The organism is Candidatus Neomarinimicrobiota bacterium (assembly GCA_021734025.1).
Lineage (GTDB): Bacteria > Fidelibacterota > JAANXI01 > JAANXI01 > JAANXI01 > JAANXI01.
The window spans coordinates 1-57671 of sequence record JAIPJS010000011.1; the positions used below are offsets into that span (position 1 = coordinate 1).

The 57671-nt window shown below is 49.3% G+C and carries 42 protein-coding genes and 3 riboswitches; of the genes, 37 read left to right on the plus strand and 5 right to left on the minus strand.

The annotated features are described in order from the left end of the window. The first annotated feature begins 479 nt into the window (after nucleotides 1-479). The 16 genes from K9N57_11890 (at nucleotide 480) to K9N57_11965 (ending at nucleotide 25504) form a co-directional block, all read left to right on the plus strand. Complete coding sequence (locus K9N57_11890) at nucleotides 480-3137, plus strand: glycoside hydrolase family 2 protein (GenBank protein MCF7804885.1); 2658 nt, start codon at nucleotides 480-482, stop codon at nucleotides 3135-3137. 25 nt (nucleotides 3138-3162) lie between these two features. Further along, nucleotides 3163-4821, plus strand: coding sequence for a glycoside hydrolase family 55 protein (locus tag K9N57_11895; GenBank protein ID MCF7804886.1), 1659 nt, complete (start codon nucleotides 3163-3165; stop codon nucleotides 4819-4821). Between the two features lie 25 nt (nucleotides 4822-4846). After that, nucleotides 4847-6043, plus strand: coding sequence for an alginate lyase family protein (locus tag K9N57_11900; GenBank protein ID MCF7804887.1), 1197 nt, complete (start codon nucleotides 4847-4849; stop codon nucleotides 6041-6043). Between the two features lie 17 nt (nucleotides 6044-6060). After that, nucleotides 6061-6711: a bifunctional 4-hydroxy-2-oxoglutarate aldolase/2-dehydro-3-deoxy-phosphogluconate aldolase gene (locus K9N57_11905; protein MCF7804888.1), complete on the plus strand. Its 651-nt coding sequence runs from the start codon at nucleotides 6061-6063 to the stop codon at nucleotides 6709-6711. A gap of 48 nt (nucleotides 6712-6759) precedes the next feature. Beyond that, nucleotides 6760-7785, plus strand: coding sequence for a sugar kinase (locus tag K9N57_11910; GenBank protein ID MCF7804889.1), 1026 nt, complete (start codon nucleotides 6760-6762; stop codon nucleotides 7783-7785). Nucleotides 7786-7821: 36 nt separating this feature from the next. Continuing rightward, nucleotides 7822-10932 (plus strand): discoidin domain-containing protein, encoded by a 3111-nt coding sequence (locus K9N57_11915; protein ID MCF7804890.1) that lies wholly within the window; start codon nucleotides 7822-7824, stop codon nucleotides 10930-10932. An 89-nt stretch (nucleotides 10933-11021) separates the two neighbouring features. After that, entirely contained in the window at nucleotides 11022-13844 is a 2823-nt protein-coding gene (locus K9N57_11920) for a T9SS type A sorting domain-containing protein (protein MCF7804891.1), read from the plus strand. 29 nt (nucleotides 13845-13873) lie between these two features. Further along, a complete protein-coding gene (locus K9N57_11925; GenBank protein MCF7804892.1) occupies nucleotides 13874-16207 on the plus strand; it encodes a heparinase II/III family protein in 2334 nt (777 codons plus the stop codon). 22 nt (nucleotides 16208-16229) lie between these two features. Continuing rightward, a complete protein-coding gene (locus tag K9N57_11930; protein MCF7804893.1) occupies nucleotides 16230-18143 on the plus strand; it encodes an alginate lyase family protein in 1914 nt (637 codons plus the stop codon). Between the two features lie 37 nt (nucleotides 18144-18180). Continuing rightward, nucleotides 18181-18528, plus strand: a complete 348-nt coding sequence (locus K9N57_11935) for a cupin domain-containing protein (GenBank protein ID MCF7804894.1) — start codon at nucleotides 18181-18183, stop codon at nucleotides 18526-18528. A 238-nt stretch (nucleotides 18529-18766) separates the two neighbouring features. Then, nucleotides 18767-19906 (plus strand): GntR family transcriptional regulator, encoded by a 1140-nt coding sequence (locus tag K9N57_11940; GenBank protein MCF7804895.1) that lies wholly within the window; start codon nucleotides 18767-18769, stop codon nucleotides 19904-19906. A 483-nt stretch (nucleotides 19907-20389) separates the two neighbouring features. Further along, complete coding sequence (locus K9N57_11945) at nucleotides 20390-21121, plus strand: RHS repeat-associated core domain-containing protein (protein MCF7804896.1); 732 nt, start codon at nucleotides 20390-20392, stop codon at nucleotides 21119-21121. Next, nucleotides 21114-21641, plus strand: coding sequence for a hypothetical protein (locus K9N57_11950; protein ID MCF7804897.1), 528 nt, complete (start codon nucleotides 21114-21116; stop codon nucleotides 21639-21641). The genes K9N57_11945 and K9N57_11950 overlap by 8 nt, the downstream gene beginning before the upstream one ends. A gap of 173 nt (nucleotides 21642-21814) precedes the next feature. Continuing rightward, on the plus strand, nucleotides 21815-22384 hold the full coding sequence (locus K9N57_11955; protein MCF7804898.1) for a hypothetical protein: 570 nt from the start codon (nucleotides 21815-21817) through the stop codon (nucleotides 22382-22384). 1265 nt (nucleotides 22385-23649) lie between these two features. Continuing rightward, on the plus strand, nucleotides 23650-24657 hold the full coding sequence (locus K9N57_11960; protein ID MCF7804899.1) for a trichohyalin-plectin-homology domain domain-containing protein: 1008 nt from the start codon (nucleotides 23650-23652) through the stop codon (nucleotides 24655-24657). Between the two features lie 343 nt (nucleotides 24658-25000). Beyond that, entirely contained in the window at nucleotides 25001-25504 is a 504-nt protein-coding gene (locus tag K9N57_11965) for a DUF4395 domain-containing protein (protein MCF7804900.1), read from the plus strand. A 201-nt stretch (nucleotides 25505-25705) separates the two neighbouring features. Here K9N57_11965 and K9N57_11970 read toward each other — a convergent pair whose 3' ends face one another. Continuing rightward, nucleotides 25706-26785 carry a hypothetical protein gene (locus K9N57_11970; GenBank protein ID MCF7804901.1) on the minus strand — a complete coding sequence of 360 codons (1080 nt, stop codon included), beginning with the start codon at nucleotides 26783-26785 and terminating at the stop codon, nucleotides 25706-25708. Between the two features lie 213 nt (nucleotides 26786-26998). Here K9N57_11970 and K9N57_11975 point away from each other — a divergent pair, with 213 nt between their 5' ends. The 6 genes from K9N57_11975 to K9N57_12000 all read left to right on the plus strand — a co-directional run bounded on the left by K9N57_11975 (nucleotide 26999) and on the right by K9N57_12000 (nucleotide 34212). Continuing rightward, nucleotides 26999-28075 carry a site-2 protease family protein gene (locus tag K9N57_11975; GenBank protein MCF7804902.1) on the plus strand — a complete coding sequence of 359 codons (1077 nt, stop codon included), beginning with the start codon at nucleotides 26999-27001 and terminating at the stop codon, nucleotides 28073-28075. Nucleotides 28076-28124: 49 nt separating this feature from the next. Next, a riboswitch (FMN riboswitch) is annotated at nucleotides 28125-28297 on the plus strand. 87 nt (nucleotides 28298-28384) lie between these two features. Continuing rightward, nucleotides 28385-29467 carry a bifunctional diaminohydroxyphosphoribosylaminopyrimidine deaminase/5-amino-6-(5-phosphoribosylamino)uracil reductase RibD gene (ribD, locus tag K9N57_11980; GenBank protein MCF7804903.1) on the plus strand — a complete coding sequence of 361 codons (1083 nt, stop codon included), beginning with the start codon at nucleotides 28385-28387 and terminating at the stop codon, nucleotides 29465-29467. Beyond that, nucleotides 29467-30102, plus strand: coding sequence for a riboflavin synthase (locus tag K9N57_11985; GenBank protein MCF7804904.1), 636 nt, complete (start codon nucleotides 29467-29469; stop codon nucleotides 30100-30102). Before ribD ends, K9N57_11985 begins: the two co-directional genes overlap by 1 nt. Before the next feature lies 1 nt (nucleotide 30103). Beyond that, nucleotides 30104-31321: a bifunctional 3,4-dihydroxy-2-butanone-4-phosphate synthase/GTP cyclohydrolase II gene (locus K9N57_11990; protein ID MCF7804905.1), complete on the plus strand. Its 1218-nt coding sequence runs from the start codon at nucleotides 30104-30106 to the stop codon at nucleotides 31319-31321. A gap of 12 nt (nucleotides 31322-31333) precedes the next feature. After that, entirely contained in the window at nucleotides 31334-31801 is a 468-nt protein-coding gene (gene ribE, locus K9N57_11995; GenBank protein MCF7804906.1) for a 6,7-dimethyl-8-ribityllumazine synthase, read from the plus strand. Continuing rightward, nucleotides 31801-34212, plus strand: a complete 2412-nt coding sequence (locus K9N57_12000; GenBank protein ID MCF7804907.1) for a hypothetical protein — start codon at nucleotides 31801-31803, stop codon at nucleotides 34210-34212. The genes ribE and K9N57_12000 overlap by 1 nt, the downstream gene beginning before the upstream one ends. A 15-nt stretch (nucleotides 34213-34227) precedes the next feature. Here the strand turns inward: K9N57_12000 and add are convergent, their stop codons facing one another. From add to K9N57_12015, 3 genes are all read right to left on the minus strand, one after another. Further along, nucleotides 34228-35259, minus strand: a complete 1032-nt coding sequence (gene add, locus K9N57_12005; GenBank protein MCF7804908.1) for an adenosine deaminase — start codon at nucleotides 35257-35259, stop codon at nucleotides 34228-34230. A gap of 183 nt (nucleotides 35260-35442) precedes the next feature. Continuing rightward, nucleotides 35443-36009: a DUF84 family protein gene (locus K9N57_12010; GenBank protein ID MCF7804909.1), complete on the minus strand. Its 567-nt coding sequence runs from the start codon at nucleotides 36007-36009 to the stop codon at nucleotides 35443-35445. Further along, on the minus strand, nucleotides 36006-37991 hold the full coding sequence (locus K9N57_12015) for an oligopeptide transporter, OPT family (protein ID MCF7804910.1): 1986 nt from the start codon (nucleotides 37989-37991) through the stop codon (nucleotides 36006-36008). The genes K9N57_12010 and K9N57_12015 overlap by 4 nt, the downstream gene beginning before the upstream one ends. A gap of 165 nt (nucleotides 37992-38156) precedes the next feature. Continuing rightward, a riboswitch (TPP riboswitch) is annotated at nucleotides 38157-38254 on the plus strand. 54 nt (nucleotides 38255-38308) lie between these two features. Here K9N57_12015 and K9N57_12020 point away from each other — a divergent pair. From K9N57_12020 to K9N57_12090, 15 genes are all read left to right on the plus strand, one after another. After that, nucleotides 38309-39367, plus strand: coding sequence for an AIR synthase family protein (locus K9N57_12020; protein MCF7804911.1), 1059 nt, complete (start codon nucleotides 38309-38311; stop codon nucleotides 39365-39367). Further along, complete coding sequence (gene thiE, locus K9N57_12025) at nucleotides 39367-40026, plus strand: thiamine phosphate synthase (GenBank protein ID MCF7804912.1); 660 nt, start codon at nucleotides 39367-39369, stop codon at nucleotides 40024-40026. The genes K9N57_12020 and thiE overlap by 1 nt, the downstream gene beginning before the upstream one ends. After that, the gene (thiD, locus tag K9N57_12030; protein MCF7804913.1) at nucleotides 40023-40820 is read left to right on the plus strand and encodes a bifunctional hydroxymethylpyrimidine kinase/phosphomethylpyrimidine kinase; all 798 of its coding nucleotides are present in this window, start codon (nucleotides 40023-40025) and stop codon (nucleotides 40818-40820) included. The genes thiE and thiD overlap by 4 nt, the downstream gene beginning before the upstream one ends. Next, nucleotides 40811-41494, plus strand: a complete 684-nt coding sequence (gene tenA, locus K9N57_12035) for a thiaminase II (protein ID MCF7804914.1) — start codon at nucleotides 40811-40813, stop codon at nucleotides 41492-41494. Before thiD ends, tenA begins: the two co-directional genes overlap by 10 nt. Nucleotides 41495-41512: 18 nt before the next feature. Further along, a riboswitch (TPP riboswitch) is annotated at nucleotides 41513-41614 on the plus strand. 252 nt (nucleotides 41615-41866) lie between these two features. Beyond that, complete coding sequence (locus K9N57_12040) at nucleotides 41867-44338, plus strand: TonB-dependent receptor (GenBank protein MCF7804915.1); 2472 nt, start codon at nucleotides 41867-41869, stop codon at nucleotides 44336-44338. 516 nt (nucleotides 44339-44854) lie between these two features. After that, nucleotides 44855-47599, plus strand: coding sequence for a DNA polymerase I (gene polA, locus K9N57_12045; GenBank protein ID MCF7804916.1), 2745 nt, complete (start codon nucleotides 44855-44857; stop codon nucleotides 47597-47599). A 33-nt stretch (nucleotides 47600-47632) separates the two neighbouring features. Continuing rightward, entirely contained in the window at nucleotides 47633-49261 is a 1629-nt protein-coding gene (gene nadB / locus K9N57_12050; protein ID MCF7804917.1) for an L-aspartate oxidase, read from the plus strand. Nucleotides 49262-49377: 116 nt separating this feature from the next. Then, the gene (locus K9N57_12055) at nucleotides 49378-49569 is read left to right on the plus strand and encodes a hypothetical protein (protein MCF7804918.1); all 192 of its coding nucleotides are present in this window, start codon (nucleotides 49378-49380) and stop codon (nucleotides 49567-49569) included. Nucleotides 49570-49788: 219 nt separating this feature from the next. Then, on the plus strand, nucleotides 49789-50721 hold the full coding sequence (locus tag K9N57_12060; GenBank protein ID MCF7804919.1) for an ABC transporter ATP-binding protein: 933 nt from the start codon (nucleotides 49789-49791) through the stop codon (nucleotides 50719-50721). Beyond that, nucleotides 50721-51470: an ABC transporter permease gene (locus K9N57_12065; GenBank protein MCF7804920.1), complete on the plus strand. Its 750-nt coding sequence runs from the start codon at nucleotides 50721-50723 to the stop codon at nucleotides 51468-51470. Before K9N57_12060 ends, K9N57_12065 begins: the two co-directional genes overlap by 1 nt. Then, nucleotides 51467-51937: a hypothetical protein gene (locus tag K9N57_12070; protein ID MCF7804921.1), complete on the plus strand. Its 471-nt coding sequence runs from the start codon at nucleotides 51467-51469 to the stop codon at nucleotides 51935-51937. The genes K9N57_12065 and K9N57_12070 overlap by 4 nt, the downstream gene beginning before the upstream one ends. Before the next feature lie 229 nt (nucleotides 51938-52166). Further along, on the plus strand, nucleotides 52167-52448 hold the full coding sequence (locus K9N57_12075; protein ID MCF7804922.1) for an HU family DNA-binding protein: 282 nt from the start codon (nucleotides 52167-52169) through the stop codon (nucleotides 52446-52448). A 132-nt stretch (nucleotides 52449-52580) separates the two neighbouring features. After that, a complete protein-coding gene (locus K9N57_12080; protein ID MCF7804923.1) occupies nucleotides 52581-53462 on the plus strand; it encodes a hypothetical protein in 882 nt (293 codons plus the stop codon). A gap of 219 nt (nucleotides 53463-53681) precedes the next feature. Further along, nucleotides 53682-54251: a hypothetical protein gene (locus K9N57_12085; GenBank protein ID MCF7804924.1), complete on the plus strand. Its 570-nt coding sequence runs from the start codon at nucleotides 53682-53684 to the stop codon at nucleotides 54249-54251. Nucleotides 54252-54346: 95 nt separating this feature from the next. Continuing rightward, nucleotides 54347-55669: a hypothetical protein gene (locus tag K9N57_12090; GenBank protein MCF7804925.1), complete on the plus strand. Its 1323-nt coding sequence runs from the start codon at nucleotides 54347-54349 to the stop codon at nucleotides 55667-55669. 148 nt (nucleotides 55670-55817) lie between these two features. Here the strand turns inward: K9N57_12090 and K9N57_12095 are convergent, their stop codons facing one another. After that, nucleotides 55818-57119 (minus strand): outer membrane protein assembly factor, encoded by a 1302-nt coding sequence (locus K9N57_12095; GenBank protein MCF7804926.1) that lies wholly within the window; start codon nucleotides 57117-57119, stop codon nucleotides 55818-55820. Nucleotides 57120-57671: the final 552 nt, after the last annotated feature.

Sequence of the window (57671 nt, forward strand, 5' to 3'; positions counted from 1 at the left end):
GCGAATTTATCCGGGCGTGGGGGAAGCTGGGCACGCCGGAAAAAGCTGGCTGGATGATAATCGATACGATGATGAACCTGGAACTGCTGTTCTGGGCTGCGGAAGAGACCGGCAACTGGGAATACTACGATATCGCGTACAAACATGCGCTGACGACCATGCGGGAATCCCTGCGGGATGACGGGTCCTCATATCATGTTATCGAGTTTAATACGGAAACCGGAGCTGTCCAAAAACGCCGCACGCACCAGGGATACCATGACGAATCGACCTGGGCTCGGGGACAGGCCTGGGGGATCTATGGATTTGCAAATGCCTATCGCTACACAGGTGATCAACGGTTTCTTAATATCTCAAAGGCTATGGCGGACTATTTCCTGGCCCATTTGCCAGAAGATCATGTGCCGTACTGGGATCTGAACCTCAGCGGAGAGGATGTAGTTCGCGACGCCTCTGCCGGTGCTATTGCTGCTTCCGGAATGTATCTCCTTGCCGAAAAATCCCAGCGGAAAAAGGATGTGTTAAATTATCGAAATAATGCTCATACCATTGTGAATTCTTTAGTTGAAAAATACCTGTATACCCAAAACGATCGGGAAACCGAGCAGGGTTTGCTGCTGCATTCAGTGTATAATTACCACAAAGATTGGGGCGTGGACGAAGCCAATCCGGCCGGCGATTATTATTTTCTCGAAGCGGTCTATAAGCAGCATCGATTGCAGCGGGAAAAGCATTTTATCAGAGATACCGGGATTAGGACAACCTATAACTTAAACCGGGAATGGTTTTATTCCGAATCCTCGGCTGAGCAGGTGGATGGCCTGTATCCGGCGGCGAATGACTGGGAAAAAGTTGATCTCCCGCATACCTGGAATGTCGGTGATGTCATGGACCCGGAGCCGGGGTACCGCAGGGATGCCGGCTGGTATGAGAAGACCGTATTTATTCCGGCGATGAGTGGGGCGCATCGATATCTGCTATACTTCGAAGGAGCGAATCTGAAAGCCGATGTGTACATCAACAACCAATTAGCGGGTAGCCATATCGGAGGCTATCTTGGGTTTAAATTCGACATCACGGAATTCCTGCAAGCGAATACTGAAAACACAATCCGTGTGCGAGTGGATAACTCGTACGATCCCAAATTGATTCCTTCCCAGAAGTCCGACTTTTTTATCTACGGCGGTCTCACAAGGGATGTCTGGCTGAAAGTGGTATCGAGTGTGTACGTTTCCGATCTGAAGATCAGTACACCCGAAGTATCGGCAGAGTCAGCACAAACCAATGCAGAAGTGTCCATTCGTAATACATCCGAAAATCGGGAGACATTGACCCTTAGCATGCAGATCCTTGATGCGACCGGAAAAGTGGTATCCCAGGATGAAAAACGTGTCCGGATTGGCGGTGGAGAATCTGAAAAAGTAACAGTGGATCTGCCCTCTGTGAGTTCACCAAACCTCTGGTCTCCTGATAGCCCTTACTTATACACTGTGCAGACAGAACTAAGAGATGGCAATGAGCGTATTGACTCCATCTCAGATAAGATTGGGTATCGCTGGTATAAATTTGAGAAAAACGGGCCGTTTTATCTGAACGGAGAACGACTGCTGATTCGCGGAACGCACCGGCATGAAGAACATGCCGGCTATGGAAACGCAATGCCGAACAGACTGCACATCAAGGATATGCAAGCCATCAAGGAAATGGGAGCGAATTACGTCCGGCTGGCCCATTATCCGCAGGAGCCGGCGGTATACGATGCCGCAGATTCCCTTGGATTACTGATTTGGGACGAATTGCCCTGGTGCCGCGGAGGTATAGGCGGACCGGAGTGGCAGGCCAATACGACGCGGCTGTTGAAGGAGATGATCCGGCAGAATTACAATCATCCGAGTATCATTCTCTGGTCGCTTGGAAATGAAGTATACTGGCTGCCGGATTTTGAGGACGGCGGGAATACCGATTCACTGAAAGCCTTTATGACAGAACTGAATGAGCTTGCTCACAATCTGGATCCCGGCCGCTTGACCGCCACAAGGAAGTTTCCCAAAGCCCCGGACATTGTGGATGTCTATTCGCCGTCCATCTGGGCAGGCTGGTATTCCGGCGTGTACAAGAATTACAAGAAGGCACTCGAATCCGCCCGGGAGAAAAATGACCGATTTGTTCACATGGAATACGGCGGCGCGAGCCACAAGGGTCGCCATACCGAACATCCGATTACCGGCGAGGGAATGAAAATTGAGAGTGGCTGGACCGAGAAGCCGAACCAGTACGAGGTGAAGAGCGTGGCCAAGTCAAGCAACTGGACCGAAAACTACATCGTGGATTTGTTTGACTGGCATCTGTATGTCTCAGAGAACACAGATTGGTTTACCGGCAATGCCCAGTGGGCGGTCAAGGATTTCGGGACGCCGCTACGGCCGGAAAACGCCATTCCGTTTGTCAATCAGAAGGGCTTGTTGGACCGTGCTGGCAACCCCAAGGACGCGTATTACGTCTACAAATCGTATTGGACGGACTCACCGAAATTTGCCTATATCGAATCCCACACCTGGACGCATCGCAGTGGACCGAAAGGCGTTGCCAGGGAAGTCACCGTCTATAGCAATTGTGAATCGGTGGAACTGCAACTCAATGGCGAATCATTGGGCAAGAAGGATCGTGACGAGAGCGTCTTCCCTGCCCAGGGATTGATTTGGGAGGTGAATTTCAGGGATGGTGCGAACGAACTCGTTGCTGTAGGATACACAGACGATGAAAAGGTGACAGCTGATTCACTCTCCATCGAATATAGCAATGAGAAAGCCGGGAGCCCGGAGGAGATTGTTATGTCTGCTTCGGAGCTGCCGAATGGCAATGTACTGGTGGAAGCCCTGTTTATCGATGATGAGGGCAGGCGTTGCCTTGATATTAATGACCGGATCTATTTTACGGCGGACGGCAGCGGCCACCTGGTGCCAAACCAGGGGATTATGAATCGCAGTTCGGTGGTCGAGGCAGCGAACGGCCGGGCGGCGATTGAAGTAGTACCGGTGCCGGGTGAACGGACGGTCATCGAGGCCCGCAACCAGGATTTCAAGGGTTCGTACCTGGAGTTAAGCGGCCGTCATGTCATGAAACGAAGTGGATTATAAGCAGAAAATTTAGCGGGAAATAACTATGAATTTGAAATTTGTACGAAGAATTGTCCTCACGACAGTTATTGCTATAGTATTTGTGTCTATACAATCCGAAGGTGTCCAGGCACAGGCACGTATGGACTGGGTGCCTGAAATCCTCGACGGTGACGCGGCAGAATCGGTCTACTTGCCTGATTACTCCTACGCTGGCTATCGCTGGGGAGAAGAGGAATTTCCTGAGTTCAGTACCACCATCGATGTGACTGAATTCGGTGCAGTACCGGATGACGGAGAGAACGATACCGAAGCCATCAAAAAGGCGTTCGAGAAAGCGCATGATATGGATGAACCGGTCACAGTGTACTTACCAAAGGGACAGTACATGCTGACAGAGATCCTCTACATTGAACGGAGTGATTTCATTCTGAAAGGCGCCGGAAGTGGAGAGGATGGCACCATCATTTACAGCCCGCTTCAGTTGACCGAACTGCCGACACCGGATGATCTAAAAGAGCTGGAGGAATACCTGACCACATACAACAAGAAGGAAGACGGCGTGCCGTACTCACTGTATGCCTGGTCCGGTGGATACATATGGCCCCGGGTACCTGGGAAGCGCGTCAAGGCATACATGGAGAAATATAACACCAAACAAAAGGTGCTGACTTCTGCCAGAGATGGAAAACGTGGCAGCCATTGGATGGTAGTACAATCGGGGAAAAAACTGTCAGTTGGTGAAATGTACGAGGTGCATTGGTATAACAAGGAAGGAAAGGCATCGTCCTTAATACAGCATATCTACGATAATCAGGTTAACCAAATAAAAGTGGGGAGCCGTCACTGGGAGAACCCGGATATTCCTCTGGTCTCTCAGCCTGTGACAATAACAAGAATAGCCGGCGATACCGTCTGGACGAAGGCGCCGCTACTCAACGATATTCGACCCGAGTGGGAATGTACGCTTACCGACTGGGAGCACCTGGAAAACGTGGGGATCGAGCATCTTCGGTTCGAGTATCCGTATACGGAATATCGCCTTCATCATGTCGGCCGTGGCTACAGCCCCATGTATCTGACCAGCCTGAGTCACTCCTGGGTAGACGATATTACTGTACACAACGGATCCAACGGAGTGCTCAGCGACGACTGTGCGAACGTCACTATCCGGGATTTTGAGACTACTGGTTCCAAGTATCACTACGCCGTGATGATGGGCGAAGTCCATAATATGCTTGCCGAAGATATCCGTGCCAATGCGGATGCCATGCATTCCATTAGTCTGAATACGGGAGCGACCAACTGCGTCTTCACCGATTGTCAGTTGAATGTGAACCCCACGATGGACCAGCATTCCGGAATTAATTATCAAAACCTGTTCGAGGAAATCTATGTAGAGGAACCGGACAAGTCCCACCGGTATATCGACGACGGCGGCGCTGGCTACTGGAAACCATCGCACGGCGCGTTTACCACGTTTTGGAATATTGAGGTGAATTATACCTTCGAACATCCATCTGACGAAACAATTACTGTACAGGGAGTGCAGGATGGCCCCTCTGCTCGTATCATTGGGCTGAACGCCAACTATCCGGTAGAAATCGATTATAAACCCAATTCGTATATCGAGGGGACAAACCGCACAGATTTGAATATTCCCTCGTTGTATCAGTATCAACTTGAGCAGAGATTGCATCGATAATTTTCAACGAAACCGAGCTGATTTTATGCGAAGACTAATGCGCAATTTATCTCTATTTATTGTCATGGCTGGGGTTACTCTTCTGTATTCCACGGATGTCTCCGCCAATGATAATCTGACCAAGACTCTCATTCAGATTGAAAAGAAACGGGTCATCACCCAGGCTGATCAGTTCATGGATGAAGGTCCAATCACCATTTCTGCCCATGTAGCCGAGCGAAGCGCCGGCGGTATCCATGATTTTTATTCCGAGGGCGATTACTGGTGGCCGGATCCGGATCAGCCGGACGGACTGCCGTATATCCGGAAAGACGGGATGACCAATCCGGAGATTTTTGTAAAACATCGCCAGGTGATGCGTCGGTTTAGCATACATGTGGGCGCTTTAGTGTCGGCATATGTGATAACCGGGAAGAATGAATACGCAAACAAGGCAATTGAGCACCTGCGGGCGTGGTTTGTCACCGATTCAACCATGATGAACCCGAATCTGAACTACGCCCAGGCTATTCCCGGTCGAACAAAGGGCAGGGGAGTCGGCATCATCGATACCATCCACCTGATAGAGATCGCCCGCGCCATTTCAATACTGGAGAACCGGGGCGAACTGAATTATACCGATGCCATCGGAATCAAGCGCTGGTTTGCGTCGTATCTTGACTGGCTGACCACCAGCGTGAACGGAATCGATGAGATGGAGCGAGAGAATAACCACGGCACGTGGTGGGTGGCGCAGGTTGCTGAATTCGGTCGGTTAATAGACTCGACGCCAGTACTGGAGTTCTGTCGCGAGCGGTATAAATCTGTGTTGCTCCCAAACCAGGTCTCGCCGGAAGGGAAATTCCCGCTGGAGCTGGAGCGAACCAAACCGTATAACTATTCGCTCTTCAATTTTGACGGTCTGGCGCTGATCTGCCATATCGCATCCACGCCGGAGGATAATCTCTGGACATACGAAACGGAGAGTGGCGCAGGAATGAAGAATGTGGTGGAGTTCTTGTATCCGTTTATCAAGGATAAGTCCAATTGGCCGTACGAACCTGATGTGATGTACTTTGACGAATGGCCGATGCGTCAGCCGGGACTCTTGTTTGCCGGATTAGCGTATGACCGGGAAAAATACATCGAACTCTGGAAGCAATTACCGGCAGAGCCGGAAACCCAGGAAGGGATACGCAACTTCCCGATCCGGTATCCGTTGCTGTGGGTTAATACAAATTAAACATAATGAGGGTTAGTATGGACAGACTACAAATAGTAGAAGCGATTGAGGAAAGCGGCGTTGTCGCAGTCATCAGACTGAGCGACACGGACTTACTTCGCGAGATTATCGACGCATTAGCCGATGGCGGTATGCGAGCCATTGAAATCACGATGACGACACCAGATGCGATCGAAGTCATCCGGGAAACGGCTCAGTCTGTCCCGGACGACTTCATCATCGGCGCAGGAACGGTGCTCGATGCAGAGACGGCCCGACAGGCAATCCTGGCCGGGGCCGAATTCATAGTCAGTCCGGTGACCGATAAAACAGTTATCGAGATGGCTCACCGATATGATAAAGCGGTCGTACCGGGAGCCTTCACCGCCACGGAAATCCTGCAGGTGTGGGAATGGGGCGCCGACGTGGTTAAAGTTTTTCCCGCGACCGCTGTTGGCCCCAAATATTTCAAAGATATCCACGGACCTTTACCCCAGGTGAAGTTGTCGCCGACCGGGGGAGTGAATCTGGACAATGCGGCAGAGTTTGTGAAACATGGCGCCCGGTTCCTCGGAGTTGGCTCTGCACTGCTCGATAAAAAGATGATAGCTGAGAAGGACTGGGAAGGCCTGGCTGCTCATGCGAAAAAATTTATTACCGAGGTAGAAAAAGGTCGGCAAAGCAAATAATTAGTATATGTAATTAAGTATGATTAGGAGAAGAGACGGAGTATAGATATGGCGAAAAAAATAGTCACATTCGGCGAAATTATGTTGCGGCTTGCGCCGTATAATTACGAAAGAATCGTTCAGGCGGGAAGCTTCCAGGTGATTTATGGCGGGGGCGAAGCTAACGTGGCCGTTTCCCTGGCACACTATGGGAACGAGACCTGGTTCGTCACGCGTTTGCCGGAACATCAGGTCGGACAGGCAGCTTTGAACGCCCTTCGCAGATACGGTGTTAACACAGAATATATCCTCCGGGGCGGAGAACGACTGGGGATCTATTTTCTTGAACATGGGGCATCCGTCCGTCCATCGAAGGTGATCTATGATCGCTCGAATTCGGCAGTATCACAATTACAGCCCGGGGATATCGACTGGAGTGAAGTATTCGAAGGAAAGGACTGGTTCCACGTCACAGGTATTACGCCGGCATTAGCGGCAAACTGCGCGGAGGCGAGCGTTGAGGCGGCGAAAGTGGCAAAAGAAGCCGGTTTAACTGTGAGCACCGATCTGAACTACCGCAGCAAGCTCTGGAGCAAAGAAGAGGCGAAGGAGACCATGACCAAACTCGTGGAATATGTCGACGTTGTGGTTGCAAACGAGGAAGATGCTGCTGACACCTTCGGCATCATGGCGGAAGAGACCGACGTGACCACTGGCGAGCTCGATCTGGAGCATTACAAATCGGTGGCGGAGCAGCTGAGAGATTACTGCAATGCAGAAGTGGTTGCGATCACGCTGCGAGAGAGCATTTCCGCCTCGGATAACGGCTGGTCAGCCATGCTGTATGACGGTGAAAAACTCTATCAGAGCAAGAAATACGACCTGCATCTGGTCGACCGTGTCGGCGGCGGCGACTCATTCTGTGCCGGACTTATCCACGGACTGATTTCGGAATGGGATAAACAGAAATCACTCGAATTCGCAGTCGCAGCTTCGGGTATGAAGCAGACCATTCCCGGTGATAAAAACTTGGTAACCGAATCGGAAGTGCTGCATATCTCCCAGGGAGATACCTCCGGACGAGTGCAGAGATAATGTAAATGCAGGCGATTTGTATAGGGAAAACAACGAATGACAACCATTAAAAGATTACGAAAATTTGTTGTAATACTTCCGTTGGTACTGCTTTGCTTTGCGACCAGCGTCAACGCGGAAACCATCACTGTGAATAGCCTCCCGGCGCTGGTCTCTGCCGCTGGAAACGCTGAAGATGGAGATATAATCGTCTTGCGGGACAGCACCTATTATGCGACCGGTGAGATCGACTTTGAAGACATCTATGGGAATGTGAACGATACAATCACCATCAAATCTGAGACCGTTGGCGGAGCCGTCATCGATGGTGTCAGCGGTTTTAAGGTCCATGATTGTGCATACCTGAAATTCGATGGATTCAAATTCGTTCATGCCGCAGAGGATAAGTCTTTCGCTATCTACGGCTCACAGTCCATTCGGGTAACAAATTGTACGTTCGATCTTGAAGAGAACGGCTCGAAGAATTACTGGCTGTATGCCAGTGGGACCATGCCTAATGGTGAGGCCCCGCATCATATCCGCTTTGACCATAACGACTTCTACGAGAAGTACGATGAGGGCTGTTTTATTGTGGTGTACGGTCCCAGTGACGATATAACCAAGCATGTCCGCATCGACCACAATCGGTTTCGCGGGCACTATTTCACCGGCAGTAACGGCGGGGAAGCCATCCGGTTCGGCGACAGTAACCGGCAAAACCATTCCTCATATGCGATAATCGAGTCGAATCTGTTCGAGAACTGTGAGGGCGATCCTGAAGTAATTTCCTTTAAGACCACCAACGGCATCATTCGCCGGAATACATTGAGCGGATGTAACGGCAGCATTACGCTTCGTCATGGTGACAGCTGCCGGGTGGAAAGTAACTACATCATGAACGGGGATGGCGGCATCCGGTTCTACGGTGACAATCAGGAGATTATCGGCAATTATATCTTTAATAACGATAACATCAAGCCAAGTGGTGAGGCCTCCAGCGCCAGAGGTGCGCTGGTAGTTGGAGGCGGAGATGTTGATGATCTGGCGAATGGTGAGAATACCTACGACCGGCCGAGTAATTGTCTGGTGGCTTACAATACGCTGGCCTATAACCTTGGAAAGAATCTGGATATAGGCGTCTTCGGTGGAAACTATGCCCCCGAAAATCTCCGGGTGATGAATAACCTCATTATCAGTGATGAGGAAGAACTCGTCACTTACTCGATGACTCCCGAAAATCCAACATTTGAAGGCAATGTGTTGTGGGGGACTGCAGACCGGGGCGATATGCCCGGCAGCGGATACACAGAGGTCGATCCTGACATAACCGATGATGCATTCCAGGTGTACCACCTGAATTCAAGCAGTCCCTTGATTAACGCGGCGGTTCCGATTCCGGATTTAGCCTATGCCACGGATATCGATGGCCAGCCTCGGGATGACTTCGACATTGGCAGCGACGAGTCTTCATTTGAACCGGCAGTTCATCGGCCACTATCGCCGCTGGATGTAGGCCCGGTCGAGGGCGATTCTACCGGCGGTCCGGATATCTACTGTGACACGGTGGATGACATTTATGCCGCTCTCCAAAACGCCAGTCCGGGGGACCGAATTATTCTGGCGCCCGGCACCTATGAGGGTGACAATAGTGACAGCGGTGAGAGCAGAGCAATCTTTTATGCGAGTGTTGACGGGACAGCTGAAGAACCCATCCAACTAATAAGTCAGTATCCTGATAACAAGGCAGTACTCAGGGGCGAAACAATGGAGCACCACTATGTGCTGTACATAACCGGGGATCACTGGATTGTCGACGGACTTGAACTGACCAATGGGAACAAGGGAGTTATGATGGATAACTCTCATTACACCACACTGAGGAACCTCGACGTGTACGGCATTGGTCAGGAGGGGATCCATCTCCGTGATGGTAGTGCTCATAATCTGGTGGAAGATAGCCATGTTTATGAAACGGGATTGGTAATTCCGGATTACGGTGAAGGCGTGTACGTCGGATCGGATGACGGGAAATGGGATACGTTTGAATACGATGACAACTACAACATTATCAGAAACTGTGTCATCGGGCCGAACGTAAGCGCAGAATCGGTGGATATCAAGGAGGGCACAGTCGGGACGATCATCGAATACTGCACTTTTAATGGCACTGGCATAACGGGAGAACATTACGCTGACAGTTTCATCGATGCCAAGGGCGACAGCGCAATTATCCGTTACAATACAGGATATCGGAACGGCAATGCCAATATCACGGACGCATTTCAGGTCCATGAACATACGGATGGCTGGGGATTCGGCAATGATTTTTACGGGAATGAATTATATCTGGATACGAGTGCCCCGTATGTCATTGATGTCTCATCCGGGTCGGCGATGGCGAGCGATAACATTCGACATCCGTCCGGTAATATGTATAAAGGCAATGTGTATGTGTACAGTGGCGAGCTTATGCAGGCGATCCTCTCTTCCAATGATGTGACAGCCAGTAGCGATGATGGCAATATTCCGGAGAACACTCTTGATGGAGATTACGATACTCGGTGGTCTGCGGAGGGGGATGGCGAATGGATTCAATACGATCTCGGCAGTGAATTTGCCGTGGCCGATGCCCGGTTCGCATTTTTTAACGGCGATAATCGAACGTCATATTTCGATATCCAGGTTTCGTCGGATGGCGAATCCTGGGAGTCCGTTCTGGAAAATGCATCCAGCAGCGGTTATACCAATGAACTCCAATCGTTCGACCTGGATGAAAGTCGTGGGCGGTACGTTCGCTACGTCGGACATGGAAATTCAATCAACGAGTGGAACAGTATCACAGAGACAGAGATCTGGGTTCGCATCGAAACCGGGATTCACTCAGATGAACAAACAGCCCTTGCAAATGAATTCTATCTAGGAGATAACTATCCGAACCCGTTCAATCCGGTGACCTCGATGGAGTTTCAATTGCCCGCAAGTGGTCATGTTGAATTAACTGTTTACAACGCCCGTGGGCAGCAGCTACGCGCACTCATCGCCGGAGAGATGACCGCTGGCGTGCACCGGGTTCGCTTCGACGGGAATGATTTGCCATCAGGGATATACTTCTATGTTCTTCGAACAGAGAATAAAGTGATGAGCAAAAAGATGGTGCTCCTGAAATGATGTGTTACAATAAATACCCCCGGATGCTTTTTGCAACGATCTGCGTAGCGTTGATTTCATTCATCACTACCTCTTTTGCCCAGGATACTGTGGCAATAGCGACTTCCTTTGAGCTGGGAGAGACGCCGGAGTATCAACTGGGAAGCATCCATGGACAAAACGGGTGGCTGGTCTCCAGCGGCGCGGGGAGTGTTGTTGAGGATCCACCATATGCATACAACTCTGACCGTGGATTACAGATTGGAGCGTCTGGCAGTGCTTTGAAAATTGCTCACACCGCATTCAGCGCATCCCAAGCCGGGCTGTCCGGTATAGTCTACTTTGATATGCAGGTCAAAGTGAACTCCATTTCCGGAAACCCGGTCACAATGAACGGCTATGACCTGTTTGGCGGAAGCCATAAGCGGACATTTGTGGTGGATTTTACCATCCCATCCGGCGGAAACGGTTCGGTCCGTGGCTACAGTGATTGGCATACAAATCAGATAGGAACATATTCAACTGGCGAGTGGGTCCGAGTATCAGGGAAGGTGAATTATAGCAACGCTATCTATCAGATTTTGGTAGACGGTGAGGGCGGACAATCGCTGGATTTCAGAGAATCTTATACGCCGGACAGAACAGGAGGGGTAAAAGAGTATCATCAACTCCTCTTTAATTTCGGCTCCGATGATGAGACTGGGACCACCGACTTCGCTGTGGACAGTATTTATATTGGTACATCACCTCTCCCGGATCTGAACTTCCCGCCGCTTGATATCGAGCATACTGTAGAAGTAACCCAGCCCGTCGTTGGTGAAATAACGCTCGATCCGCCGGGACCGGTCTTCCAGGACAGCGCTGAGGTGACCGCGACACTGACGCTGCCCGACGGATATATGAACAACGGCTGGACCGGTGATCTGAGCGGAACCGAACTCACCAAAACGTTTTTTGTGACGCAATCCATGGAAATAAGCGCGGATGTGGGCGTCGATTTCGACTCACCACCGCCGTTATATCTGGTTACGGTTATCCAGCCTGACACCGGGTATATAACACTTGACCCCACCGGGACTGAATTTTATAAACATACACCCGTTACAGCAACCCTGACTGTACCGGCTGGCTATATCAATCTTGGTTGGACCGGCGATTTATCTGGTACTGCCCTTACGCAGGAGTTTCGTGTCCTTTCCGAGATGACCCTCAGCGCTGAGGTCGCACAGGATACCTCTGAGCCCGAAATTATTTATGTCTCCACTGATGACGGATTCGTGGGTGCCGTGGATGAGGCTGGGCCCGGCGATATCATCGAAGTGGCGCCCGGTTACTATGATGTCAGCCTGACGATGGAAAACAGTGGCACACCGTCCGCTCCTATCATAATCAGATCGGAGCAGAGAGGGGAAGCCGAACTTGGCGGTGATTCCCGGATGGATCTAAGTCAGGTAGGATATTTAACAATCGAAGGTTTTGAGTTTACCACCTCCGCCTACACCGCGATTAAACTGCAAGCCTGCCATAACATTCGAATCACGCGCAATACGTTCCGGCTGAACGAGTCCGGTTCGGCAAAGTGGATTTTGATCGGCGGCATTTGGGATGATCCAAACGCAACAAGTCATCACAATCGTGTCGACCATAATCTGTTCGATGAGAAGCATCAGCTGGGGAACTGTATTACCATCGATGGGCAGGACGATCCTGTCTACCAGGTAAGCCAATACGATCGGATTGATCATAACTATTTTCGTAATATCGGTCCCCGACACGAGAACGAAATGGAGACCATCCGCATCGGCTGGAGTGAAATGTCCATGTCCAGTGGATACGCAGTGGTAGAGTACAATTTGTTTGAGAATTGTGACGGTGATCCAGAGATCATTTCGGTGAAATCGTGCGACAATACCGTGCGCTACAATACCTTTCGCCGAAGCCAGGGAACCGTCGCGTTGCGCCATGGCAATCGCAATACCGTCGATGGCAATTTCTTCTTCGGCGAGGGTAAGTCCGGGACCGGCGGCGTGCGGGTATACGGCGACGATCACCGCATCTTCAACAACTATTTCCAGGGATTAACCGGCACGCGCTGGGATGCGGCCATTACGCTGACCAACGGCGATTATGACAGCGGCTCGGACTATACTGCGCACTGGCGGATTAACCGCGCAGAAATCAGCAATAACACGCTTGTAAACAACCTTCATAACATCGAAATCGGGTTCACCAATAACGGGAACTACGGTAAGCCGCCCAGAGATGTAGTCATCGCTGACAATCTGGCTTATGGGGTACAGAATGAACTGATCAAAGTTTACACCGGACCGATAAATATGACGTACTCCGGCAATATAATGTACCCGGACAGTGCTGCAACACTCGGAATCTCTGCGACAGGGGATGAGGTCAGCACCGTCAATCCCGAATTGCAGATGAATGGTGCCTTTTATCGACCTATGACTGGGAGTCCGGTTATCGATGCAGGTGTTGGACTGTACGATTATGTCTCGGATGATATGGACGGTCAACCACGGGACGAGTCACCTGACGTCGGTGCGGACGAATTCTCGCAGGAACCGATGTTAAGAAGACCACTGACACCGGATGATGTGGGGCCGGATGCCGGAATGACGGGAATCGAAGAACCTGAGGAAAAAAGTATTCCGACACGAATCGGATTGCTCCGGAGTTATCCCAATCCATTCAACGGAGGGACCGTTATCACATTTCAACTTGAACGTAGCCAGCCACTTGCTGTAGAAATCTATGATATCCGCGGTCGACTATTGACAACGCTGGCGGATCGGAGTTTCAGCGAAGGCATCCATTCGATTAACTGGATCCCCCATGATTTGCCTTCGGGGATGTATTTCTGCCGGATATTCAACAAAAGCTTTCAATCTCAACACAAACTCATATATCTGAAATAACAATGAGGATTAACCAAAACTTGATAAAAATGATGAAACAATTATTCAGCACTATTCTGATCATGCTTATTGTCTTCTCAGCCGCTAATGTATTAGGCCGAGAGGAATTCATACCGCCCGATCGTGTGCTAACAGACGCTGAGTTGATTGAATTCCTGGTGATTTCAGGTCCGGAGATGCAACCGATTGAAGATGCTGCAGCGAATGGCGATACGGTCGAAGCGCTGCAGCTGCTCGCTGCATATCTGAAAGAGCAGGCGTCGGATCGATTCTATTTCGATTGGAAAAAATTCCGAAACCGTTTTCAGGAGTATCAGGACCAGTATTCGGGGGAGAAGGTCGGGCATTACCAGCAGGCCGAACTGCACAGGTCTCTCTATCCTGCGGATACCGAATGGGAATTGCCCTTTAAAAATCTCCTGGGGGAAGATGTTACTGCCTATGAATTGCGGCACCTTGCCCGCCAGCAAAAATCCGATGATAATGCATTGGTATACTACTATTCCGGGGAGGACACAACGTACCTGAATTACTGGGTACGGCAAATGGCCGATCTCAATGAAGCGTTTGCCGCCGATGCCTATGATGATGAGGGGAACGGAATTTACGAGCGATATCGCGCAGGCCGCCGGATGCAAAACTGGCTGCTGGCTCATCATTCGTATTTGGCAAGCGAAAACTACGGTTGGGAAGAGCAACTATTATTCATCCGAACAGCATTGCATCATGCTGCTCAGATGGCAGAGCGGACTGAGGAATTCAGCTATGGGAACCACCACACGAAAGGTCTGGTAGGACTTTTCCAGATCGTGACAAGTTTTCCTGATTTTCGGGGAATGGAGCAATGGCAGCAGCAGGCGCTGAGTGGGTTAGAGTTGCATCTGCAACGGGAAGTCAACGATGATGGTTTCCAGTTTGAACGGTCTGTCCATTATCACAAGGGCGATATTGATAACTACTTTTGGGTCTACCAGTTGGGGAAAATTAATAATGTAAACATGTCCGCATTGTTTGAAAAACGAATCCAGGCGCTATTTGATGCCTTAGTTAAAATTGCCCAGCCAAATAAGCGTACTCCGGTCCTGCAGGATGATACGGATCGTGCGTATGCCGAGAATAACAAACTGGGTCGTATCATGACCGTTGGCACCATCCTGTTTGAAGAACCGACCTACCGGTACTTTTGCAGCGGAAATATACCGGCGGATCTCTACTGGTTCCTCCGGGAACAGCAACTTACTCAAGTGAAAGCGATTCAGCCGAAACCACCTGCAATGGGATCGGTCGCGCTGGAAGAGACTGGCTATTATGTTATGCGCAATGGCTGGGCTGATAACAGCAAGCAGATGGTCATTTCCGCAGGGATCTCTGACCAGAAGCCCGATCACCAGCACGGCGAGATGATGAGTTTAACTGCGTACGCGAACGGTTACGAAATTCTGCCGAACTATCAGGTGCACTACGATATCCCGACATACCGGTACTGGAAGAATTCCTGGGTGAAAAATGTAGCATTAGTTGACAGCATCCCTTTAGGGCGCGGTTGGCAAGGAAATGAAGGCGGTTCCGGGTTTGGCAAATGGGAAACTCTGCCGAATCCGACTGTTAATGTCTGGAAAGCGGACAGCAGTTTTGATTACTTCAACGGCTCCCACGATTCCTACGATTCAAGGGGAATAAATTATTCCAGGGATGTGCTGTTTCTGAAAGACGGTTTTTGGGTTGTGCAGGATAATTTCACTAGTAATGAACCACATGAATACCAACAGATCTGGCAGGGACATTACACGGTGGAACCCCCGGGGAAATCCCTGCGGTCCTCGCTGAATAACGGGCACGGTCTGATGATTCTGCCTGTGACCGATGTCGATGAAGTACGATTCGGCGGACTCCATGGGAAAGAGAACGCCATGTACGTTTCCGAAGGAAAGATGAACTACAACCAGACGACAGTTCTGTTTCCCTACGAATCCTATCGGGAGTTGCGTGCAATCGAAAAATCTGGGACAAAATTGACCATCAACGACTGGGTAATTCAATCGAATACGAACCGGGAAAGTATTACCGGTAAGAATATGAATTCCGATGCTGAAACATTTGTCGCAAACCAGCGGGGGGAATACTACCTGTTCAATTGCTCGTCGCTGAAAATGGAGAGCCAGGGATTCGAACTAAATACAACTGGCACGTTGTACGTGCGAACGGTTGGTGACCAATGGAAGATTACCAGTCTGAGTGAAAAACCATTGACCCTGAAGTTTTCAGAGGCCATCCGTTACAAGACTGACGATGCCGGAAATCGGACGGAAAAGAAGCGGGATGTTGAGATTGCTCCCGGAAACTCAGCTCTAATCCAGTGGTAACAAGGAGAAAACCGCAAGTTTTATGCTGAAACATTTAAAGTTCGTAGCGTGGCTCACAGTGCTGTGTGGCGCTTATTTGGTGGCAGCACAAACATCCGAGTCAAAATCGGTTCTTATTTTCACCAAGACGGTGGAGTATGAGCATGAGTCTATCTCCTCCGGGGCCAAAGCAATTGAGAGCCTATTGGAGGAAAACGGATACAAGGTGACCATTTCAGGTGATGCGAGTGTTTTTCATTCCGGGCTTGAGGAGGCTTTTGACATCCTGGTCTTCCTGAATACGAGCGGAGATATTCTCAATGACTTTCAGCAAAAGATCATGCGGCAATTTGTTGAATCCGGTGGCGGGTTTGTGGGCATCCATGCAGCAACGGATACGGAATACGAATGGGAGTGGTACGGTGAATTGATCGGAGCGTACTTCACGGACCATCCTGATGTGCAGCCCGCTACAATTCAGGTGGTAGAACCCCGGCATCCAACTACTGAAATGCTGCCACTCCAGTGGAACCGAACCGACGAATGGTACAATTTCGATTCGGAATTGACTGAAGAGTTTGAAATGCTCTGCATTCTGGATGAAAGCACATACAAGGGCGGAAAACATAAGAATATGCATCCCTATACCTGGTGCCGTGAAGTGGATAAAGGGCGTATGTGGTATACCGCCGGCGGACATACAGCTGAGTGTTATTCTGATCAAAAATTTATGGATCATCTGTTCGCTGGAATTCAATATGCTGCCGGAAATACTGAATCCATCGTTGGAAAAAGTCCCGAGGTATATCTGTTGGATGGAAACCATTTACTGAACCTGCGGACGCGGGTACTTTCCGGCGATTGTCTCTACCTGGATGAATTGACACGGTTAAAAACCCAGGCGGATACAGCATTGAATGCCGGGGTATTTTCGGTGATGGATAAACCGTTTACCCCGCCGAGTGGTGATAAGCACGATTACATGAGTATAGGTCCGTACTGGTGGCCCAATCCGGATACGCCCGACAGTCTGCCGTATGTGAGACGAGACGGCCGCGTCAATCCCGAACGAAATGCATATGATAAACTTCCGCTGGTACAGATGGCCGAAAATGTGCAAACCCTCTCTCTGGCATTCTTTCTCACCAATGAGTCCAAATATGCGGCACAGGCCAAAAACTTATTGCGAACCTGGTTTTTGAATGACTCCACTAGGATGAATCCGCACCTGGAGTACGGGCAGGCGATACCCGGACGGACTAAAGGCCGTGGCATCGGGATCATCGATACCAGAAGATTTGCCCCGCTGCTGGATGCAGTGGAAATGTTAGAGTATTCCAAAGCCTGGACGGCAAAGGACCTCCAACAACTGAAATCATGGTTTGCGAAATATTTGGACTGGCTACTGAATGATAAACTCGGCGAAGACGAGGCCGCTAAAAAGAATAACCACGGGACCTGGTACGACGTTCAGGCTGCACGAATTGCACTTTTTGTAGATCGCCGGGATGTTGCAAAAAAGATTTTAGAGTCGGCTCCTAAGAAGCGCATCAATGTGCAAATTGAACCTTCGGGAAAACAGCTATTGGAGTTGGAGAGGACCAAGGCCTTTTCATATAGCGTGATGAATTTGGAAGGATTGGTAAATCTTGCAGAGATGGGTGAGGCTCTTGACCTTGATATCTGGGATTACTCGTCAGGAGATGGCAGGGACATCCATTCTGCAATTGAATATCTGGTTCCGTATGGCATCCATGACAAAGAGTGGCACTATGAACAAATTCACAGTATGAATGACGCAAAACGAGATTTTTTAGTACTGCTGAAAAGAGTTGGAGACGAATACCCGACATTTTGGACGAAGGAAATCAGAAAGCAGATCGACAGTGCAAAATTCACGGAATACCCGGGTACATGGATATATCCTGATCCCGTGGAGAGTAACGGGTACAATTGATTGCAAAATAGATAAGGCCTAATAAAAGGAGAAGAATATGGCTACAACAGATCAGACAAGTGACATATTTATCAAAAACAGTACAGTGGAATGGGAATATGCCGATGAAGGGATTGAACGGAAAATCCTGGGGTACGATGGAGAGCTGATGCTAGTCCGGGCAAAGTTCGAGCAGGATGCGGTGGGACAAGCACACAGTCATCCACACCGGCAGGTAACCTATGTTGAGTCAGGGAAGTTCGAAGTACATATTGATGGCGACACTGAGACACTCCAACAAGGGGATAGTTTTTACGTCCCACCACATGCGGAACACGGAGCAGTGGCGGTTGAGGCCGGGATTCTGTTAGATATTTTCAATCCGGTCAGAGAGGATTTTCTCTAAAAGCTGGACTACGGATGTATTACATATGACAGATAAGTGATAGGTATTATTCCAACACTTTAAAGCAAGATAATTTATGAATTAGGATTCATTACCAGCTCGAGATTTCTTTAGATATCCCATGTTGAGACACGTCAAATCCTATTGGGATCAGGCGGTGACAGCTAAGTATTCTAATTTATTAATTGGTTATAAATACGAATAGAAATCAGTATAGATTAAGATAAGGGAAAGTACATTGATTTTAGATTATAGCGATCCAGCGCCACTATACAGACAGGTTGCTAAGAGTATAACCCGCAAGATTAATGGAAAAGTTTTTAATGAAGGCGATAAAATTCCTTCCCAGCGAACTTTGTCAGAGCAATACGAAGTAAGTATGATTACTATAAAAAGGGCAATTTCGGAATTAATAAATGAAGGAATTGTATATAGTCGAAAAGGCAAAGGGACTTATGTAAACGGAAAACTTCGTAAAAACAAAACCCGAGAATCTAAAACAATCAGACTAGTTCTATATGATATCAAAAGCCCATATTTTTCAATGATCTCACATGGAGTCGAGATGGAATCGTCTCAGCAGGACTATAACCTTTTATTATCCAATTCATCAGGCGAGCCCGAGGAGGAAGAGAGGCTGATTCACCAATCACTTGATATGGGAGTAGATGGTTTGGTGATTGCTTCGATGTCTCACGAGTACCATGCAAATAAAACAATTCGTTTACTCCATGAATCTGGATTTCCATACGTTATTGTATCTTTTATCGCCGATAAAGATATCTACCAGGTTGGTACCGATCAGAGGGCGGGAGCGTATATCGCGACCCACCATTTAATCGAGCACGGCTATAAGGAGATTTGTTACATTAAGGCGGAAGAGGGGAATACCTTGGGCGATATTCGATATCAAGGCTACTATGAAGCGATGATGGACGCTGGATTGTGTGTGAATCAGGAAAATTGCATATTTTATCCATATAGTGGCGAATGGAATGATTATCGGTCCGGATATGAAATAGGACTCCAATTTTTCGAACGGAAGAGATTGCCAGAGGCAGTATTTGTTTACAACGATCTTGGGGCCATCGGTTTCCAGGAGGCGTTGAAGGAAAACGGAATAAGAATTCCAGATGATATTGCAATTATGGGATTTGATGGTATTGAACGTAGCGCCCATGTGGCTCCTTCGCTTTCAACAATAGGGCAACCAGCCGAACATATTGGGCAACTCGCCGTCGATAAATTAATAAAATTAATAGATGGAAAAACACCTAAGGTCCGAACTATTCTTAAACCGCGATTGATAATACGCGAATCATGCGGTATGCATTCAGATACAGAATCAGCCCATCCTCAGACCAATTCAATTATATAAAGGGCAAAATATATTTTTGATTATGACAAGAATGGTAGTGGCAAATCATGTTCCCAATTTCGAGTAAGTATACGCCTTATCGAGGAAATAATGTGTTAAATTTGTTGGTACCTATGTTGGTACCATGTATATTAATTCAGCATTTTTTCCAAATATAGTACGGAGGAATAAATGCTTTCCTTTCATTTCTTCCTGGTCAATTCCAAGCAACGTAAAAACGGAGAAATTCCCATTTACCTCTGAATCACCGCTAACCGGAAATACCGGAATTTATCCGCTGGAATAGCGGTTGAAGAGAAATATTGGAATCCTAAATCAAAACGTATCAGAAAAACTCATCCCAACCATGATGTCATATAACATTAAACTGGACAAACTTCTAATCAATGCCAGAGAAGCAAGCATTAAATTGGAACATGATTTGGATAGAGAAACTTTTGCAAAGATCGTCAAGGATGTAATCCAGGGACCAAACCCGCTTGTATTACCCCCTACGGGGAAATAGATGACGCCAGCGGTGACATCTCGGATTACCAGTTCGCCGGGAAGGAACAGGACGACACCGACCTCTCCTACTTCGGCGCCCGGTATTACGACCCATTACTGGGGCGGTTTTTGAGTGTTGATCCGATGGAACATAAGTATCCGAGTTTGACGCCGTATCATTACGTTGCGAATAATCCGCTACGATATATTGATCCAGATGGAAAAAGAATTGGAAATCCCAATGATCCCGCTACTACGTTTATCCAATACGCGATGCAATTGACTCCAGTCGGTCAGGCTCAGTGGAAGGCCATGGCCGAATCCCCCCGGCCTATCTATTTTGACATCGATCACGAGACGGAAATCGTCGATAATAAACGAGCTCATGGCGTGACGGCATTGGAATCCCGAGGAGATGGTCTCTCTCCAACGGCGTATGTCACAGTCCTCTTGGCTAATGAAGGCATCGGTAGGTATACCGGAGAATCCTTTTTGGGCTCCTTGAACATTGTCGGGGCCCACGAATCGGTCCACGCCATCTTCGAAGATTTGAGGCCCGGGAAGAATACGAAAAACGCAGCAGAAACAAAGGAAGCGGAGGCACGGGGTCAGTGGATCGAGTTGCAGGAGGCAGAACAACAAACCTCCACCCGAGATACACCTGTGGAGTATATTATCACTCCGATACCCCCAATTGAGACGGAGCAGAATGATGAGAACGGTGAATAAGACATCAATGCCCAAAAAGAACTTTTTTATACGGAACCAGACGCTCGTAGTCCTGTTAGTGGGATTGTGGTGCGCGGTGAATTCTCTCCCTCTTAGTGCCCAGGTCCAGGATACAATGGCCAAGTCTTCCACGGGTACAAGCGACACAGTGAGATTGAAAACGGAAAGTAGTTTGTTTTTCCACGGGATCGATTGGTTTGTCTCCAGACAAGACATCAAAAAGGGGTGGATCCGGTTAGTTTTCGCTCTTGAACCGGAGGAGCCGGCCGATACCAGTGCCTTCCACATATACGAATACACGAATGCCGCCCAGATGGATCGCTTTTATCGGCTCCATTCGTTGCATACCGGGCGTGATTATTACCTCCACGTTGCACCAAAGGGGCCACCGTATACAGTGACCGTTATGAGACGACTAACCCCTCTTACCATTCCCCTTAACGACGCGATTGACTGGATGGAAGCCGATTCAATCACCGACTCGATACTCAAATATGCTTCCCCTCCAGGATCGTACTAAAAAAGGGGTAATCAAGACGATGTCAGCTTTCTATCCTTAGGAGTTTACGAACGACGCTCGGGTGACGGGGGTGATAAAAGGCTTATTGCTACATGCGGTTTAAGTATATTCATGTTCACAATTTTGACTAATAAAAAAAAATCCTCTCCCGGCTTCACCATCTCGAACTGGTAGTGGCAGTCTTTCTTCTGGTGTTGGTGTTTGGATTTGCGCTGCAGCTTTTGGTATTTGTGCAGGGATGCGCCAACCGGTGGCAGGCGGGAAACGACCTGGCACAGGAGGCGCAACAAATACACTCGATGTTGTACCATGACATCATTGAGAGCGGATTAGTATTTCAGACAGATTCCATGGATATTCGTATTCCGGTACCGGGAGTGGGAGAGACAAAAACCTACGCATATACAGATGGAAAACTCAGTCGGAGCGGGATGGCACTGCTTCCGGAGTCTGCAATGCTGGATTCGGTGACAATATCGTTGCATTTAAGGGAAGCGCGCACCGGGAAAGATACCCTATTCACATTTCGGCCGGATTCCGCGTATACTATACAATGGCAGCCGCCGGATACGCTGCATTATACGTTAAGTAGATTCGATTTAACGGGAACATTAATCTCCGGCGACCACAGCGAAAAAGTTAATTTCACGCACACTATCCGGCATCGGGCGTTTCATCCGGTGGCGCCGGGGAGTGTGTTTGTGGTTGGATCTGATTCAATCAGTAATAATATTGGTTTTTAATAGGATGTTTTGTTGTTTTTCTGGAAACTCAGTGTCTGAGCACCCAAATAGAAATTCCGTTTTGTAAAAACCCGCAAGATAGAATTATGTAAGACCCTCTAATAACGTAGGAGTGCGAGTTCTGAGTTTCCTTGATTTTTTCTGCCCGTTTTTTATCAAGGAAAAACGGGCAATTAAAAGATAATAATAGGTCTAATAAGAAGGCTGATGTAAAAGTTTTAAAATAAATGGCCTTGGCGAATTTTTCAGGGCGAATCATTTTAGGGACGGCGACCGATTTTTTCCGGTATTTCAAACACATCCGTTGGTGAGGAGAAGTATAGGGTGAGGTCGGTTGTATTTTGCTACCGTACCTTCGGCGTGTTGGCATTTCCTCATTTACCTTCCCATTTATTCCACTTTTGTCTTGAAACAAAAGTGGGGAAAAATTCAAGGCTGCGCTCTTTATTTTGACCGTTTCACGATTCGCTCCGGGCCAGAACCAGAACTCGGTCGCTTCGCTCCCTCAGACAGCTGGTTCTGGCTCTCCTCCGCTCATCGAAACGGTGCCCAAAATAAAAAGCAAGGCCAAGGGGAACGACTTCTTTTCTTTAAGACGGAAACTCAGCTGTTTGAGCACCCCAATAGGAATTCCGTGGTGTAAAAATCTACAAGATAGAATTATGAAAGGTCATGTACCGTAAGAGGAGTGCGAGTTCTGAGTTTCCTTGATATTTTCTGCCCGTTTTGTATCAAGAAAAAACGGGCAAAGAAAAGGTGTTTCGGGTTTGGTCGGCAGCCCGGTGTAGATGCTTTAGAAACAAACAGTACAGCCGGATTTTTTGGCACTTTTTTTAAAAAAAAGTGCATAAAGGAAAAAAATGGGGTGCTGGCGTAGGCCCTCCAGAGTCTGAGTGAGGGGGCTCTGAAGTTGTAATAAATAAAGGAATTATTACTTGCAATGACATAGGGAATTTATGGGCAGAGTAGAAAAAAACCTACACCGAAGACAATATAACTAAGCGAATATTTTATCGTGGTTCTACCATATAACAATTGCATTCTCCCGCTGAAGGCTCTATGATTGGAATTGGTATTTGTTTTCTCTGAAGAGACCATTCAAGACAGTAACGTAAACGCTCCCGCCATTTAATCCAGGCGCCTCATATTTGTCAAGAACTAGATCCGCCGGCCTTTTAAACTATTCCATTGATTCCACTAGGCGATTGCTAGTATCTTCCAGCAATAAATCTTTCCAATCCTCTTACTAAAACGAGCAAATATCCATGAGTAATGAAGTCCTTGTCTTAATCATAGAAGCGATGGTCGTGTATTTTCTTGTGCTGGGGTCTCATTCGCTCCGGCAGCGGTTTGGCCCGGTGCATTTTTATGCATTGATCGGGGGGATCACGGCGATTATGTCCTGGGTGACGGATGCCGGTTTGACGGTAGAGGTCGCCGGAATCACCTTCGTTCTCGGTTCTACAGTCTTTTATACCTCGCTGTTGTTAGGCGTCTTTGTGGTTTATGTATTTGATGGACCACGGTCAACCCGAATAGCGATTTCAACGGTCGTTGGTGTCTCCATTATGGTGCCACTCATTGCGCTGGCCTTGCATTTCCAGGCTGGGCTTATCAGCGATCAAACTTTGAGTTATGTACCGATGCCGGACCTCAGGATTAACACGGCTTCGGTTTTGACAACCTTGGTGGATCTGGTTTTTCTAGCCATCGCCTGGGAGTACTTCGGAAAACCGAACCTCCGTATAAAATTGTGGCTTCGTGCATTTCTCACGCTGCTCGGTGTGATGTGGCTGGATGTGCTGTTGTTTGCCACTGGGGCTTTTGCCGGTACACCGGATTATTTCAGCATCATGGGCGGGACCCTAATCAGCCGGTTTATTATTTCTGTGTTCGCATTGCCATTTCTCTATATTTATCTCCAATGGGAAAGCCGGAAAGAGGGAGTGGAAATCGAGAACCGGCCGGTATTGGCTATCCTCAAACAGGTGGCGGAGATTGAAGTAGAACTCTCCCTGGCTCAGCAGGAGATTGAGCGACGGAAAGCGGCCGAGCGCGAGCGTGATGAAGTAATTCAGGACCTGCAAAAAGCGCTCTCGGAGGTGAAAACGCTGCGAGGATTTTTACCCATCTGCTCCCACTGTAAAAGTATCAGGGACGACCAGGGATACTGGAATAGGCTGGAATCGTATATCCAGAAGCACTCTGACGCCGAATTCACCCATGGCATCTGTCCCGATTGTGTTGAAAAACATTATTCCGATCTGAAATAGGTTTACTGCGATTTCGTGGTATTGTACTATCCAAAGTGAACTGCATCGTCTGCGATTTAATCCTTGACAATAATATGACAAAAATATTATTATTTCTTTCGATTCAGGGAATAATGATGGAAATCCAGCAAACATATCATCCCGACAGTCTGCTAACCCAGTCATGCTGTATCTGTATGGGGCGGGTCTCTGCCTAACACCCGTCCTGCGCGTATATAATCTAACCACATCATTAAAGCAACTTTCCAGTCTTTGGAAATGAAACAGAAGGACTGAATCCCCACCATTCAATGATCTGGAATCTAGCTATAATCGCATAAGACAATGTAACAGGTGTTAAACAATGAACGACACAATAACTGCAGATAAACCACGCGAATTTACTATAGAGAGAGATAAGCCTCTCGAACAACCTAAATCGGGTAAAAGTAACGGGCAGAAAAAGTCCTCTACCATTCCACGGCCGCTCGTGCAGGCGAACAGGGCTTTTTTGGATGTCACAATTCTGGCAGCGTTTTTCATTCATCCGGCGATACTGATTTTGCCCTTTTTGACGGGCGTCTCGGCACTGGCATTCCGGTGGCATCCGGTGATAAAAATTGGGCAACGCTTTTTGAAGAAATCACCGGATGAATATCGCAGGGAAGACAAAGCGGATCAGCGCTTTAACCAATGGATCGCGACTATACTGATAGGGTTGTCTCTGGGAGCGTTCTCCCTGGGATATCAAACCCTGGGGTATATCTTTGGTGGAATGGTTATCGCAGCCGCGTCAGTGGCATTAATGGGCTTCTGCGTGGGTTGCTATATCCGGTTTAAATACATGGAGTGGACATATCAGAATTAACACACACCGGGGCGTGCACCCGGAGCTATAAGAATATCGATTACGATTTTTCATTTGGTTGCACTCGATTGTAACAGGAATATGCAGAAAATATAAGATTAAAACGGCCGAACGAAATAGACAATGAAAATTGAGCGGGTACAAAAAAAGCCCTCCGACTATCGGAGGGCTTTTTTAAATGTTGATTTTTAAAACCGTTATTTAACGGAAAGTCAATCCGACTCCGGCGTTTACGCTGTTGTATTCACCAATGCTGTAATCCGCGCTGATAGTGAGCAGCAATAGTTTCAGTCGCAGTCCCACATTCGTCCGGAAGGAATTGTCACCATCCACGTCCACCTTCACCGGAACTACGTTGCCGTTCGGGTCTGTATAGTCATAAGATGCACTCAGCGAGGAGCTCTCAAGACCAAAACCGCCATAGGCCGTGAGCATCGGAATGCTTTTGCTCACTTCGGCGTGGATAATGCTGCTCTTGATGTCAACCGGGCCCAACTCCACACTCTGGAAAAAAGCGCCGGCAGCGATATCAACTGGGAAGAACGGGACGGGAATAAACTGATCAATGCTGATCCGTGCTCCAAGACCTAACAGGCCGAAATCGCCCAGATCTTCGTTAAGCGCCGTTGCCGGAATATACCGGACCTGTGCTTCCGTTCCGAACGGCAGACCAAGACTGGCCTGGAGGCTAGCCGTCGGCATCGCAGGAATATTAAATCCCGGGGGGACCGGAACCGAAGGTATCTGATTTACGCGCGAGTCAATTTCATTGCCCATCTGATTCCGTACCTGCGTTTCAGACATACCGGTTTCGCTGGCAATCTGTGAGACAATGGTCTGCTCAGCATAGGTCGTGTTTGGTGATATACCAGATTCCCCGGTTTCACCAAAGATTGTCGGAGCATCTTCCAGCGATTCATAGACCTGGGAAGCGTCCAGTGTGACATCCACATCACCACCATTTGGATCATTAAAAGTAAATGTCAGATTTGAAAGTGCAGACGTATCGAATGTGTACGTTTTCGCCTTATCCGGAATGGTAACCACATTGGCATTTAATGTGACGTCAAATCCAAGCAAACTATGCACATCGGCTGTATTGTAAACACCACTGTTCAGGCCGATTCCAGTACCGGTCACCAGTGGCCGTACATACGATGTGGCATTCTGGCCAACCAGTTTTTCTAACTGTGCCTGAAAATCATCATCCTGAGCCACTCCGGTAGTTGCTAGAAACAGCACCGCAAGCGGAATAGCGAATATTTTGAGATAACGTTGCATCTAAGCCTCCCTGTATTAATTGTTCTGATTTTGTCGCCGCCCAAAAAGAATGAAAGGATGGATGGGCTGAATTGGCCTAAGATTACAGACAGATGAATAATAACGCAAGAGAATATTGGAAACAATAACCTGTCCAGGTGAGTACTTTGAGACGACAATCACATATAATACATTACCCATAGAAAAAACTGACAGGGAACCAAACGGATTCATATGAGCGATAATCTATCTCAGGATGAAATTCAATATGATGTACGGCGCATCATTGAGCCATACCTGCAAATTGCCGGCTTCAGCGAATCGGGCGATTCACTGTTTGTCCAGGGCTACTGGCGGGACGATGATGCACATGAAACTTTGGAACAGCAACTGAAGCAGTCCGGGAAATCCTGGTCGGCAACAGTTCAGCGAACCGGGGATAAAGGACTGATCCGAATCGGATTGAACGGTCAGGCAGAGCAGCAGCCGAAATACTGGCTCCATGGGTTACTGCTTTTCCTTACCATTCTCACAACGCTTTTTGCCGGTACTTTGATGGCGGGTGAGATGCCGTGGCCGGATGTTACGAAATTAGTCCATGGAGTCCCTTTTTCCGCCACACTGCTGTTAATCCTCGGAACGCACGAGCTCGGTCATTATATCACGGCCAAGCGGTATAACGTAGATGCAACGCTTCCGTATTTTATCCCGGCACCGACCTTTATCGGTACATTCGGCGCCTTCATTAAGATGAAATCCCCCATTCTCGACAAACGAGCACTACTCGATATCGGAGCCGCCGGACCGATTGCCGGATTCATAGTTACGGTGCCGGCGTTATTTATAGGGCTGCAAATGAGTACGGTTGTGGACACCACCGGCGTTCAGGGAAGCATCCAGCTCGGGGACTCGCTATTTATGATGTTGGCAACCGATCTGGTGTTCCCGAATCTGCCGTCCTCACAAGATGTAATGCTTCACCCGGTGGCCTTTGCCGGATGGATTGGACTTTTGGTCACCGCACTGAATTTACTGCCGATAGGCCAACTGGATGGCGGCCACATTGCCTACGCCATGTTTGGCGGTAAACACAAGTGGATAGCCTGGATAGCGTTCGCTGCACTGATCCCGTTGAGTTTTCTGTCATTGAATTGGTTGATTTGGGCAGTGCTGATTTTGGTACTAATCCGCGTACAACATCCACCGATTATGGCGCCGGAAGAACCGCTCCCGCTGAAACAGAAGATTATCGGCTGGGTTACAATTGCTATTCTTATCGGCTCATTCATTCCGGAACCTATCAGTATGTAACAAAACAACCCTTTCCACTTGCGAATCAAGGTGTGAGCACCTAAATTTTTGTCGTCTTCAGGGCATGGTGATCCTCCGATATATCGGAGGAAATTCCAGACCGGCGGTGATGTTTTCCGATGAATCGGGAAGACAAGCCCGCGACTCCTCTTGGGAAAATGAGAGGACTGAAGTGGTGAGATTCCGCTGCCGACGGTATAGTCCGGAAGGGAGAAGACACTCAACAGAATAGAATACGCCTGTGATGGCAGGAAACCGTGCGCAGGCGCTCCCTCCACGCCCTGAATGTAAATTGAGGGCGTTTTTATTATGCAGTCTGACATACAGTACATGCGACGAGCGCTGGAATTGGCCAAGGCAGGCCAGAACCAGGTCCATCGCAATCCGTTGGTTGGTTCAATTATTGTAAAAAATGGTGAAATTGTCGCCGAAGGCGCCCACGAGCAGTACGGCGGACCGCATGCGGAAGTAAACGCATTGCAGAATGTCTCGGAAGATCCCGCCGGTGCCACGATGTACGTCAATCTTGAACCGTGTACGTACGACGGGAAAACACCGCCGTGTGTCCCGCAGATTATCGAAGCGGGGATTCAGCGAATTGTCATTGGTACCCAGGACCCGAACCCCAGAGTAAATGGAGCTGGTATCCGGCAGCTGCGTGAAGCCGGACTGGAGGTTGAGGTTGGGATGCTGGAAGAGGAGAGTCGTGAACTCAACCGGGGCTTTTTTACACAAATGCATACCGGGTATCCCTGGGTCACGCTCAAACTGGCCCTGACCATCGATGGGTTTATGGCGGAATCCAACGGGAACAGCCGCTGGATTACAGGGGACGGAAGCAGGAAAAAAGTGCACCAATGGCGCGCCGAACATAACGCCATATTGGTTGGGAGCGGAACGGTAAATATCGATGACCCACAACTGACAGTACGGGAGGTATCCGGACGCAATCCGATCCGGGTTATTATCGACCCGAAGCAGAACATCCCGGAGAATGCACGGGTGCTCGGGGACGAGGCGAGGACAGTGCTCTTCCAGCCAAACAAAACACGCCAGAACCACTACATGTCCGGAGTGGACGTTTTTACGGTGTCGGTGAATAAACAAGGCAAATTCGACTGGGATGAAGTGTTGAAAAAATTATACGATGAGCACGGAATTTTATCGGTATTTGTCGAGGGTGGGGCAGAAATAGCCTCAACCCTAATTGAATCAGAGCGAGTCAACGAACTTATTATTATGACCGGCCCAAAGATTCTCGGCAGTGGTCTCTCGCCTTTTCATCGTCTGTCCAGTTCTCTGGATACCGATTTAAATATGGATTTGGTATCAGTTGAAAAACTGGGCAATGATGTGTGTTCAAGATATCACAAGCGGAATGGAATCGAGTAATGTTTACGGGAATCATTGAAGAAAAGGGCACCGTCAAACGCTTCCAGAGAAGAGGAGAGCGTTTTGATCTGGACATATCGGCGACACAGGTCCTGGATAATATGAAGATCGACGACAGCATTAGCGTAAACGGTGTGTGTCTCACGGTTATCCGGGTGGACAATGATGGATTTGGCGCTCAGGTTGTCCCGCAGACGGTGCAAAAGTCCGCAATTGGCGACATTCGGCCGGGAGACGCTGTAAATCTGGAACGGGCGCTGGCCGCCGGCGATCGGTTCGGTGGACATTTTGTGCAGGGACATGTGGATGGCGTGGGAGAAATCCAAAGCATTTCAAGAGACGAAGATCATGCAACGATGAGCGTAAGCATCCCGGAAGAACTGTCGAAATTTTGTGTGGATCAGGGCAGTATCGCTATCGATGGAATCAGCCTGACTATTGCATCACTGGAAAACACGATTGTCAAAATTGCGGTTATCCCGCACACCCTGAAGCAGACCACACTTGGGGAGCGGGGACCCGGTGATCGGGTAAATATAGAAATTGATATGCTCAGCAAATACGTCCGGAGGCACCTGCAGGGTGCGGACGAGTCTTCCATAACTATGGACTGGCTGAGGGAACAGGGGTATTAGTATGGAATTCAGTACCATTGAGCAAGCCATTGACACCTTTCGCAATGGGGGATTCGTGATCGTTGTTGACGATCAGGATCGTGAAAACGAAGGGGACTTCATTATGGCTGCCGAAAAAATTACGCCGGAGACCGTTAACTTTATGGCCAGGGAGGGCCGGGGCCTAATCTGCGTTCCCATAACAGAAGACCGGGCGGTCGAGTTATCTCTGGAGCCGATGGAGCATGAAAATACGGCAATTCACCAAACCTCATTTACGGTGAGCGTGGATTATCGAAAGGGAACGACTACCGGCATTTCCGCACAGGATCGGGCTAAAACTATTGCGGCATTGGTGGAGAATGAAGTTGCACCGGAAGATTTTGCGCGACCGGGACATGTATTCCCGCTGGTGGCAAAAGAAGGCGGAGTGCTGCACCGGGCAGGCCATACGGAAGCGGCGGTTGATCTCGCACGGTTAGCTGGCTTAAAACCCGCAGGAGTCCTTTGCGAAATTATGGCGAAAGACGGCAGTATGGCTCGATTACCCGAATTGCGGGAGATGGCGGAAGAATTCGATATCCCCCTGATTACGATTGCGGATCTCATCGAATACCGACGCCATCGTGAGAAGCTGGTGCAGTTTGTTCAGCAGGTCAATCTGCCGACCAATAATTTTGGAGAATGGGAACTGCGTCTCTATCAAACCGAATTAGACAAAAATGACCATATTGTGCTGGTAAAAGGGGACATCAACCCGGAGGATCCTGTGTTAGTGCGCGTCCACTCCGAATGCCTTACCGGGGACGTCTTTGGTTCCCAGCGATGTGATTGCGGAGACCAGTTAAACGAAGCGATGCGTATAATCAATGACGAAGGAGCCGGTGTAGTGTTATACTTGCGTCAGGAAGGTCGGGGCATCGGACTGAAGCATAAAATTCTGGCCTATAAACTCCAGGAAGAGGGCTACGATACGGTGGAGGCTAACGTGGAGTTGGGATTTTCTCCGGATCTCCGGGAATACGGGATCGGTGCGCAAATTCTTACTGACGTGGGAGTCAGAAGAATGCGTCTGCTGACCAATAATCCGCACAAATATATCGGATTAACAGGGTATGGGCTTGAACTCGAGGAACGGGTGCCGCTGGAAATTAAATCCAACAAGAATAACAGGGAATATTTAAAAACCAAACGGGACAAGATGGGCCATCTGTTGCAGATGGCTGATCTGGACGAGTGAGGAGCAATGAATATGGCAAAGGTACATGAAGGGCAACTTGATGCGAAGGGACGGCGGATTGCAGTTGTGGTCGGGCGATTTAATGAGTTAGTTTCTTCGAAACTAGTCCAGGGCGCGAAGGACTGTTTTCTCCGGCACGGTGGTGCAGAAGAGGATTTCGAGATCTACTGGGTGCCGGGATCATATGAAATTCCGTATACTGCGAAACAGGTCGCAAACCTGGAAAAATTTGATGCCATCGTCTGCCTGGGGGCTGTTATCAGGGGTGGAACACCCCATTTTGATTATATCGCCAGTGAGGCGGCTAAGGGAGTTGCGCAGGTCGGATTAGACTCCCCGATCCCGGTTATCTTTGGAATTCTGACCACCGATACCGTTGAACAGGCCATTGAACGCGCCGGGACAAAAGCTGGAAACAAAGGCTGGGATGCGGCGTTAACAGCAGTTGAAATGATTAATCTTCAGAGCGAGCATCTCTAGTGCGGAAATATTTTCTTCTTCTGGCAACTGGGTTATTCCTGGCACAGGGCCTTTCGGCGCAGAACCGGATAGGTGACTGGCAAACCTTCACCAATATGATGACGGTGACCCAGATTCAAGTTATCGATTCTATTGTGTATGCGGCGACCAACGGTGGTCTGCTGGAATATCATCCCGAGAGCAACCGGTTTGTCAAAGTCACAAACGTCGAAGGCCTGAGCCATACGGCGCTCCAGGATATGCTGGTGGACGAGAACGAGCGTCTCTGGCTCGCGACTGGTTCACCGGTTGGAGATATCAATATCTGGGCTCAGGAAGGATACGTTCATAAGCAGATTACTCTCGATCAGAATGCAACGGTTGGGATATTCAGGTTAACACGGGATGGCGGGAATATTTACGGGGCGGCACGCCGGAATCTTGACAATATCGTGGTGCACTATAACCGTCTCAGTTCCGGGGAGTACGAGTACAAGGATTTTTACGAACAGTTCCCAGTGGATGTGGGAACCATTAACAGTATTATCGTTTACCAGGATTTTGTCTATATCGCCACCAATAATGGTTTGATTCGCGCTTCGGTGAATGCGGCAAACCTGAAGGATGAAAATACCTGGGAAGTGGTCCCGGAGACGGGGTCGCTGGGAGAAATTCTGACGCTTGCGATCAACGATGGTACTCTTTACTTCGCCGGGACTCGGAACGTGTGGGCCTACGATGGAAATTCTGTGACCTCGGTACCGCTGAATGTCAACACGAGCACTATTCACGTATTGCAATCTCTGCAAGGTGAGCTCTTCCTTGGAGCCCGCTTTGGTCTGTTTAGATTTAACGGGACCGCATGGGAAAAAATTATTGCAGAATCCCTTCCGATAACGGCTGTGGATCGCAGTCCGGCCGGTGAGATTTGGGTCGGTACCGAGGGTTTCGGTATTGCCCATGTAAATATTCCCGATGATACGCTGGAGGTGTTCCAGCCGAATGTCCCGTTTTCCAATGAATTCAGTGCCGTTGAAGTATCCCCGGACGGGCGGCTCATCGCAGCGAACCGGGCGGGATTAGCAATCCTGGAAGATGGGGAGTGGTTTAATATTTTAAACTATCCCAGGACACCTAATCGGACATTCATATCACGGCTGTTATCTGAACGTGGCGATGACTCCCACTGGAACGCCGATACGATTCAATACCGATCGTCTGTCCCGTATGATGTGGAAGTGCGCGAAGATAACCAGGTATTTGTATCCCACGAGGGAGTCTCGGGCTTTCCCAGTGCTGGGGTCTTACAGATATCTTTGGATGATGTACATAATTATCAGGGATATGACACCACTAGTGGTCATCTTTCCAGCTCAGAGGGTATTGGTGGCGGTGAGGCAGATTTTCTGATTATCCGGGATATTACCCTGGATAATAACGACGTATTATGGATCGCGAATGCATATGCGGCAAATGGGAATGCGCTGACTGCATACACACCGAACGGCGAGTGGGTTCACTTTAATGTGAATGATCCCCGAATTCAGGGAAAACTCAACCTGCTTCCCACCGAAATTGCAGTGGATCAGCAAAACCGGATTTGGGTTGCGTCGACGCTGAAAGATGCTGATCCAAAAACAAATGGCGGCATCGCGGTGTTGGACTTCAAGGGGACACTCGCTGACCAAAGTGACGATCGCTGGTACTGGCTGAACAAATCCATCAATGGCTTACGTGGGTTGACGGTTTTTAGTATCACCATAACTTCCGATAATGTGGCATATGTGGTGACTGACGGCGATAAGCGGGTGCAGAAGTACCGGATTCCGGCTCAGTTACCGGATGATCCCTCCGAAATCTTTTTCACGACAGATCGTGTAGACGATTTTATCGGTGTATTTCCACTGGTGGAGAGCACCAAGGATTACCGTGACAATATCTGGTTTATCTCTGCAAATAACGGCATTAAAATGCGGACTTCCCGGGGTGAATTGCTGAACGATGCCCAGGGATATAATATGGAGAATTCTCCGTTGCTAAGCGATAACGTCCACGCCATCACCAGTGATCTGCACACCGGGATTACCTATTTTGCGACCGATTTTGGGATTTCGGCGGTGACCACCCCGTATGCCGAACCGCGACAGGATTTTTCGCAAGTCTATACATATCCGAGCCCGTATTATATCCCGAATGAACAGGATATGGTCATTGCAGAACTCCCGGATGAGACAGCGGTAAAAATCCTGACAGTGAACGGGCAGGTTGTGAAGACATTGACTACTTCAGATGGAAACGTACGAAATCGCCAGGCCTTTTGGGACGGGACAAACGAGAACGGCGATTTGGTGGGGAGCGGAGTATATTTCCTCTATGGGTACACCCAGGATGGAGAGGTGCATACAACAAAAGCGCTCGTGATCCGTCGCTGATCGCGACCGCTGAGATTATTTATATTCTTCCAGCTCATCCAGTACTTCCTGGATCATGTTTTTCCGTTCACGATATGGCAGGAAGGCGCTTTTGAATCCGTTGATGATGATCTCTTTGAAGTCTTCGATAGTAAAGCCGTAGTATTCATGAGCCAGTTCATATTCTCTGGATAAAGTCGTGTTGGAAATCAGCCGGTTATCTGTGTTAATAGTTACCCGGACGTCATAGTCATAATACAGTCGGATCGGATGTCGTTCAAAACTGGGAACACTCTTTGTTTGCACATTGCTGGTCAGACAAATTTCCAGTGGGATCCGGTGATCGGTCACGTAATTCAACAAATCGCCGTCCTCTTTCAGCCGGGTGCCGTGACCAATTCGGTGGGCATTACAATAGTGGAGTGCCTGATGGATACTTTCCGGACCAAATGCTTCACCGGCATGGAGCGTGGTATTAATATTATTGTTTAATGTCAGATAAAATGCTTCCCGGTGGTGCTTGGCCGGATAATTCTCTTCTGCTCCTGCCAGGTCGAATCCAAGTACACCTTTCCCCTTGTAAGCGACGGCAAGTTCAGCCAGGCGTAACGATACATCCGGGCTGATGCTCCGGATCCCGCAGACAATAACTCCGGTGCGGATGTCGAATTCCGATTCTGCGCGTCGAAGTCCCCGCAGTACCGCATCAATAGTCTCCGTTTCACGCATACCCCGGTCTGTATGCAGTACCGGTGAATACCGGACTTCGAGGTAACGCGTATTCTCTTCTGCGGCATCCATGGCGAGTTCGAATGCCGCCCGCTCCAGGGCTTCCGGCGTCTGTAATACCGACAACGTGATATCGAACTTTTCAATGTATTGTTCCAGCGATTCATTCTCGTCACTTACCGATACTGCTTTGCGCAATATATCAGGATCGCTGCTGGGGAGTTCGACCCCACTTTTCTCCGCTAAATCGAGTATTGTCTCAATTCGAAGAGAACCATCCAGATGACAATGAAGATCGGCTTTGGGCAGCCTGCGAAATATTTCTGTGCTGAGTTTCATACGACCTCGTTTGCTGTATGACCAATTTTTAGTGCCCTAAATATAACCGATCTGCGCTAATCTCCAAACGGCTCCTCAGGCGTTTTGGAAATTGCTCGGAATAGTTCTATGTATCGAGTGGGATGGAACAGCTCGAATGACGGTTAGTGGGTAATGTATTACTCAAACAGATGTACAAATCAATCAATGGTATCTTCTGGAATTGTAAAGCGGCGCCAGCGCGAAAAACAGGGCTGTCTCGAACGAATGTTGACGGGGAATAAAGCCATCGGTAAGGACACCGAACGTTCCCTCGTTATTCCGGATACCACTTTTGCCGATAAATTCATCAATGACCCGGCCGAGGCTACGTTCTTCCTCGTATAGCGCACTGGTGATGACTTCCGGCAGCATTAGATTACCGGAACTTCCGTAGCCGTCAAAGCGGGGAGTTTCGACGTACGCCCAGCTTTGCAGAAAGGTAAAACGTTGGCCGTGATGCACTTTCTGATGCGTGCCGCCCTCAAGCCCGATAAATACATCTGCTTCTATACCTTCGGATGTCAACTGAGATTTCAGGTGCTGAACGCGGTTGTAGGCACCGTTCATTAGCTGTTCAATAGTAACTGGAGTTTCCTGCGTACCGGAGTTCACATCCCTGGGATAGAAGGTGCTCTCTGCTATATCAGGGTATTTTTCGGTTAGCTGAGCAAAGACGGAGTGGACTGCTTCGACTTTCGGCTCCCGCCGGCTACCGATACCGACTATCATGCGGTGTTCTGATCCTTCTGCCGGGGCAGTGCTACCTTGGCAAGCCAAAGGATCACAACGGCAAGTAACAGGATTCCGGGCCAGGTTCCGAGCGGTTCCGGAACGATAGCCAGAACGTCCGCCTTGCTGGAAATGACAATTGGAATCGCCATCAGAATCCCAATGAGCGCTTCTCCGGTAATAAGTCCTGAAGCAAACAGGAGTCCACGATTCTTTGCTGCGTCACCGGATTGCTCCAATCGTTCAAGATCGTCGCCGGTGGCAATGGATTTCCTGCTTTCCAGCCCACGTTGAACTGCCCACGAGACAAGACCGCCGAGGAAAATAGGCACCGAGAGTTCGAACGGAAGGTAAATACCAACAGCCACAGCCAATACCGGCAGGCGAAACTCCGCACCGCGCTTTTCCTGAATTTTATCCAGGACGATGACCAGGATGGCGATTGCCATTCCGATTCCGATCATCCCCCAGGGAAGATTCTGGTTAAAGACGCCGTCGGCCACGGAGGCCATCAGCGTGGCCTGGGGCGCCGCCAGCGGATTCGGATGGGCTTCGGTCGGAACACCAATACCATATGCTTTTTCAATTAAAATCAGCACGGGCGCGAGTACGACCGCCGCCGAGAGTACGCCAACCATTTGCATCACCTGTTGCTTCCAGGGGGTGGCTCCAACCAGATAGCCGGCTTTCAGATCCTGCATATTGTCACCACCGATTGCCGCAGCACACGCGACCACGGCACCAATAAATATTGCCGCCGCCGGCCCTTTGGGATCCCCGGTACCCAGGAGTGCCACCAGCATTAACGCGGAGAAAAGTATCGTGGCAATAGTTACACCGGATATCGGATTATTGGAACTGCCTACCAGCCCGGCCATATATGCAGCGACTGCTGAGAAAAGAAACCCGGCAATGAGCATGACTACCGCCATTAGAATGGAGGGACCCGCGCTTTGAATCACATAAAAATAGACCCCGAAAATCGGTAGAATCGACAGAAGCAGTAAGATTCCAACCCATTTGATAGGCGTATCACGCTCGGTCCGCGCAATATCGGAAAAACTTCTGGTGGCGCCCAGTTTATAGGTGTCCAAGCTTGATTTCACTCCGGTGACAATCGAGGAGCGCAAATTGACCAGGGCATAGAGACCGCCAATAACCATCGCACCAACACCGAGAAACCGGGTATGGGAAGACCAGATTTCACCAGCCCATTCCACGGCAGCCATCGGCTCTCCAGCAACCATTGGCCACTCATGAAACATAGCAAATATCGGGATGGCTACCAGCCAATTGATAGCACCGCCGAGAAAGACGAGCACAGCGATATTAATTCCGACAATATACCCTACTGATATAAGAGCCGGAGAGAGGTTCGAACCGAAATAGGCGATTCCCGAACCGACCTTAGTGGCTGTTTCAACCACCCCTGTCCAGAGACGGAGCCCGGTCTCCCCGAATTTAAACAATGCACCAATAATGCCCGCCTGGGCGATATATTTCACGCTGGACCCACCTTTATCCCCTGTACGAAGGACTTCGGCTGTGGCTATACCTTCGGGAAATTTCAGGCCCTCTTCCACGATGAGCGCACGACGCAGCGGCACCGTGAAGAGCACTCCAATGACTCCGCCCAGTCCGGCGATCAGCGTTGTTTCCAGATAGTCAAAGGTGGTCCAGTACCGCATCACAATGAGGGCTGGCAGTGTAAAGATTACACCGGCCGCCAGCGATTCGCCCGCAGAGGCCGCCGTCTGAACGATGTTATTTTCCAAAATATTGGAGGACCGAAACAATCTGAGTATTCCCATGGAGAGAACTGCTGCGGGAATCGATGCAGAGACTGTCATCCCGGCAAACAGCCCGAGATAGGCGTTTGCTCCGGCTAATACTATACTCAGAACAATCCCAAGCAGGATAGCTTTTAGGGTGATTTCAGGAAGACTTACATTATCGGGAACGGTCTGTTTATCCTGGGCCACGAAAATACCTTTCTGTTATGTTATCAGTGTGCATCGTGCCTCTGAAATGGAAAAGAAAAGTACAATTGCGGCAAAAATGAATCAAGGCATTCCAATAATATACTTGTAGCCAACGTTTGGAAATCGTTTGATAATAATGTGAAGTTTGGCCATATTTACAGAACAAATATGCGAAAGGGGTGCCCCGATACATCGGGGCTGAGATCATACCCGTAAGACCTGATCTGGATAATACCAGCGTAGGGAGTGGAATTGGAATTAAGCCGTTGCTCCCTGCATGGAGGCAACGGCTTTTTTGCGTTATGGAGGTGTCAGCTATGGCTTCAGATCTGCCGGAAGTAGGCAAAGTATCCTCGGAAGTGTTTGACGAGATAATTTTACCGAGGCTCGGGAAAAAACGCGATGATGTGCTGGTCGGCCCGCAGCACGGAGTGGATATCGGAGTGATCGACCTCGGAAACGGCCAGGTGCAGGCCATGAGTACGGACCCGGTATTCATTGTACCGCCATACGGATGGGAACGATCGGCGTGGTTTGCGGTCCATATCCTGGCGTCGGACACTGCCACGTCCGGCTTGGCGCCGAGCCACATGACTATTGATCTAAATATGCCACTGGGACTGGAACGTGACCAGCTTGAATCCATGTGGTCGGTAATCCACGAGGAATGCGAGAAGCTTGGTATTGCCATCGTTTCCGGACACACAGGCCGGTACGAGGGGTGCAACTATCCAATGGTTGGCGGTGCCACCGTATTTGCTATCGGCTCCAAAGATAAATACGTCACGCCGGCTATGGCGGAACCGGGAGACAGGGTAATTGTCACGAAGGGACCTGCCATAGAAGCTTCGGCGCTGTTTGCCGTGACTTTTCCCGGGAAAGTGGAAGAGGCGTACGGCAAGGAGACGGCCAACGAAGCCGAAGACATCTTCTGGCAAATGTCGGTCGTAGAGGAAGCGCTTACGGCTGCGGAGGTCGGTGTGCGGGAGAATGGCGTCACCGGTATGCATGATGCCACCGAATGCGGCATCTGGGGCGGACTCGCTGAGATTGCCACCGCATCCGACGTCGGTCTGAACATTGAGAAGGATGAGATTATCCTGCAGGATGCCGTGGAAAAGGTCTGCCGTCTCTGGGATATTGACCCGTATATCTCTATCAGTGAAGGAACACTTATTATCACCAGTAAGGCGCACAAGGCTGATGAGATTATCCGGCGCCTTGAAGGTAAGGATATTCCGGCCAGTATTGTCGGAGAAGTGACGCCCGGGTCCGAGGGCACACGGTATTTTGAAGACGGTAAAGAGCATGAACTGGTGCATCCGAAGACGGACCCATTTTGGGCAGCGTACGGCAAAGCGGCCGAAGGTGAATGATGAAATCCGAGCGCATAGCCGGGTGGAGACTCTACGTTATAACGGATTCCGATATTTCCGGAAAATCTCACCAGGACGCTGCAAAAGCGGCTATGGCTGGTGGGGCTGACGTAATACAATTTCGCGAAAAAAACTGCTCTAGCGCCGAGTTATACGAGATTGCCGGCGAACTCCGGGAAATCACGCGGAAGGCCGATGTCGATTTCATCGTGAATGATCGTCTGGATATTGCCCAGGCGGTGGATGCCGATGGCGTCCACCTGGGGCAGGACGACATCCCGATTTCGGTGGCCCGGGAGATCCTCGGTCCGGACAAGATCATTGGTGGATCGGCCCGGTACCAGGGAGAAGCAGAGCAGATGGCGCAAGAGGGCGTGGATTATCTTGGACTCGGACCCGTGTATGAGGCGCGGTCAACCAAGCACGATACAGTTGCACCTCAGGGGCTTGATCTCGTCCGAAAGGTGAAACAGGAAACGACGCTTCCTATTGTCGCTATCGGCGGTATTGGACCTGAGAATCTCTCATTTATCTTTGAAGCCGGAGCTGACAGTGTGGCAGTTATTTCAGCCATTATGAAAGCGGACGATATCACCAAAGCGACCCGGGACATAAAAGAGACAATTGAAAACCTCCAACCTGAGGGTAATCTGGTATGAAAAAAGTACTAACTATCGCGGGATCGGACAGTGGTGGCGGCGCAGGCATCCAGGCAGATCTGAAAACCTTTATGGCATTTGGAACCCACGGGATGTCCGCTATTACGGCAATTACTGCGCAGAATACGGTGGGCGTCCAGTCAGCGCATCCGCTTCCGAGAGATCTGATCCGCGAGCAGATTAAATCCGTAGCAGACGATATTGGTGTAGATGCGGTGAAAACCGGGATGTTAGCGAGCTCAGAAATTGTGCAGACGGTGGCTGACGCGGTCCGGGAATTTACTCTGCCGAACCTGGTGGTAGATCCAGTGATGATCGCCAAGAGTGGTGATCCACTGCTGGCTGAAGAGGCCAGAGAAACAATCAGGGAAGAACTGCTGCCGCTGGCGGCGGTGATTACCCCCAACCTGCATGAAGCATCCGAACTTCTCGATATGGAAATTGATACCATTGATGATATGGAGGATGCCGCCCGCGCCCTGCAATCGCTGGGATGTCAGTGGGTTGTGGTCAAAGGCGGGCATCTCACCGGAGAAGAGGCAGTCGACGTGCTTTTCGATGGGAACCGGATTTATCATGAACGCGCGGAATATATCAAGAGTGAAAATACGCACGGTACCGGATGTACCTTCAGCTCGGCGATTGCGGCGGGTCTTGCGAAGGGTAACCAGCCGCTGGAGGCGATACGCAATGCAAAGCGGTATATCAACGAAGCCATCCGTGAAGGCCTGGATATAGGCGCCGGACACGGCCCCACGAATCATCTGGTGGGACTGGAGTCACGATGGTTTTGAAACACACAGGAGCGACGGCAAGTGAGGTGTTTACCGATTCTCTCTGGGCAGAGATCGAAGATATCTATCAGTCCATTCTCGAGCATCCGTTTATTACCGAACTGACTCGTGGTGAGCTGGATCTGGAGATTTTCAAATTTTACCTCCAGCAGGATGCACTCTATCTGGAAGATTTTTCGAGGGCACTCGCAATCACCGGCGCTCGGGCTGAAGAGCCGAAGGAATTACAGCAATTCATCGAATTTGCCCAGGGGGCTATAGTCACCGAACGAGCGCTTCATGAGTCGTATTTCGAGCAGTACGATGTGGATGCGACTGGCCCCAAATCCCCAAGCTGTTTCAATTACACCAACTTCCTGATTGCTACGGCATCAACCGGCAGTTATCCGGAGAGTGTGGCCGCGCTGCTGCCGTGCTTCTGGATTTATCGGGAGGTCGGAAATTACATCTATAAACAAGCGGTTGACGATAATCCCTATCAGGATTGGATCGACACCTATTCCGGCGAGGAGTTCGGCGAGGCAGTGGAGCAGGCGATCGATATCACCAATAAGGTGGTGCGCCGTACTTCGGAGCGAACGCACGCGAAGATGAAAACGCAGTTCGTGCGATCCAGTCGGCTGGAATGGATGTTCTGGGACAGTGCCTACCACATGGAGGAATGGTTGCCGTAATGTAAAATACAACGCACAGAGATGATTCAGGGGTGTCTCCCGGTTATCCGGGAGGCTGAGATCAGACCCTCTGAACCTGATCCGGATCATGCCGGCGAAGGGAGAAGCACTGAAGCCAAACCGCTTTTCCCTTCACTGGGGAGAGCGGTTTTTTATTGGAGGGACAAAAACACACGGTAGAGACGTGCCGTGGAGGCTGTGTGAAAATGTAATATCAAGTAATTTGTTCTTCCTGAAATGATAAAAAATGAAGTGGCGTGGAACACATGATAAGCTATTGAAAATATTAATTGTAGAGACGTGCCATGGCACGTCTCTACATTGAGTCGGCAAGGGATTGAATTCAATAACCAACCAAATAAGGAGTAACAGATGCACTCGAAGTTATACAATCTAATGTTTTTGGCCGTTTTGTTGCCGGGAATTATCCTCGCGGACGGTACCATTGAGGGGACGGTGACCGATGCAACCAGCGGGGAAGCCCTGGTCGGCGCCAACGTGCTGCTGGTAAAAACCGATTACGGAGCGGCCACTAACGAGGCAGGAGAGTTCGTCATTCCGGACGTACCGGATGGTTCGTATACCCTGCGGGTGACGCATATCGGATATAAGGAATATAATGAAACTATTCGTATAAATAATTCGGCGCTGAAGATTGATATTGAACTGCAGCCGACGGAAATCCGCGGCGAGCGGGTAATTGTGGAACCGACCCGGGCCATCGAACGGAAGACTCCGGTTACGTTTTCTTCGCTTTCGAAAGAGGAGTTACAGTACCGCGATCCCATCGAAGATATCCCGGTGATGCTGTCGGATTTGCCATCCATAAAAACGTACTCAGAGACCGGGACCGGAATGGGATATACCTATCTCAACATCCGTGGATTCGACCAGCGGCGGATTTCCGTGCTGATCAACGGAATTCCCCAAAATGATCCCGAGGATCATAATGTCTATTGGCTGAATTTCTTTGATCTGGTCGGCTCACTGGACGATATCCAGGTGCAGCGCGGCGCTGGGACGGCGTTCTATGGACCGGCGGCTATTGGCGGGAGCGTGAATCTGATCACGGAAAATTACAGCTGGGAGCCCGATTTCAAGGTCGAGACGCAATTTGGCAGTTATAATACACGGAAACTCAGTGCCGAGGGCAGTACCGGTCTGCTCAACGATCACTGGGTCGGCTACGGGCGCCTGACCCGGATTACCACCGACAATTACCGGGACTGGGCCTGGATGGATTTCACGCGCTACTTCGCTGGGCTGGCATATTTTAGCGATAATCATATCGTCAAACTTCAGACCTACGGAGGTCCCCAGAATGATGGCCTGGCGTTTTACGGGGTTCCCAAGGAAGACCTGGACGATCGAAATGCCCGTCGCAGCAATTACAGCGAATTTACGGAGGATGAGGAGTGGTTTAATCAGCCGCATTACGAGCTGATACACCAGTGGAATCTTACCGAGAACCTGAAAATTAGTAACACGCTCTACTTTATTCGGGGTTACGGCTATTTCGACTATGACGGTTCCTGGGCGCCGCCGTCCTATTACCGGTTGTCGCCTTCGAACTTTGCGCCGAATTCATGGGCGGATAGTCTCGGTACCGTCTCCATGGCGGGTAATACCATGATTCGGGCCTATGTTGATAACAAGCAGGGCGGACTTTTGCACCGATACATCTGGAATCACGGAAAGGGGGAACTGACTGCGGGACTGGCTGTTCGGGCGCACGGGTCACTTCACTGGGGACGCATCCAGGAGACCGAGGGGATAGTATTCAATGATACGCTCAACTCGGAGACTAATGTGGTATCGCTGGGAGACGAAAATGTCGGAGCAGGCGGAAGACACTATTACGAGTACAACGGCGCCAAAAGTATTTATTCCGTATTTCTCCACGAGAATTACAACCTGACCCCCAGTGTTAACTTGTTGTTCGATGTACAATTCACCAGCAAGGAATACCGATTTTATAATGAAAAGTTCTTAAATCATGAGTTCGATGTTCCGTACCTGTTTGTGAACCCTAGCGTCGGCGTGAACATGAATTTCACCGACCGGCTGAACGGATATTTGAATGTGGCAAAGACGACCAGGGAACCGCGATTGAAGAACTATTACGACGCTGCAGAAGCCAGTCAACCGGCGTCCTGGGGATTGATTCGGCCGAACTTTGAACGGCGGAACGACGGCTCCTTCAATTACGATGAGCCGTTGGTGCATCCGGAGACGTTGTTCGATTATGAAGCCGGGGCCGGATACCGGACATCCAGGACGACCCTGAACCTCAATTTTTATCTCATGGATTTTCGAAATGAGATCGTGAGTAACGGCCAGTTGGATCGTTTTGGTCAGCCTATTACGGGAAATGCCGATCGTACCCGGCATTACGGGGCGGAATTTTCCGGCGCGTACAAGATTCTGCCGTCACTTCGGGTGAGCGGAAATTATACGGTGTCCCGGAACGTATTCATTGAGCACACCAGCTTCGGGTGGAGCGAGTCGGATACACTGGACGGTAACACCATTGCCGGCTTCCCGGGACAGATGGGGAACCTGGAGTTCCAGTACAATAAGGACCGCTGGTTTGCCCGGCTGCACGGTCAGTTCGTCGGGAAACAGTACACGACGAATTTCGAAGAAGAGGAGTTTGTCGTCGATCCCTATAACGTCTGGGACGCCCGGTTCGGTTACCGTTTCCCAGTGTCCGGTGGTAGCCTGAATCTAACGCTGACCGTGAATAACATCTTTGATGTGCTGTATGCAACCCATGGAGAAGGCGGCGATTTCTTCCCCGGCGCTACCCGGAATTACTTCCTGAGTATGAAGTATGATTTTTGACACCAGGTATAGGGGAATAAGGTATAGGGGTATAGGGGATATAATCATGGACTCCCGCTAAAAGTCCGCGAACCGGGTTGAAGCGGGAGATAATGCGGAGAAAGAAGAAAACGCTCCGAAGGGGCGTAACATGAATAGCCTCGGGCTTCAGCCCGGGGATAAGAGAAGCAAAACCAGAAACGAATCCCTTGTCGTTCCTGCAGTAATGATTCAGAAATCTGATAGGCTGTCTCTTTGTTAGAACGTTGTTTTTTCTAATCTCTAAAGGACTCCTCCTGTAAGTCACCGATGTATTAAATAATCGGTGGCGTCCCACACCGTCGGTTGACCTTAACCAGGTCACCGGCGGTGTTGTGTATTTTAGTCCAGCCATTCGTGACCGGGTTCCGGCCGCAGATGATCGCCCAATAACCTCCCAAAATGCAACATCCGCTTCCTACCCGTTGCGTCTGGATTACGAACTCCGTATAATTACTGCGTTGAAATTAAAATTCGGAGCCGGAAAGAAATCACCCTATGGCAGAGAAGTCTCTCTATCTTATCGACGGTTCGGCGCTGGCGTACCGGGCCCATTTTGCTTTCATCCGCAATCCACTCACCACAACTGATGGCCGCAATGTTTCCGCAATCTTTGGCTTTACTAACTCCCTGTTGAAGATTCTCCGGGATGAGCATCCCGATTATATCGCGGTGGTATTCGACACGCCGGAGAAGACCTTCCGGCACGAGAAGTATCCGGAATACAAGGCCACCCGGGAGAAAATGCCGGACGAAATGGCAGACCAGCTGGATGACCTGAAGAAGATGACCGAGTATATGAACATTCCGGTGATCGAGTATCCCGGTTACGAGGCAGATGATGTGATGGCTACGCTCGCAAACGTGGCAGAAGCGGAGGGGGTCAGAACTTATCTGGTGACCGGCGACAAGGATTTTGCCCAGCTGGTGAACGAGGAAATTTATGTGTACAATACCTCCGGAAAGGGCAGCGATCCGGAGATCTGGGACCGGAATGCTGTGAAGGAGAAATTTGGCGTTTATCCGGAGCAGATCGTCGATTATTTGGCGCTCATGGGGGATTCCAGCGATAATGTCCCCGGCGTACCCGGCATCGGGAAAAAGACAGCGCGGAAGCTGCTGAACGAATACGGCACGCTGGAGAAAACGCTGGAAGAGGCGGAAAATCTCTCCGGCAAGCGCGCCAGAGAAGGCCTGTTGGAAAACCGGGACCAGGCGCTACTCTCCCAGGATTTGGTTACCATTGTCACCGACGCTCCGATTGATGAGGATTTTCATTCCCTGCAATGGGAGGATTTTGATTATCAGAATCTCGTTGATTTCTGCAAGGAGTTCGAATTTTTCTCCCTCATCGATCATATAGAAGAATTTCGAGACGGTGAACCGGAAAAGGTGGAAAAAGATTATCGGGTAGTCACTTCCAGGGATGAATTGCTGGATATTGTCGAGGAGTGCCTGGAGGAAGATATTGTCTCCGTCGATCTGGAAACGACATCCGTCGATCCCATGCAGGCGGACATCGTTGGTATTGCCATCTCCTGGGAACAGGACAGCGGGATATACATCCCGGTAAAATACGGAAATAATTCTGGCCGTGGGATTACCATTACACTACTGAACGAAAGTGAACTCAGCGGTATCCTGACGTTGGAGGAAACGCTTGAAATTCTATCGCCGCTGTTCGAGGAGAACGGAACAGCAATCACCGGGCAGAATATCAAATACGATATCTTGGTGCTGAAGTGTCACGATGTGCAGGTACCGAATGTGGCGTTCGACACCATGATCGCGGCTTATTTGCTGAAGCCGGAAGCCCGGAGTTACAAGGAAGATTACCTGAGTATGGAGTATCTCGGCTACCAGATGCAGCCCATTGAGGAGCTCATCGGGAAGCGCGGAAAAAATCAAAAAAATATGGCAGATATTGCCATCGAAAAGGTTACACCATACGCAGCCGAGGACGCGGACATCGCACTACAGCTGACGGATGTACTGCGGGATAAACTGAAAGATGTCGAACTCTACGATCTGTTCCGGGATATTGAGCTCCCCCTGATGCACGTGCTGGTGCAGATGGAATACAACGGGGTCTATGTCGACCGTGAATTTCTTGAGGAAATGTCCGCGAATCTGCAGAAGGAGCTGGACAAGCTAGAAAAGCAGATTTTTGGCGCCGCTGATAAAGAGTTCAACATTAACTCACCCCAACAGCTCTCGGAAATTCTGTTCGAGGATATCGGTCTGACGCCGATTAAAAAGACCAAGACAGGATATTCCACAAACGCCCAGGTACTGGAGGAGCTCAAAAAGGAGCACGTACTGCCCGGGTTAATACTGGATTACCGGGAAATCTCGAAGCTGAAGTCTACGTATGTCGATGCGCTGCCGGCGCTGATTCATCCGCGTACCAACCGGATCCATTCAAATTTTAACCAGACGGTGGCCGCTACCGGTCGCCTCAGCAGCAGCGACCCGAATTTTCAGAATATTCCTATTCGCACAGACCTTGGCCGGGAAATCCGACACGCCTTTGTTGCCGAGAAGGAAGAAAATTTGATCATGGCGGCGGATTATTCACAGATCGAATTACGTCTGATGGCGCAGTTGTCAGATGAATCCACGCTGAAAGAGGCGTTTCAAAACGAGGAGGATATTCATTCCACGACGGCGGCGCTGGTTTTCGACGTGGAACTGGAAAACGTTACCCCTGATATGCGCCGGAAGGCCAAGGTGGTGAATTTCGGGATCATGTATGGCGCCGGTCCGTACCGGATGTCCAACGAACTCGGCATTTCTGTGAGCGAAGGCCAGGATCTTATCAACAACTATTTTGAGAAGTACCCCGGTATTAACAATTACATCACCAATACCATTGCTCAAGCACGGGAGAACAAATATGTGAGCACCTTGTTCGGACGTCGCCGGTATCTGCCGGATATCGATTCCTCCAATCGGAATGTCCGGGAAGCAGCAGAGCGTGCCGCTATCAATATGCCGATCCAGGGTACGGCAGCGGATATGATTAAAATTGCCATGGTCCGGCTGCATAAATCTATGGAAGAACAGGGATTTCGTTCGAAGATGATCCTGCAAATTCACGATGAACTGGTTTTCGAGGTGGAAAAGGACGAAGAGGAAGCACTCCAATCGTTGGTGGTGGAGACTATGGAGCGAGCGCTGGACCTGGACGTACCGATAGTGGTGGACGTTGGGGTGGCAAAAGATTGGTATGATGCCCATTAAATATCTCTCCAACAACGCTTTCCGGAAGAATATATGACACCGGTAAAACATTCAGACTTTTTGGTGATTGGCTCGGGTATCGCAGGGCTTTCGTTTGCGCTGAAGGCGGCGGAAATCGGATCGGTCACGATCGTCACAAAAAAGGAACATAAAGAGAGCAATACTAATTACGCCCAGGGCGGCATTGCGGCAGTCTGGGATTCCACCGATTCCTACGAACAACATGTGCAGGACACGCTGACCGCCGGAGCCGGACTTTGTGACGAAGAGGCCGTACGCACTATGGTGAAGGAAGGTCCGGATCGGGTGAGGGAGTTGATTGACTGGGGCGTCCGGTTTTCCAAAGATGGTGCGAACGATTATGCCCTTTCCAGAGAAGGCGGGCACTCTCAATCCAGGATTCTTTATTATAAGGATATTACCGGCTGGGAAATCGAGCGGGCGCTGGTTGAAGCGACCCAAAATCACCCCAATATCACGCTGCTGGAAAACCATATGGCGGTGGATCTCATCACCGAGCACCATACACGTCATATCGCGGATGTTGATGATTTGCATTGCTTTGGGGCGTACGTCCTCAAAATATCTACCGGGGAAGTCATTCCTTATGGCGCCTCAAACACAATGCTTTGCAGCGGCGGCGCTGCGCGGGCGTACTTGCATAGTACCAACCCAGATATCGCCACCGGCGACGGGATCGCCATGGGGTACAGGGCTGGTGCCATACTGGCTAATCTGGAATTCGTCCAGTTTCATCCCACTCTGTTTTACAATCCCGGGAATTCGTCTTTTTTGATATCGGAGGCGGTACGGGGGTATGGAGGAAAGTTGTTAACCGGGAGTGGCGATCGGTTCATGCCGAAGTATGATGAACGGGCCGAACTGGCTCCCAGGGATATTGTGGCGCGCGCCATCGATACCGAGATGAAAAAGAGTGGTGACTCGTACGTCCTGCTGGATATTACCCACAAGGACGCCGAAGACCTCAAGTCCCGCTTCCCGAATATTTACCAGCATTGCCTGGAATATAAATATGACCTCACAAAGGAACCGATTCCCGTCGTACCGGCGGCGCATTACGTGTGCGGGGGAATCGATGTTGATCTAAACGCCAGGACCAATATCAACGGACTGTATACTATTGGCGAAGTCGCCTGTACGGGCGTCCACGGCGCAAACAGGCTGGCTAGTAATTCTCTGCTGGAGGCTGTCGTGTTCTCCGACCGGGCTATTCGATGGATAGCGAGTAACCGGGATGAGTGGGTTACGGTACCCAGGGGCGATATCCCGGAATGGGATGATCGGGGTACGAAAAATGCAGAGGAATGGGTACTGATCTCGCACGATCGCCAGGAGTTGCAGGAATTGATGTGGGATTACGTCGGAATTATTCGGAGTAATGTTCGCCTGAAGCGGGCGTTTCGGCGGGTGCTCGTAATCAATGAAGAGGTGGAGGATTTTTATCGCAGGACGAAAGTCACCAGCGAACTCCTGGAGCTCCGGAACCTGGCGGCAGTGTCGTATTTAATGATACGATCCGCCCTGGAACGCGAAGAAAGCCGCGGGTTGCATTATACCACCGATTATCCCGAAACAAAGGAAGCGGAAAAACATGATACGGTAATACAGCGACACGCTCGTCCCTGGCAAACGGCAAAATAATTACCGTTGTGATGATTAGGAACTGAATGGTAAATTTCAGAATACAAGGTAAGGAGGTATAAGGGTATAAAGGTATAAGGTATAGGAGTAAAAAGGAGAATGGAGAAAGGGACAGATTGAATATCGAATGTCCAATTTCCAATACCCAATTACCAAGCGCCCATCTTCCCAGCCCGATTGAAGAAGACAGATTGAAAAATGAAGAAGAAAGAAGTGTAAAACCGGAGATTGAGAAACAAAAAAGAACAAAGGGAATGGAAAACGTAAAAGCTGTTGGTAGTACCCGCTTCAGCGGGTTTTGGTTTTGAAGGGAAAATGCAGAATGAAGATTGAAAAACAACCAATAACGAACAAAAACGCGGCTAAACCCGCGACTACCAACGATAGCACAAAAATACGCTAACACTGATTTTAAAAACACCGATTATGAGTAAGATTACGATTATGATTAAGAAACAACTCGCGCGATAGATGTCGTTACCTCAACACTATAACACCCGAACACTTTAACACTCGAATACTATTTTATGGAAGCCTCAATATCACTCAATAACGTTTCGAAACAGTTCCAGCTCCGAAAAGTCCTGAAACAGGTCAGCTTTGGTGTGGAGAAGGGCACGATATTTTATCTGGCGGGACCCAGTGGCTCGGGAAAGACCACATTGCTGAAAATCTTGACGACGCTGATCAGACCAGATAACGGCACGATATATATTCAGGGGCTCAATCTGGAAACTCGCTCGAAAAAGATCCGAACCCTGACCGGATATGTTTCCGAAGAAAACACTCTGAATCCGGAACTGACAGTGTTTGAGAATCTGCGGTTGCACGGGGTTTTGTCGGGATTAACCCAAGATGTTGCCTCCACCCGGGCGATGCGAAACCTGGACCGGTTTCATCTGGTGGAACGGGCACACGATTATCCACCGGAACTCTCGTATGGGATGCAACGTCGCGTGGTTGTCGCCCGGGCAATGTTGCACAGGCCGGAAATTCTGTTTTTGGATGAACCGACCACAAACGTTGACCCCGATACCCGCGATACTATCTGGCGGCGGTTACAGGAGATTCGCGGTGAGACCACAATATTTATCACTGCCCGGGACCTTGATGCGGCGGAGGAATTTGCAGATCGGATTATTATCCTCGCAGAGGGGGAGGTTGTGATCGATGGCACCGCTGACTCGTTGCGGACAGACAGCCCCCGGATTACGGAATACCTGATTCGGTTTAAGTCGGCGAATCCGCAGTATGAGAAGGTGCTGGAGTCCATAGAGGCCATTGCCAGTCTGGAAGGCACGGATGGACGGGAATTTACACTACAGCTGAATCCCGGATACGGACTGGAAACCGTTCTGCGAAATTTTAACGACGAGCAGATCGAGGATTTTGCTATTCAGGAGCCGTCTCTGAATGATATAATGATGGACCTCATACGCAGAAAAATGCCGGTGGAATAATGAGAAAGTTCCTTACACTCCTTTCCAATGAATTTGCGGGCGCTCTTCGACATCCCAACCGGGAGGTGATTCCGGTGCTGGTGTTCGGGCTCCTGTCCTACCTGGGGCTGGATTTAGGGGTGCGGAATATCATCCCTGAAATCCAGGGGACTCCGGCTGTCACCTGGTATATTCCAACCGTAATCGCCTTTATGATGATGGCAATGCCTTTTCTGCAGGCGAACGAAAAGATCCGAAAAAAGGCGGAATCCGGTTATCTGGAGCATCTGCGTTCCACGTCCACAAGTCCCTGGGTTTTTGTCGGCGCCTTTGTCGCCGATGCCGTAGTCGTCAGCTTCGCTAAAACCTTAATTTTGTTGGCTATCTATGGGATTCTGTTTACCGAATTAGGCGGGTTCCTGCCCTGGGTGGGGATATTAGCAGTGGCGATTCTCTCCGGAATCGCATGGAGTAGTCTGGGAATCGTCGTTGGTCTCCTGCGCAGGGAACAGCCCGGCAACAGTCACTTATCTGCGGAGGCTTTGATTCCGCTTTTGGTTATTACCGGCTTACTTTATCCGGTGATGGTCTATCCGGAGCATTTTGAGATTGTAGCCCTGGTTTTGCCATCAACTCAGGCTTTTGAACTCACTCGCAGCATGTTTGGGATCCTGGAATACCAGGGATGGATGCTCGCGGCCCTGCTTGGATGGGGAGCTGCCATGCTCTCGCTTGCAGTGTATAGCCTGCACCGGGAGGATCGACGATGAAGGCGTATCTTGCCGGGGCGATAGAACACGCTCCGGATAACGGGGTCCGGTGGCGGCGTCACCTAACCAATTTTCTCTCTGATCACCTGGATCATTCGGTATATGACCCGACCTCAGAGGAAATAAGTATTTTAACACCCGAGGAATCGGAAAACTTCCGTCAGTATAAAGAAGACAATTTGCTGGAATTTCAGCGCATAGTACGAAAATTGATTGCCCATGACTTATCGACGCTTACCGGTCAAATTGATTATGTAATCTGTTTCTGGGATGAACACGTGAAAAATGGCGGGGGAACCCAGGGAGAACTCACAGTAGCATATCACTATAATATTCCGGTCTATCTTGTTGCAGGGATGCCGGTTACGGAGATCAGTGGATGGATTTTAGGATGTGTTACCGAATTATTTCCATCATTTGATCACCTGGAAAACTATCTGATAGAAACATTTAATGGAAACCGCTAAAATCCTTGTCAGAATTGACTTCAGAGAGTTTTTTACTTGACTTTTACTCCCTATTTGGCAATTTTCATACACACTTAGCTAATAACTAAGTTATTCTAATAACCCATTAACAATGCACTGTGCAAAATCACTTTGAAGAACGATTTACACGTTGCCGAAAATAGTCGAAAACCGGTAATGGGTAGACAAAAGTGACATACCATAAAACGTCTAACGCAGGAGGACACACATGAACAAAAGTGAACTAATTGATAGCATGGCAGAAAAGGGCGGCATCACAAAGGCCGACGCCGAACGGGCGCTTAATGCCTTTACCGATACGGTCACGGAGACGCTGGCTGGTGACAAAGATGAGAAAATCACTCTGGTTGGCTTTGGCACTTTCAGCACTTCCGATCGCGCAGCACGGACTGGTCGGAATCCACAGACCGGCGAGACCATTAATATCCCTGCCACAACTGTACCAAAGTTCAAAGCTGGTAAATCCCTGAAAGATGCCGTAAAGGGTTAAGTCTAGTCGATAATTGCCGGAGAATCAAACCGTACGGGTTTCTCTCCGTGTTTTAACGCAATTATCATTTTAAAAAATGCGCTCTCATCTTGAAATGGGATGAGAGCGCATTTTTTTTATGGGTATGGTGCAATGCATAACAGGAAATTGATTGGTATTGACGCTGGTCGTACCTGGGTGAAGCTTGCCTGGTTAGATGAGACGGGTGAGATCAGTCGTCGAAAGATCCCGGCTGAGGAGAACTCCCTGCACTGGGAAAAGGAGGAGTTCGTATTCGACCGGTTAACGAGTTGGGCCGCTCAGGCCGGGTTGGATATCTCGGATTTCCTTCACGTGGTTATAGGAGCGGCTGGCGCGCTGGAATATGAGTGTATTTTTACCAGACAAAACACCCGGATACAACTGTACGGTGATGTGTCTCTCGCCGCACGAAGTTGCGGCATCGGCGATGCCGGTTTAATGGTGATCTGTGGGACAGGCGGAGCATTAGTTCGCTACGGCAGTGAGGATTCGCAGGTGTATCATTCATACGGTCCTGTTATTGGAGATTTATGGGGTGGAGCAATGCTTGGCCGGGAAGCGCTGCGTCACCTCGTCGATCAGATTGACCGCAGCAGTGTATTATCAGGGTATGCAAGGGCAATTACGGAATTTTTGGGAGCTGAAACGCGATCGGGTATTGTTCATTGGGCAAACTCAGCAAAGAATGTGACCCGGCGGCTGGGGCACTTGGGAAAAATCACCATCCGATACGCTGAAAAAGGTGATGAGGGTGCAGCAAAAATCGGTATGAAGATGACCGATTCTATGGCAAAAGCGGTGAAGGGAGTTCTTACCGAAATCTCCCGGGATGCTCCTGTGAAGATCGGGGTACAGGGAAGCATAATCGAGAAGTCCGGCTGGGTTAGACAACGGTTTGGCGATAGATTGAGGGAGGAACAACTCACGGTGGATTTGATCCTTCCAAGGGATCCGCTGGATCTCGTTGCGCTTCGCTTGGCTGAGCGCTTATGAAGCCGGAAAAGAACAAAACATTAATGGTGTGAAAAAAGATGAAAACGGTCACATTCTCCTTGCTATCTCTGGAGAATGCCGTAAATTTTATTCGTTAATTTTTCAATCTATCTAATTTCAACTAACAAGAATAAAGGTGAGTGTTATTTTTTAAGAATGGGATTAACCCATTCACAAGGAAAGTATTACTCTACCATATTAACAGGATGGAGGGCACGCATGAGAAAATTAGGAATGTTAACACTAAGCATAATGCTTGTTTCAATGTTCGCCGTTGTTGGATGCGATGATTCTACCGAATCACACGTTCTAACTGGCGAATGGGAAATGATTAATATGCAGCAGACATCGGTGTATATTGCTGCTGAGGATTTAGGGAATATCTCCACTGGCGATACCCTTGGTGGCGGTACGCTCGGATGGCAGCAGTTTCAGGGGTTAGGTGTCTCGGCTACAGTTGAACTGACCAATGAAGAGTTTACGCTCTCTGGTAATTTGCCGACCGCGAGTGATACCCTGGGGAATGCGCCCAATGTGGTTCCGTTGGAAGATACCGGCACCTGGGAAGCGAATGAAGCGCTGACCACTTTCTCACTGAATGGCAGTATTTACCAGTTTGATGGTACTTTGACTGTGGATGATGAGGAGAATCCCACAGAGATGACCGTCCAGTATCAGGACCAGGAGACGGGGCTGGATGTGTATTTTCAGAATCCACAGGATGGGAATTACTATCAGATTATGGTAGATGAATATTCAAGTACAACCCTTGGGTTTTCGAAAGAATAACGTAGCGCCTTACGTTCAGCTGAACAAAATGAATAACTGAAAGGCAGACCGTGGCGTCGGTTCACGGTCTGCCTTTTCTCTATGGGAGCGAAATTATGAAACGCCTTATCCCGCTACTGTCATTAATATTTATATCTTCGTTGGTATTTGCCGGCGGTATTGTTACGAATACGAATCAGAGTGCCGAATTTATCCGGATGCTCAACAGAAATGCCTCCACAGATATCGATGCGGTCTATTATAATCCGGCGGCTGTGGCTGGCTTCAGCGAAGGTTTATACTTCTATGCCAGTAATCAATCAGTCTTCCAGACCAGAACGGTCACATCAGCTAATTCGACGTTCAACGAGAATACGTTTGAGGGAAAAACAACGGCACCCGTCTTTCCCAATATCTATGTCGCGTATAATATGGGAGGATTGGCCGTCTCAGGCGGAATTATGCCAATCGGAGGTGGTGGAAGCGCCGAGTACCCGGATGGGCTCCCGGCATTCGAGTATACGCTGGCAAACTTAGCCAGGGGAATTCCGGCATCTAGCTTGGATCAGCAACTTTCGCCATATGGAACTATTAACGGTTATTCACTTGAGGCGAAATTTACCGGATCCTCCATTTATCTCGGTGGTCAGGGAAATGTTTCATACCAGGTTCTTGATTATCTGTCGGTAGCTGCTGGGATTCGATATGTCTATGCCTCGAATACGTATGAGGGGTATTTACGGGATTTAACGTTGTATACCTCTCAGAACCCGAACGGTAGCCCGCCAGGAACTATTGCAGCGGCGCAGGCAGGTGCTTTACTTGCAGATAAGGAAGTTGATGCTGCTCGGACAGGAAGTGGCATCGCCGGAATTCTGAGCGCACAATTCCGACCGATAGATAATGCCAATATCAGCTTTCGTTATGAGACTATTACCAAGTTGGAAATGACCAATGACACCGAGACGGATGACGTCGGGCTCTTTCCGGACGGTGCGAAGGTGCAGTCCGATATGCCTGCCTTAATTGCTGTCGGAGTGGGCTACCAAGTGAATTCGAAACTGCATACCGAAGCGAGTTTTACCTACTATCTGAACTCAGGGGTCGATTGGGAAGGGGACGAGCAGTACGTCAATAACGGGTTCGAAGCCGGACTCGGCGTCGAATATCAAGTGAATGATGCCATTACTGCCAGTATTGGTGGGCTGACTTCACAATCGGGCGCCACAGAATCCTATCAATCGGATCTTAGCTATAGTCTGAATTCGACTTCACTCGGATTGGGATTGGAGTATGCGTTATCGGAAGTTATCGCTCTGAGCGTGGGATATTCGAAAACGTTCTACGAAGATGGTCAAAACGACAAAAGTGGCAATTTTGCGGAGACATATGGAAAGACGTCTGACGTGATTGCCCTTGGATTCGGATACGATCTGTAAGGGCTATTACTTACTGACTATAGCATACATTTTTTACTGTCGGTGATCGCTTCCAGTGTCACCGACAGTTTTTTTCGTAAGAAAAAGACTCGATATGATATAAATCCTATGTCGATTTCGACTGTTTCCCTCTGCGATTGTCCCATCATCAGAACAGATACCCCAGACTAATATATAATCCGCTGGTACCATCCTGCGGATCGGCGGCTATGCCGTAATCGGCCGCGACGATAAAATTTTCATTCAGGGCAATCCGGAATCCGCCGCCGTAGGAAATGTGGGGTGATTCCTCGCGATATGGATCGTGCGTATTCTGATAGACCGAATTCCCGTATTCCCCGAATGATCGTCCGGCATCAACAAAGCCGTTTAAGGCCAGGTAAAGGTTTTGTCCAAAGAGTTTTCCCCGGTAAAATTTCCAGCGTAATTCCAGGTTAGTAAAACCGATGGAATTCCCGACAATTCGGTTTTTCAGAATACCCCGGAGTGATTTTGCGCCGCCCAGCCCCTCTTCAATCTTGTAAGAACTCTGGTAAAACGGGAGCATAAAAAACGGGATATCGCCACCGATCACGCTTTGATATCCAACCCGATAGGCGAATGAAAGATCCTCGGGGATAATTGTAAAGTATTGGCGATGTGTAAGCGTGAGCGTTGTATAGGAAAAGTCGTTAAACAGGAACTCCGGCACCGCAGTCAGCATCAGATCAGTCCAGATGCCACGCATTGGATTCGGCTCGTTATCCCGGGAATCGTACACCAGCCCGGCTTTCAGGTAATTAGTATTCCCGCCATGTGTTTCGGCATCGGTGATATACCCCATATCTACGTATCGATCATAAAATTCCCGGATATTGGGAAGTTGTTCGTCATCCGGCTTGCCCTCGTTTAGTTCCTCTAAATCGACCGAAGCGACATTGGTGTTCCAGTATCCGGTTCCGGCAATCCACCGGAGGTTATCTGTGAGTAACTTTCGCTGAAAATCCACCATAAACCGCCCGACGTTCCGCTCATGCCGGTAAAAGACCCGGCTGCGATATGCGGGATCGTCCTCATCTTCCCAGTCCGGATGATACTGTGTTTGATAGCCGTTAAAACCATAGAATGGAAGCGCTTGCTCAGTCCGGTAACTCAGTTCGCTGGTGATCCGGATATCCGCCGGCATCAGGTATTCCGAATCGAAAAAGATGATATTTTGCCCGCTCCCTTTCGTAGTGCGCGTCCACTCCAGATAGATGGAATACAGGTAATCCGGGTAGGTTGAACCGTCTCCATAGTTGTAAAGGTTTACTACGGCGCCGTATTTGAATCCGGTGTCCGAATTGTAGGCGATGGCGGGCACGCCTCCAAAACTCCAGCCGGAGACAGTCTCCTCATCATCGGTGGCAGAATATCCGACAGTTGAGGTGAACACGAGTGCCATTATCAGATAGACGAGTCTATGCGTCATTGGAATATCCTGTGTCTCAATGTTAATTGTAGCTGGTATTAATCAGGTGAGTGAATATTGTCCTAACATCGATCATTTGGGCAGAGAATACAACGGAAAACAGGGAAAGGGGATGGGATAGGAAAAAACGGGATAAGAGGATAAAGGTATAAGGGTATAAGGTATAGGGAAAACGGAACAGATGAATATCCAATGTCCAATTTTCAATACCCAATGTCCAGGTGCCCGGCTCCCTGCCCCGATTGAAGAATGCAGAGTGCAAAATGAAGAAGTAGAAAAAGCCAAGCCCCAGAGGGGCGGTTGCTTTCAGCCCACCAATCTATTGGTGGGATCAGGGTGTAAAAATATTTTGTCAAATCCCGTCAGAAATGGCTGAAATACTGCTCCGATTGAAGAATTCAGAATGAAGATTGATAAGTGATGAAGTGTAAGAAAAACCGGAGGCTGGAGACAAGAGACCGGAAAAGAAAAAGAGGTATAAGGGTATAGGGTATCAGGTATAATGGAATAGAGAGCAAGGTAATTCTTAATCTTAATCATCCCAAAGGGATC

Coding starts and splice junctions, on each gene's coding strand:
- K9N57_11890 (MCF7804885.1), top strand. CDS start 480: ATGTATCTCCTTGCCGAAAAATCCCAGCGGAAAAAGGATGTGTTAAAT.
- K9N57_11895 (MCF7804886.1), top strand. CDS start 3,163: ATGAATTTGAAATTTGTACGAAGAATTGTCCTCACGACAGTTATTGCT.
- K9N57_11900 (MCF7804887.1), top strand. CDS start 4,847: ATGCGAAGACTAATGCGCAATTTATCTCTATTTATTGTCATGGCTGGG.
- K9N57_11905 (MCF7804888.1), top strand. CDS start 6,061: ATGGACAGACTACAAATAGTAGAAGCGATTGAGGAAAGCGGCGTTGTC.
- K9N57_11910 (MCF7804889.1), top strand. CDS start 6,760: ATGGCGAAAAAAATAGTCACATTCGGCGAAATTATGTTGCGGCTTGCG.
- K9N57_11915 (MCF7804890.1), top strand. CDS start 7,822: ATGACAACCATTAAAAGATTACGAAAATTTGTTGTAATACTTCCGTTG.
- K9N57_11925 (MCF7804892.1), top strand. CDS start 13,874: ATGATGAAACAATTATTCAGCACTATTCTGATCATGCTTATTGTCTTC.
- K9N57_11930 (MCF7804893.1), top strand. CDS start 16,230: ATGCTGAAACATTTAAAGTTCGTAGCGTGGCTCACAGTGCTGTGTGGC.
- K9N57_11935 (MCF7804894.1), top strand. CDS start 18,181: ATGGCTACAACAGATCAGACAAGTGACATATTTATCAAAAACAGTACA.
- K9N57_11960 (MCF7804899.1), top strand. CDS start 23,650: ATGAGTAATGAAGTCCTTGTCTTAATCATAGAAGCGATGGTCGTGTAT.
- K9N57_11965 (MCF7804900.1), top strand. CDS start 25,001: ATGAACGACACAATAACTGCAGATAAACCACGCGAATTTACTATAGAG.
- K9N57_11970 (MCF7804901.1), bottom strand. CDS start 26,785: ATGCAACGTTATCTCAAAATATTCGCTATTCCGCTTGCGGTGCTGTTT.
- K9N57_11975 (MCF7804902.1), top strand. CDS start 26,999: ATGAGCGATAATCTATCTCAGGATGAAATTCAATATGATGTACGGCGC.
- ribD (MCF7804903.1), top strand. CDS start 28,385: ATGCAGTCTGACATACAGTACATGCGACGAGCGCTGGAATTGGCCAAG.
- K9N57_11985 (MCF7804904.1), top strand. CDS start 29,467: ATGTTTACGGGAATCATTGAAGAAAAGGGCACCGTCAAACGCTTCCAG.
- K9N57_11990 (MCF7804905.1), top strand. CDS start 30,104: ATGGAATTCAGTACCATTGAGCAAGCCATTGACACCTTTCGCAATGGG.
- ribE (MCF7804906.1), top strand. CDS start 31,334: ATGGCAAAGGTACATGAAGGGCAACTTGATGCGAAGGGACGGCGGATT.
- add (MCF7804908.1), bottom strand. CDS start 35,259: ATGAAACTCAGCACAGAAATATTTCGCAGGCTGCCCAAAGCCGATCTT.
- K9N57_12010 (MCF7804909.1), bottom strand. CDS start 36,009: ATGATAGTCGGTATCGGTAGCCGGCGGGAGCCGAAAGTCGAAGCAGTC.
- K9N57_12020 (MCF7804911.1), top strand. CDS start 38,309: ATGGCTTCAGATCTGCCGGAAGTAGGCAAAGTATCCTCGGAAGTGTTT.
- thiE (MCF7804912.1), top strand. CDS start 39,367: ATGAAATCCGAGCGCATAGCCGGGTGGAGACTCTACGTTATAACGGAT.
- thiD (MCF7804913.1), top strand. CDS start 40,023: ATGAAAAAAGTACTAACTATCGCGGGATCGGACAGTGGTGGCGGCGCA.
- tenA (MCF7804914.1), top strand. CDS start 40,811: ATGGTTTTGAAACACACAGGAGCGACGGCAAGTGAGGTGTTTACCGAT.
- K9N57_12040 (MCF7804915.1), top strand. CDS start 41,867: ATGCACTCGAAGTTATACAATCTAATGTTTTTGGCCGTTTTGTTGCCG.
- polA (MCF7804916.1), top strand. CDS start 44,855: ATGGCAGAGAAGTCTCTCTATCTTATCGACGGTTCGGCGCTGGCGTAC.
- nadB (MCF7804917.1), top strand. CDS start 47,633: ATGACACCGGTAAAACATTCAGACTTTTTGGTGATTGGCTCGGGTATC.
- K9N57_12060 (MCF7804919.1), top strand. CDS start 49,789: ATGGAAGCCTCAATATCACTCAATAACGTTTCGAAACAGTTCCAGCTC.
- K9N57_12065 (MCF7804920.1), top strand. CDS start 50,721: ATGAGAAAGTTCCTTACACTCCTTTCCAATGAATTTGCGGGCGCTCTT.
- K9N57_12070 (MCF7804921.1), top strand. CDS start 51,467: ATGAAGGCGTATCTTGCCGGGGCGATAGAACACGCTCCGGATAACGGG.
- K9N57_12075 (MCF7804922.1), top strand. CDS start 52,167: ATGAACAAAAGTGAACTAATTGATAGCATGGCAGAAAAGGGCGGCATC.
- K9N57_12080 (MCF7804923.1), top strand. CDS start 52,581: ATGCATAACAGGAAATTGATTGGTATTGACGCTGGTCGTACCTGGGTG.
- K9N57_12085 (MCF7804924.1), top strand. CDS start 53,682: ATGAGAAAATTAGGAATGTTAACACTAAGCATAATGCTTGTTTCAATG.
- K9N57_12090 (MCF7804925.1), top strand. CDS start 54,347: ATGAAACGCCTTATCCCGCTACTGTCATTAATATTTATATCTTCGTTG.
- K9N57_12095 (MCF7804926.1), bottom strand. CDS start 57,119: ATGACGCATAGACTCGTCTATCTGATAATGGCACTCGTGTTCACCTCA.